Here is a 57671-nt window from a genome sequence, read left to right as displayed (position 1 = left end):
GAACCCTCCGCCTGTCGTCGAAGGATGATGACGACCCCCGCGAAGGCCGCGGACAACGCGAGCGTGGCCATGAAGACCCCGGCAACGGTCGTCTGCGAGGCCACCTCCTTGCTGATGGCCCAGCTGGCCAAGGACGGCGGCACGAGCCCCACCAGGAAGCCCATGACCGGCTCGACCCACTTGTCCAGTTGCGCCTGGCGCTTGTCGTCCGCCTTGACGACCTGTTTGGCCTTGTGGATCGCCCCCAGGATCGACGCTGGATCGGACGGGCGTGGGGAATTCTGGGCGTTCATCGGGGACCTCCTGGCCGTGTCGAGGCGAGCATCGGGCGGTCCGCCCCGACATTCCCCTCGCACCGCTACGCCGGGAGCGGACCGTGGCCACAGCGTTCCCGGTGAGGTCCTGACCGGTCTGTCAGCCCGCTGACACATCGCCGGATTCCGTGGCCGTGCTCGCGTCCGTCATCGGCACCTCTCGCGCAGTCCGGCCACGTCGAGGATCTCGACTCGCCCCCGGGCCAGCCGGACGACGCCGTCCGCCTCGAACCCCTTGAGGACCTGGTTGGTGGTGGGGCGCGTGGTCCCGGCGAGCTGCGCGACGTCGTCCTGGGTCAGCGGAACGACCACGGGGAGCACTCCCTGCGAGAAGTGCCGCCCGGTCTCGAGCAGCCGGCGGGCCACGCGCTTGTCCACCGGCAGGTAGTGGGCCTCGGCGACCAGCCGGCTCAACCGATCGGTTCGCCGGGCGAGCAGCACCAGCAGGAAGTCGTTGACCTCGACATGCGCCGCCCGCAGACGCTCGAAATCGTCGCGCTGCAGGATGTGGGCGACAGCAGAGCCGAAGGACTGCACGGTCGCCGTGCGCTCCTGCTGTTCGACGAGCAGACCCACCTCGCCGAAGACGTCACCGGCACCCATCACCGACAGCATCACCGAGTCGCCGACGGGCGTGGTCAACCGGACGGCGAGCGAGCCGGTCTCGACCAGATAGAGCGAACCGGCGGGGTCACCTTGGCGGACCAGGATCTCGGCCGGGCCGTATGCCCGGCGACGGGACGCTGCGAGCACCCGATCACGGCCTGGCTCGGGCAGTACCTCGAGAAACGACGGTGGTCGCAGCACCGTGGTCGGACGGGCTCCGGCGGGCATGGGCCAGTGGATCACACCTGCGAGGCGCTTCGACGGCGAATCCTCACGCGCCTCGCCGCAGCCCACCCGTGAGTGGGCGGTTCATGTGGATTGTCCGTGCCGACGAGTGTCGGGTGGACCCTCGAGGTGCAGTACGCCGAGGTGCACCCGGCGATGCGCCGGTCGAGTGACGACCGCCCCTGTCGTTGCAGATCAGCATTGGCCCATCCGAGGGATGTGTCGACGGTTGACGCACCCCGAGGGGGCTTGGTGTCCGAGCACGAGACGGTCGCAGCGGGCTCCGGCGCGCGCCGGCCGCCGCTCGTCCTGCGGCCGGTGGTGGGTATCGCCGGGCGGCTGCGTACCAGCCTGCGCCTCGTCGTGCTCGTGCTGGTGCTGCTGGTCCCCGGTGTCGGGGCCACCGCGGCCTACTCGAGCGCCATGGGCGGACAGGTCGCCTTCACGACCAAGGAGCGCGCGGGAGTCGACGTCCTGCGCCCGGCCCTGATCGCCATGGCCGACGCAGCCTCCGGCGAGGGCACCGTCGACCTCACCGCCCTGCAGACCGCGGTCGCGGCCCACCCCGAACTGGTCCCGGAGGCCAAGCTGGCCGACGTCCGGACGGCGGCGGCCGCGGCGAACACCCCCGCCGGTCGGCAAGGGCTGGTCACCGCCCTGGTCGCGCTGGTGACCGAGGTGGGCAACACCTCGAACCTGATCCTCGACCCCGACCTGGACTCCTTCTACGTGATGGACGCCCTGGTCGTGCAGACCCCCAAGGTGCTGCAAGCCCTGGCGGACGCCGCCGCGCCCGCCGAGGACACCGGCAGCGACGCCCGGATCGCCGCCCAAGCGGTGCGGGCCGGGACCCTGTCGGCCGGGGGCGGTTCCCTGATCAGTGATGTCGAGACGGCCCTGGCGCACACCGTCGACGCCGAATTACCCGCACGCGCGACGGCGACCACGCACCTCGGCACGGCGGCCACCGACGCGGCGTCGCAGATCACGGCCGATCTCTCGCGCGGGGTGATCGCCCCGGCGGCGGTGGCCCAGGCCGCTCGGGCGGCGATCGGCCCGGCCTGTGATGCCCTGGCCGCCCTGCTCGACACCCGTGCTGCCTCGTTGTCGGCCAAGCGCACGCTCACCCTGTCGCTCACCGTGGCCGGGCTGGTCGTGGCCGCCTGGTTCGCCGGCGGCGTGTGGTGGCGCACGACGTCCGATGTCGGTGCGGCGTTGCGGGCCGTGACCGCGATCGCGGACGACGACCGCACCGACCATCCGCTGCCGACCGGACGGGACGAACTCGGCGACCTGGGCCGGTCTGTGTCGATCACCCGCGTCCGGCTGGCCGACCAGGCCGCCGAGCTCGCGGCGTCCCAGCAGGCGCGTGAGGAAGAACTGCGGTTGCGGCTGGAATCGCAGGCCGCTGCCGAACGCGAGGTGCGCGACCGCGCCCAGACGATCATCGACCAGACCGCGGACGGCGTCGGGCAGGAACTGCAGTCGGTGATCGAGCAGGTGGACGCCGTCCGAGGTGCCGCCCAGACCATCGACAGCCGGGTCGGCGCCACCGACGCGGTGACCCGTCATGTGGTGGAGCGGGCGGCCGAGGCACGCCTGATCGTGGGCTCCCTCGGGGAGTCACTGGGCGAGGTCACCCGCATGGCGGAGGTGATCGCCGGGGTGGCCGAGCAGACCCGGCTGCTCGCCCTGAACGCCACCATCGAGGCAGCCCGGGCCGGCACCGCGGGCCGCGGCTTCACCGTCGTGGCCAACGAGGTGAAGAGTCTGGCGGACACCACCGGCCGGTCGACGGTCGAGATCACGGCCACGGTCAGCCGACTGCGGGAACAGGCCGAGCAGATGGCGCGTTCGATCGGCCAGATCGGCGACGGCATCGGCAGCGTGGACGAGGCAACAGCCGTGCTGTCCAGCGTCGCCGCCGAGCAGCACGCCGTCGTGGACCGGCTGGACGCCAGCCTCTCCGAGGCGATCACGCGGGTCGAGTCGATGATGAGCCTGACCGAGAAGCTCGAGCGCCGGCAGCGACGCCGGGTGCCGATCACGGGTCCGTTGACGTTGACCCGCGGCGATCGAACCCAGGACGCCCGCTTGATGAACATCGGCGAGGGCGGCGTGCGCTGCGTGGTGGACAGCGCCTTCGGATTACGGCAGGACGATCAGGTGATGGTGCACCTGACGCTCGGCAGCGAGGTCCTCGAGACCTCCGCCCGGGTGGCCAACCTGGCTGGCGCCGGATCGGGCACGGTCGAGATCGGCCTGGCCTTCGGTCCGGTCCCCCCGGCCGTGACCCGCCAGATCGAGCAGATCCTCAACCGCTACGAGGCGCCCCGAACCTGAACCGCCCCGATCCTCCGTGATCAGGCGACCGTGCCCACTCAGAACCCATACCGCGGGACGGGCACACACGACGAAGGGCGGCCTCCCGGTGTGGGGAGACCGCCCTTCGTGATGCTGCCGGCGCTCTGATCAGATGATCAGAAGTCCATGCCGCCCATGCCGCCGTCGCCACCGGGGGCAGCCGGCGGGTTCTTCTCCGGCTTGTCGGCCACGACGGCCTCGGTGGTCAGGAACAGGGCCGCGATGGACGCCGCGTTCTGCAGCGCCGAGCGGGTGACCTTGGCCGGGTCGATGATGCCGGCCTTGATCAGGTCGACGTACTCACCGGTGGCGGCGTTGAGGCCCCAACCGGGCTCCAGACCGCGCACCTTCTCGGCCACGACGCCGCCCTCGAGACCACCGTTGATGGCGATCTGCTTGAGCGGGGCCTCGAGCGCCACCTTGACGATGTTGGCGCCCGTGGCCTCGTCACCGACGAGGTCGAGCTTCTCGAACGCCTTGACGGAGGCCTGGATCAGGGCGACGCCACCACCGGCGACGATGCCCTCTTCGACGGCAGCCTTCGCGTTGCGGACGGCGTCCTCGATGCGGTGCTTGCGCTCCTTGAGCTCCACCTCGGTGGCAGCCCCGGCCTTGATGACCGCAACACCGCCGGCCAACTTGGCCAGGCGCTCCTGCAGCTTCTCGCGGTCGTAGTCGGAGTCGGACTTCTCGATCTCGGCGCGGATCTGGTTCACCCGGCCGGCGATCTGGTCGGCGTCACCGGAACCCTCGACCACGGTGGTCTCGTCCTTGGTGATCACGACCTTGCGGGCGCGACCCAGCAGGTCGAGCCCAGCGCTCTCGAGCTTGAGGCCCACCTCCTCGGAGATGACCTGACCGCCGGTGAGGATGGCGATGTCCTGCAGCATGGCCTTGCGGCGGTCGCCGAAGCCGGGCGCCTTGACGGAGGCCGACTTGAACGTGCCACGGATCTTGTTGACCACCAGGGTCGCCAGGGCCTCGCCCTCGACGTCCTCGGCGATGATCGCCAGCGGCTTGCCGGACTGCATGACCTTCTCGAGCAGCGGCAGCAGGTCCTTCACGGAGGAGATCTTGCTGTTGACGATGAGGACGTAGGGGTCCTCCAGCACGGCCTCCATCCGCTCGGCGTCGGTGACGAAGTACGGGCTGATGTAGCCCTTGTCGAACCGCATGCCCTCGGTGAGCTCGAGCTCGAGGCCGAAGGTGTTCGACTCCTCGACGGTGATGACGCCTTCCTTGCCGACCTTGTCCATGGCCTCGGCGATCATCTCGCCGATCTGGGGGTCAGCGGCCGAGATCGAGGCGGTGGCAGCGATCTGCTCCTTGGTCTCGACCTCCTTGGCCTGCTCGAGCAGCTGGGCGCTGACGGCCTCGACGGCCTTCTCGATGCCCCGCTTGAGGGCCATCGGGTTGGCGCCGGCGGCGACGTTGCGCAAGCCCTCCTTGACCAGGGCCTGGGCGAGGACGGTGGCGGTGGTGGTGCCGTCGCCAGCGACGTCGTCCGTCTTCTTGGCGACCTCCTTGACCAGCTCGGCGCCGATCTTCTCGTAGGGGTCCTCGAGCTCGATCTCCTTGGCGATGCTCACACCATCGTTGGTGATGGTGGGGGCGCCCCACTTCTTCTCGAGCACGACGTTGCGGCCCTTGGGGCCGAGGGTGACCTTCACAGCGTCGGCGAGGATGTTCATGCCCCGCTCGAGACCGCGGCGGGCCTCTTCGTCGAACGCGATGATCTTTGCCATCGGGTGGTTGATCCCTCTCCGCTACCGGGGTGGGTGGGCTGGCCGGACGGTGCCCGCGACGGACGGAGCGGAGTTCAGCGGTCCTGTCCCGCCGTCATCCGACCCTCACCGAACTCGACCTCGGGGCGATGATGCCCCTGCAGTTCTGTCACTCTCACGAGGAGAGTGCTAGTCACATGATTAGCACTCGACCCCCGAGAGTGCAAACCCTGAGCACCGACCCAGCGGGTTGTCGGTGGGGCGAGGCAGGATCAGGCCATGGCCGCCGCTCATCCACCCCGCGTGGTGGTCGAGCGTGTCGCCGATCAGGCGCCGCACCCCGCGCCGTGGCTGTTACACCCGGTGGACGACGCGGGCCGCCCCCTGGGGTCACCGGTCGAGGCCGCGGACGGCAAGGGGCTGGCGATCGCGGTCGACCGTCTCGAGCGCGCCTGGTCACCGCGGTGGGTCTGGCCCGTCACCGCCACGATCTATCCCCCGGTGCTGGCGGCCGGCGTCCGGGTGGGCCGGTGCCACGACCTGGCCCACACCGAACTGCTGCTGCTCGCGCACGAGGGCCGGTGGAGCGAACTGGACGCTGCGTGGCAGGCCCTGGCCACAGCCCACGGCGCCGCGCCCGAGTCGCAGCCCACTCTGCTGGACGGCCTCGAGGAGCCATCACCCTCCGACGCCCTCGACCCCGGCACGTCGGCGCTCGACCGGCACCGCGACCAGCTCACCCGCGTCGCCGCGGCCCGTCAGCGTCACGGTGGCTTCGCGCTGCTGACCGCTGCCGAATCGGCGGGCGCGCTGACCGCGGTCGAGATGGGAGCGGCCGGCCTGCCCTGGGACGGCGCAGCGCACGACGCCATCCTCACCGAGCTGCTCGGCCCGCGGCCGGCGGCGGGGCGGCCCGCGCAGCTGGCGGCGTTGGCCGCCGAGTTGGCGACCGTCCTGGACGACGACCGGCTCAACCCCGACTCCCCCGCCGACCTGTTGCGATCGCTGCGCCGAGCGGGCCTGGCGGTGAGTTCGACCAGCCGGCACGAGCTCGCCCGACACGACCACCCCGTCGTCCCCCTGGTGCGTCGGTACAAGGAGCTGGCCCGGCTCTGGACCGCCAACGGCTGGGCCTGGCACGACGCCTGGGTGCGCGACGGCCGGTTCCACCCCGAGTACGTCCCGGCAGGCGTCGTCTCGGGGCGCTGGGCGACCCGCGGTGGCGGCGCGCTGCAGATCCCGAAGGGGGTACGTGCGGCGGTGCGGGCGCCGTCCGGCCGAGCCCTGATCGTCGCGGACGCCGGGCAACTGGAGCCCCGGGTCTTGGCGGCGCTGTCGGGGGATGCGGGCATGATCGCAGCCACCCGCGCCGGTGACCTGTACGCCGAACTGGCTGCTCAGGCGCTGGGTCGACCCGAGGCCCGGGCCGAGGCGAAGATCGCGCTGCTCTCGGCCATGTACGGCGGTGGTACCGGCTCACCCGCCCTGGCCGCACTACGCCGCCGGTTCGGCCGAGCCCTGACGGTGCTCGAGGACGCCGCCCGCCGCGGTGAGGACGGCGCCAGCGTGACCTCGGTTCTCGGCCGGGTCTGTCCGCCCGCGGCGTCCGGCTGGCTGGACGGTCTGAGCGAGACCGCCGCCGGCGCCCGCACCCGGGCTCGGGGCCGGTTCACCCGCAACTTCGTGGTGCAGGCCTCCGCCGCCGACTGGGCCGCGGTACTGATCGCCGGGCTCCGCCGCCGACTGGCCGAGCTCGACCCCGGACACGACCCCGACACCGACGATGCCTGGCCGGCGCAACTGGTCTTCTTCCAGCACGACGAGGTCATCGTGGAGTGCGTCGCCGCACAGGCCGATGCGGTCATGGAGGCGGTCCGCGAGGCCGGCCAGGAGGCGACCCGCCTGGTGCTCGGCCAGACCGGCGTGACCATCCCCCTGGACGCCGCCGTGGTCGAGACGTACGCCGACAAGGGCTGACCGCCCCCATCGCAGATCAGTGGGCCGGGGCAGGTCAGTGCTCGTGGGAGTACTCGTGTCAGTGCTCGTGCGGGTGATCGTGGGAATGGCCGCGCACGTGCCCCTGCGGGATCGGGGCGATCCGATCGTCGAGCAGCGGCTGCGCCGGGTCCCACCGGGTGCCCTCGGCAGCGTCCCGGCGACGACGGGCGATGGCCGAGAGCGCCTCGAGCACCACGCGGTTGGCGAGCGCCGCGGTGATGTCGGCGTGGTCGAACGGCGGCGCGACCTCGACGACGTCCAGGCCGACCACCGGCAACTCGAGACAGATCCGCCGGACGGCGTCCAGCAGCGCCCGGGCGGTCAGCCCACCTGGTTCCGGGGTCCCGGTGCCGGGAGCATGCGCCGGGTCGCACACGTCGATGTCGACCGACAGGAACACCCCGTCGCACTCGTCGGTGGCGATGTCGAAGGCCTCGGTCAGACACGTCTCGAGCCCTCGGTGACCGATCTCGGTCATCTCGTAGGAGCGCATCCGCTGGGCGGCCATCCAGTCGAGCGTCTCGGGGCCGGGCCAGTACCCGCGCAGCCCCACCTGCAGGAACCGATCGCCGCGCACCGCCCCCGACTCGATCAGGCGGCGCATCGGCGTGCCGTGCCCCCACAGCGAGCCGAAATCGACGTCCCCGGTGTCGGCGTGGGCATCGAAGTGGATCAACGAGATCCGACCCGCCCCCAGCACATCGGCCAGGCCCGAGGTGTCGGCGTAGGTGATCGAGTGATCGCCACCCAGCACCACCGGGATGGCACCGGAGGCCGCCACCTGGGCCACCGCCGTCCGGATCTGCCCCAGCGAGCGTTCGATGTCGCCGGCGAAGACCTCGACATCGCCGGCGTCGACCACGCGCAGGTCACGCAATCCGTCGGTACGCAACGCCAGCGAGGGCCGCGAGCCGTCGTGGGGCAGGTAGTCGGTGCCGCGGATCGCCTGCGGGCCGAACCGCGCCCCCGAGCGGTAGCTGACGCCGCCGTCGAACGGCGCACCGACGATCACCACCTCGGCGTCGGCGTAGCTGCTCGGGTCGTCGAGGTCGGCCGCCGGCACCCCCAGAAACGTGAAGTCGGGGCCGAACAGGTTTCCGATGCGGGTCATGCTCGCCCTCTCCTGAGTGACGGTTGCTCGAGTGACGATCCGGACGGCGGCCGGTCACACGTCTCGCTCGGCGGCGGGCTGGGCCAGCCACTGCGGCCGCAGCCCGATGAGCGCACGGTAGACCACGGCAGCCACCACCGCCGAGGTGAGGAAACTGATGTCGATGCCGCCGGCGGCCTCGGCCAACGGACCCACGTAGGAGTCGGTGGCGTTGGAGAGCACCCCGACCAGGCTGCCGCCGGCCCACGCGATCAGCGCGGCGGCGTTCCAGCCGCCCCGGTACCAGTAGATGCCACCGATGCGGCGCTGGTTGAACACCTGCAACGAGTCCCGGTCGAACCGGCCCCGGGTGCCGCGATGGGCCAGCAGGGTGATCACGGCCCAGGGGGTGGCGAGCGAGGTCAGCACCACCACGAAGGTGGTCACGGCGGTCTCGGCCTGCCAGACGAAGGTGCCGAGATAGACCAGCACGGTCGAGGTCAGGGTGACCACCGCCGTCGCCTGCACCCGGCTCAGCCGGGGCAGGATCGCGTCGAGGTCCAAGCCCATGCTGTACAGGTTCATGCCGCCCTGTCCGAGGCTGCCGATCAGCGCCGCCACCAGCAGCGGCACGACCAGCCAGGCCGGGGCGCCGCCGAGGACGCCGGCCACGAAACTGTTCTCGTCGAACAGGATCGAGGACGTGAACGCGCCCCACAGGGTCGGGATCAGCAGGCCGACGAACAGCCCGACGAACAGCGAGGCGAGCACCTGACGCGGCTGGTGACGACGCGGGGAGATGTAGCGCGTCCAGTCCCCGATCTGCGTCACGTACGACAACGGCCCGGCCACCCCGGCGGTCAGCGCCGCCAGCAGCCAGGTGGGCCAGAACGTGCCCAGCGCGTACTGATCCGGAACCCCCGGGTAGGTGGCGTCGAACTGGCCCCAGAGCCCGACGACGCTGAGCACCATGGCCGCGCCGACCACCGCGACGATGATCCGGTTGATGCGCAGCAGCCAGCCGTAACCGTAGATCGCCACCAGGCCGACCGCCGCGGCGAGCACGGCGTACCCGATCACGTACTGCACCGTGCCACCCTGCGATCCGGTGAGCCGGTCCAGCCCGACGACCAGGGCCTCACCCCCGGTCCAGATGGTCAGCGCCACGTACCCCAGGCAGAGCAGCAGCCCGATCACCGAGGCGACCAGGCGCCCTTGGACGCCGAAGTACGCGCCCGAGGCGACCGAGTTGTTGGTGCCGGAGCGCAACCCCAGCAGGGCCATCGGGGTCACCGCCAGCGCCCCCACGGCGGTGCCGGCCACCATGGCACCGACCGAGGCCCACCAGCTCAACCCGTACAGGATGCACAGCCAGCCGAACACTCCGACCGACAGCGCCATGTTGCCGCCCCACAGAATGGCGATCAGATCGCGCGGGGACGACGTGCGTGCCGCGTCCGGGATGGTGTCGACTCCGAACTGTTCGACACCGCTCGTGGACGGAGCAGCCGAGGACTCGTGGACCACCATGGCGCGCAGCGTAGGACAGGTTAGAAATTCTTTCTAGACCTCTCACTCACCGGGATGCCGCCCCGCCCGGCCGCACGGCTCTCGCTCGACCTAGACTCCCCGGCGTGACCCGACGCCGCCCCGAGCTCCCCGATGCCCGCGACCGGGTGCTGCGGGCGGCGCTACGGGCGGCCGCCGAGTCCGCCCCCGGGCCGGTTCGGGTGGCCGACATCGCCGCCCGTGCCGGCATGAGTGCGGGGCACGTCATGTACTACTTCCAGCGCCGCGACCGCATCCTGGCCGAGACCCTGCTCTACGCCGAGGCCGACCTGACCGCCACCCGCGACCGGCTGGTGGCCGGCGCTGGGGCGGCGCCCCGAGTGGTGCGGGGGCTGGTGCGGCTCTACCTGCCCAGTAGCGGTTCGGACCCCCGATGGCGGTTGTGGGCTCAGACCCTGGCCAGCCCACCGGACGACGCCGAGACCCTGGCCGCCCTCGCCGAGGTGGTCGACTCGTGGCAGGCCGCCTTCGCCACGGTCATTCGACGTGGGCACGCCGACGGCAGCCTGCGCTGCGAGGACCCCGACCAGGAGGCCTATCGCAGTTGCCGACTGATGGACGGCTATGCCCTCGAGGTGATGCTGGGCGTGCGGGGGCGCACCCGTACCTGGGCGGTGCGATCGGTGATGGCCGCCCTCGAACACACCCTGGCGATGCCGCCGGCGTGAGCCGACCCCCGGACGACGGTGCTCGCAGGTCAGTGCCCGCCGAGTGGTCCGCTGAGTGAGGCCGAGGCCCCGGACGGAGCAGAATCCTTGCGCCGCAAGCGGTTCACGACCGATCGCGCCCGGCTGGCCCGCTCGGTGGCGGGCAGCACGTGGTGACGGCGGTGGTAGCGCAATGCCACGGCCAGGGAATCGTCGATCGGTTCCAACGGCCCCGTCACCGCCGACAGGATCAGATCGGCGAGGGCCGGGTTGAGCGCCAGCGCCGGACCGTGCAGATAGGTGCCGAACACGGCCCCCTGGACGGCGCCCTCGGTGCGCACCCCCGCCGCGTCGGGCACGCCGTTGCCGACGCCGACCTCCACCTCCGCCAACGGAGCCGCCGCCGGACCGAGAGTCGTTGCGCCGCCGTGGTTCTCGAAGCCGATCAGGTCGGGCAGCGGCGCCCCCACCGGCAGCGGCAGTGCCCGGGCCAGGACGTTGCCCACCGCCCGGCGCTCCAGCCGCCCGGTGGTCACGTCCAGCAGCCCCAAGCCCTCGGTGGGAACCCCGCCCACACCCAGGAACGCCGTCCCCAGCAGTTGGTAGCCGGCGCAGATGCCCAGCACCGCGGCACCTCGCTGCGCGGCGGCGACCAGCGCGCCGTCCGCGCGCAACATCTGCGCTGCCGCAGTCTGTTTGGCGTCCTCGCCACCACCCAGCAGATACACGTCGCCCTCGCGCGGCAGCGCCTCGCCGGGCTCGACCGGCACCAGTTCACACGGCAAGCCACGCAACTGCAGTCGCCCCCGCAGCACGATCGCGTTGCCCGCGTCACCGTAGGTGCCCAGCAAGTTCGGGTAGACGTGCACGATCCGGACGACGGAGTCCCCCACCGGCGATGTCATACGTTCAGTCCCCCGTCGACGTAGCGGCGCATCTCGCGGAAGGCGGTGTAATTGGCCGCCACCACCATCGGCCCCGGCGGCAACAGCTCGGCCAGCCGCAGCAGGTCGGGCTCGACGATCGGGGTGGCACCGGCGTAGTGCAATCGAACGGCCAGGTCGTCGCGGCGATCGCCGGTGGCGCCGACCACCCGACCCGCCAGCCGCTCGAACGGCACGTCCCACAACCACGAGGTATCGGTGCCGTCCGCGATCCGGGCATTGATGCCGATGGCCATCACCGCATCGTCCGGGATCATGCTCAGCGCGGCGGCCCACCCCGCGGGGTTCTTGGCCAGCAGCAACGGCGCCTGTCGACCACCCAGCTCCAGCGTGGCGTACCGACCGTCGACCACCTCGACCTCACCGACCCGGGCGGCCGCGTTCTCGGCGGGCACACCCAACGCCACGGCGGCCGCGATCGCGAAGATGGCGTTGCCGCGGTTGACATCGCCCGGCAGCCGCAGCGTGAACGGCAACGACCGACCGTCCGGCAGGCGCACGCCGTCCGGGGTGAGCACGTAGTCGGGGGTCGGCATCGCGAAGCCGCACCCACAGCTCCACCGGGTGAGCTCGACCGCCGACGGCTGCGACCAGTGCAGCACCGCCCCACAGCGTGGACAGACGCTGGCGTCCTCGGTCCAGCGCAGCCCGGGATCAACCCAGATCGGGCGACCGGCGAAGGCGGCATCGGCCACGTGCGGGTCGGCGGCGTTGGCCACCACGATCACGCCGGGTTCGTCGGTGAAGGCGCGCGACCACACCTGCGCCGTGCGGCTCACCTCGTGGGTGCGGTCGAGCTGGTCACGCGTCAGGTTGAGCGTGATCACCACCTCGGGGTGGGTCTGTCGCATCACCGAGGGCACGTGCAGCTCGTCGGCCTCGAGCACGGCCAGGGGGGCATCGGAGTCATCCAGCGCCGAGACGATGCCGGGTGCCATGTTGGCGCCGGTGGAGTTGGTCGCCACCACGCCCCCCAGGGCCGCAGCCATCAACCGGGTGGTGGTCGACTTGCCGTTGGTACCGGTGATCACCACGCTGCGTCGGCCGGTTGCCAGCACCTGCAGCGCATCGGGGTCCAGCGCGAGCACCACCCGGCCCCGCACCACCACCCCCGAGCCGCGGCCCAGACGACGGGACAGGCCTCCGGCCAACCGTCCGGCGTTCAGCGCCAGCCGGGTGCGCCAGGTGCGGGCCTCGGCCGAGGACGGCGTGTGGTCGGCGGTCCTCTCGGGCGCTGTGGTCACTCGGTCAGGGTAATCGCCCCGGACCGACGAACGAGGCCGCCTCCCCGGAGGGAGACGACCTCGAACGATCGAGTCATGACGGCCCAGCGCCTCAGACGGGGTGAACCGCCTCGGCCTGTGGACCCTTCTGACCCTGGCCTACCTCGAACTCCACGCGCTGACCTTCGTCCAGGGACTTGTACCCCTCGCCCTGGATCGCCGACCAGTGGACGAAGACATCAGCCCCGCCCCCGTCGACGGTGATGAAGCCGTAGCCCTTCTCGGCGTTGAACCACTTGACGGTGCCCTGAGCCATACCCGCTCCTGTTGCTCCAACCTGTGCGACCCGTGCACGGCACCCGGGCCGGGTCTCACACTCCACGGACCGGCCCGGTCCAGGGCCGCCCGAGGCGAGTCCGACGTGCGGGCCTCTCTGCCAACAGAGGACGAGCTCATCGAACTGTTCGACCGGCGCCAACTGTAGCGAAGGAGCGTCGGTGAGGCACCCCTGCAAGGTCATCCACGCCGCGCCGAACCTCGACATCGTTCGATGGCAGTGGACCACGCCCACGGGTTGTCACCGAATCGGGGCCGTCGCCGCTCACCGCGCGAGCAACGGTCAGAGACCGCCGCTGGTCGCGCCAAGTACCTCGATGAGCCGTCGCGGCACGGTGCGTAGGCTGGAGGCATGACGCCGCTGCTCCGGGTCCGGCAGGTGGTCAACCTGGTGAATCTGTCGACCCCACTGGGCCTGATCGTGGGGCTCGCCGGAGGTGGCCGGCTGCGTCGCGGCCCGCGCGGTCTGGTGCTCGCCGAGAACTACCGTTCGGCCTTCCCCGGTGGCACGGCACGAGCGGTCACCATCGGCAATGTGGTGTTGTTGCGCATGAGCCGAGCCGAGGCCGAGGCCCTGCCCGGCCTCATCGACCACGAGTCACGCCACGCGACGCAGTACGCCTGCTGGGTCGGCCCGTTCGGCTTCCTGCCGGCCTACTTCCTCGCCTGCGCCTGGTCGTGGTGGCACACCGGCAACGTCGCCCTGCGCAACATCTTCGAGGTACGCGCCGGTCTGGCCGACGGCGGGTACGTCCACGACCCGCAGCGGTCGGGACCTCAGGGCGTGTAGTCGTTGCTGACCACGACGGCCAGCCCCTGAGCCGCCTTGACGGTGTTCAGCTTCACCGTGCCGGCCCCCAGCGCCTTCACCACGGCGCGCGCGGTCTCGAGCTGCACGGCATCGCCGTAGTACACGGTGGTGCGGCTGACGGGTGCGCCGTCCCACGGCAGGACGGTGCCGACCCTCCACCCGGCAGCCTCGAGCTGCGCGGCGGCCTTGCGACTGTGGCCGGGGATGTTGGGGCTGGTGCCGTTGTAGAAGTTCAGCGTGACCTTCTTGTCGACGGTCGCGGCCGGTTGACTCGCCGACGAGGCGCTCGGGGCCGGCGAGGACTGCTCCACCTGCGGGCTCGGACTGGTGATCACGGGGACACTGGCCGAGGCCTTGGGCACGGCGCCGGCCTGCGGCGAGCCACTGGTGCCGTCACGGCCGAAGAGCATCACCGCCACCCCGACCACGGCGAACACCACGACGGCCAGCGCCACCAGGGGCAGCAGCCCGGTGACCGGGTTCGGTCGAGCGCGATGCGCCCCCCGGCGCGAGACATCGACGACGTCGAACCGCTCGTCGGGATCGTTTCGGGTCATCGTCATGACCTCACCTCTCGGATTGCCCGCCCCCGGACCAGCGCGAATCGGAGCCGTCGACGACGGATCGTCAGCCCATGCCCAACCGGCGCGCCGACCGCGCCCGCTGACGCGTTTGGCGCATCCGGCGCAGCCGCTTGACCAGCATGGGGTCGTGAGCCAGGGCAGCCGGGCGGTCGATCAGGGAGTTGAGCACCTGGTAGTACCGCGTCGAGGACATCTCGAACAGGTCGCGCACCGCCTGCTCCTTGGCACCGGCGTACTTCCACCACTGCCGTTCGAACGCGAGGATCTCGCGATCGCGCGCTGACAACGAGTCGACCTGAGGCTCCACGAGACGTGCGGCTTCCATTCATGTCCTCCAGTGGCACGGCGGCGTCACTGTACGGGGGAAACGACACCGGTGTCATTCCGTCGAACCGGCGCCCCCGCCAACCCACCCACCCGGGTCGTCCCGGACGGCGAGGCCGCCTGTACTGCTGCACCTGCACGGGTGGAGTCTAGATGCGCCCACCGACAAGCGCGGGCCACCGCGGGGATCTCGTGGTGCGCCGGTGCTCGAGCCCTCCCGGGTACAGTCGGTCGCCGTGACTCCACGTCCCTTGTCGGAGCTGGTCGAGGCAGGGTGGGCGCGAGCTCTCGAGCCCGTTCACGACACCGTGTCGGCGCTCGGTGACTTCCTGCGGGGCGAGGTGGCGGCCGGACGCGGTTACCTGCCGGCGGGCGAGAACATCCTGCGAGCCTTCACCCAGCCGATGGACGACGTCCGGGTCCTGATCGTCGGCCAGGACCCCTACCCCACGCCCGGGCACCCTGTCGGGTTGTCGTTCTCGGTCTCCCCCGAGGTTCGGCCGATCCCGCGCAGCCTGCAGAACATCTTCCGTGAGTTGTCCGAGGACGTCGGCGCACCCCGTCCGACCAACGGTGACCTGACCCCGTGGGCGCGACGCGGCGTCCTGCTGCTCAACCGGGTGCTGACCGTCGCCCCCGGTTCGCCCGGTTCGCATCGCGGTCAGGGTTGGGAGAAGGTCACGGACGCCGCGATCTCGGCGCTGGTGGCCCGCGACGCACCCCTGGTGGCCATCCTGTGGGGACGCGATGCCCAGACACTGCGGCCCCTGCTCGGCGCCACCCCACGCATCGAGAGTGCTCACCCGAGCCCGATGTCCGCTGACCGGGGGTTCTTCGGGTCACGGCCGTTCAGCCGGGCCAACGCCCTGCTGACCGAGCGGGGCGCCGCGCCGATCGACTGGCACCTGCCCTGATCGGGGTCGCCGGAATCAGCCCTGCCTCAGTAGCGGCGTTCGGTCTTGCGCAACTCGTTCCACCGCGTGTGCCGATACTCCAGACAGGCCGCCTCGTACGTCCGCGGGTCGAGTTCGAAGGGCACGGGCGTCGCCGGTATCTCGCTCAGCAGGCGATAGAGCGCCTCGATCCGGGTTCCGCGTTGGGCACGATGGGCGCCCGCGGCGGTCGAGACCACGGATCGTCCGGCCCGCGCCACGATCCGCCGGCCGGCGTCGGTGACGGCGATCCCGTACTCGTCGGCCACCATCAGGTCAGCCCCGACCAACATCGCCATGGCGTGCTCGAGATCCTCGCGCGAGACGATGAGCTGGTTCACGGCGTCACAGGCCGCCACGAGGTCGAACAGACCGGCACGGTTCTCCAGAGAGCCGCTGACCCGAGCCGCGGCGAGCACCCAGGCGTCGGAGAGGACCCACTCCATGTGCTCGTAAGATTGCTCAGGGTCACGGCGTTGAGGTGTGATCATCACGGAGCCGACCTGCATTCATCGCCATGTCCCCGTGTCACCGATCAACGTCCCCAGAACGACGGTGTATGAGTCCCCACGCTAGGGCACACCAGGACACCCTGCACCGTCAACCCGCGGGATCCCCCACCCGGCTCAACGAGCCCTCGAGCTCGACGAGTGCGATGAGCCCAGCGGTCGGTGGCATGACCCTTCTCACCGCCTCTCACCGGCCTCGGGCCACCCGGCGTGAGCAGCCGACCCCGCCCTCCTGGCAGGCTGGACGCCGTGAGAACGATCGAGGACGGCGAACTCGCCACCATCCTGAGCCAGGTCGCCCAGCGCCGCGCCCCCAACCCGCCCCGCCTGGTGGTCTCGGGCAACGTGGCCACACCCTGGTCCGTGCTGCGCCAGGTGGACCAGGTTCTCGAGCAGTACAGCGTGTATCTGCTCAACGGACAGCGCGGCCTGCCACAGCGCCCTGGCGTCACGCTCGAGACCTCGTTCGTCGGGCCGGGCATGCGCGGGGCGCCCAACCTGCGATACGTCCCGACCCGGCTCTCACTCGTCCCCCGGCTCTTCAGCAGCTCGCTGGTGCCGGACGTGGTCGTCGTCCACACCTCGCCACCGCACAACGGGCGGGTCTCACTCGGCATCGAGGTCAACATCCTGCCGTCGGCGATCGACGCCGCCCGACTCAGCGGTGGAGTCGTGATAGCCCAGGTCAACTCGCACATGCCCTACACCTTCGGCAACGCCGAGATCGACGTCGACGAGATCGACTACGCGATCGAGGCGGATGAACCGCTCCCCGAACTGACGATGGGCGACCTGGACGAGACCAGCCAGGCGATCGGCGAGCTGATCACGGCGCGCGTGAGATCGGGTTCGACGCTGCAGTTGGGGATCGGCGGGGTGCCGGATGCCGTGGTGAGCCGGCTGACCCAGCACCGGGACATGCGGGTGTGGACCGAGATGTTCAGTGACGGGGTCCTCGCGCTGGAACGAGCGGGGTGCATGGACCCCACCACCCCGTTGACGGCGTCCTTCCTGATCGGCACGGCCGACCTCTACACCTGGGTGCACCGCAACCCGCGGGTGCAGATGCTGCGCACCGAGGTCACCAACGAGCCGGCCAACATCGCCCGACACCCGAACATGGTCTCGGTCAACACGGCCCTGCAGGTCGACCTGTTCGCGCAGGCCAACGCCTCCCGCATCAAGGGCCGGATCTACTCGGGTTTCGGCGGCCAGACCGACTTCATCGTGGGGGCGCTGCACTCCGACGGCGGGCAGGCCTTCATCGCCCTGCGCTCGTGGCACCCCAAGGCCGACGTCTCGACGATCGTGCCGCTGATCGAGGAGCCACTGACCTCGTTCCAGCCGAGCGCCGTGGTGACCGAGCACGGCGTGGCCGAGATCCGTGGCCAGGACGACCGCACCCAGGCGCGCAACCTGATCGAGAACGCCGCTCACCCGCGCATCCGCGAGGAACTCTGGGAAGAGGCCTACGAGCTCGGCCTCACCTGAGTCGTCTCGCCAGGGCCACCACCCCTCGGTGCCCACGGTCCGCGATCGAGCCCGCGGTCGAGCCCGTGGTCGGAGTCGAACCGACGACCTACCGCTTACAAGGCGGTTGCTCTGGCCACTGAGCTACACGGGCGAAGGGCTCCGATCGTACCCGGGTGACACCCCCCAGGAACGCGCACGGGGGTGACCCCGGACGTCGCCACACGCCCCCTGCGTCCCATCCGTCACGCAGTGACTCCAGGCGGTTGGGACGAGGTCTCGCCCGAACGCCGGTCGGCTTTCAACCGTTCTGACGAGGACCACCTCACGACCGCAGATCGTAGTTCTTCCTAAACTGCGAGTAATCAACGGGAGGGGTTCACGTGAGTGCGCGCGGAGCAGTGCCAGCGCCTGCCAAGGGCGCTGCCCGTGAGCTCGACCCCCCGCCCACCGGCGACGACGCCACCATCGCCCTCGATTCCGGTGGCGGCGTCGAACCTCTCGGGACCGGCGACCCCGTCGACACCCTCGACATCATCACCCTCGATGCGGCCCAGGCCCTTGCCGAGGTCTTGGACGCCGTCACGGTCGGTGTCGTCGTCCACGGCCCCAGCGGCGAGGTGGTGCTGGCCAACACCGTGGCGCGCGGCATGCTCGCCGGTCTGCCCGGTTCGATGCTCGCGCATGCGGTGGCGCCCGTGGCCGGCCCGGACGGCGCCCCCCGCAGCTTCACCCTCAGCACTCCCCGCCCCGATGGCAGCGCTCGGCGCCTCGTCGTCACGGCGACGCCCGTGACCACTCTCGACGGCAGCTGCGTGACCGCGGCGATCACGGCGGCGATCGTTCGGGAGAACCTCCCACCGGGCTCCCCCGACCCCGACGTGATCGAGATGACCGAGTCGGCAGATGTGACGACCGGCCCACGCCGCCCCGTCGTGACCACCCTGCGCGACCTGGCGACCGAACGACAGCACGTGACCCAGCCGGCGAACGGCACCGGTGCCCCCCGGGCGGTCCAGGACGAGAGTGCCACCCTGCGGCGGTCGCTGGCGATGGCCGAGCGTCGATTGCGCGCCACCATGGACGCCTCGCCGATCGGCACCGCGCTGCTCACCCCTCACGGCCGGTTGCTGCAGGTCAATCGGGCACTCGCCCGCATGCTGGGTCGCAGTGCGCAGGACCTGGTCGGCAGTGGCCTGGCCGACCTGACCCACCCCGACGACCACCCCCGTGAAGCGCCGTTGGTGCACCAGTTGCTCGCTCGCAAGATCGCCTCGTACGAGCTGGAGAAGCGGCTGGTGCGCCCCACCGGCGAGGTGGTCTGGGTGCGCGCCACCATGGCACCGGTCTGCGAGGACGACGGCAGCGTGCTGCACCTGGTCTTGCAGGCCCAGGACGTCTCGGAGACCCGCCAGGCCGTCGAGATGCTCACCCATCAGTCGACGCGGGACTCGCTGACCGGCCTGGCGAATCGGACGCGCTGCGTCGGGCGCATTCAGGAGAGCCTCGACCGGTCGGCCCGGCGTCGTGACCCGCAGCGCCGGGTGGCCGTGTTGTGCTGCGACCTGGACGACTTCCGCGTGGTCAACGACAGCGTCGGCCCGCCGTACGGCGACGCCATCCTGGTGGAGGTGGCCGGTCGGATCCGTCGGGTGATCAACCAGGACGACATCGCCGCACGGCTCGCCGGCGACGAGTTCGTGATCGTGCGAGACGGCGTCCGGGACGATCAGGACGCCGGACACCTGGCCCGCACGGTGCTGGACGCCGTCCGTCAGCCGATGACCGTCGACGGCCGGGTGATCGTCCCCACGATGAGCATCGGCATCGCGTTGTCGGCGGCGACGTCCGGCCTCGACACCGCCCGCCAGGACGCTCTGGGTCTGCTGCGCGACGCCGGCACCGCGCTGCACGAGGCCAAGCGCACCGATCGGGGCGGCTGCCAGGTGATGGACGAGGCGTTGCGACGGCGCACCGTCGAACGGCTCGATCTGGAGAGTCAGCTGCGCACCGGGCTGGACCAGGGCGAGCTGCGGTTGCACGTGCAGCCGATCGTGGATCTCACCTCGGGGGTGATCGTCGGCCGCGAGGCCCTGGTGCGCTGGCAGCACCCCGAGCTCGGCCTGCTGCCGCCGAGCCGGTTCCTGACGGTCGCCGAGGAGACCGGCATGATCGCCGACCTCGGCCGCTGGGTGATCGACGAGGCGGCCCGGATCGCTGCCGCCACACCGCAACTGGGCTATGTGGCGATCAACGTCTCGCCCTCGCAGGTGCGCGGCACCAGCCTCGCCGACGACGTCGAGGCGGCGCTCACGGCCGCCGGGCTGCCGCCGTCCCGGCTGGTGGTCGAACTGACCGAGTCGGTGATGCTCGGGGCGGCACCCGAGGAACGTTCCCAGCTGGAGCGGCTCGACGATCTCGGCGTGCGGCTCGTGGTCGACGACTTCGGCACCGGGTTCTCGGCGCTGTCGCACCTGCGCGATCTGCCCGTCTCGGGAATCAAGATCGACCGCAGCTTCACCCAGGGCCTGGGCGAGGACACTCAGTGCGATCGCATCGTCGAAGCCCTGACCGGTCTGGCCCAGGGACTCGGGGTCGACCTGGTCGCCGAGGGCGTCGAGACCGAGCGCCAGGCACAACACCTCGCCGACATCGGGTGCGTGCACGCCCAGGGGTACCTGTTCGGCCGCCCCGAGCCCGCGTCGGCCTGATCACCAGTGGCTCACGTCGGGCACATCGGGTAGATCGGGCACGTCGGGCAGGTCGGGGACACCGGGCAACAGGCCCAGCGCCCAGGTCACGCCACGACTCACCTGGGTGGACACGCCCTGGGCCAGGCGATCGCCGGCCGAGTCGACCGGTTGCCAGTCCGGGGCGGCACCGTCGGCGATCCGCAGCACCGAGGCCACCAGCACCAGACCGAGCGCGATCATCACCGCCCGATACAGCCGTCGCCGTCCGGCCAAGGACCGAGCGACGAACCGGGTGCCCCGGCGCATCGTGGCACCGCCCGGCCCCCACCAAGCGGCGAACCACCCGGCGAGAGTTGCCGCGATCAGGGACGGCGCAGCCTCCGGCCGGGGCGCATCCGGTGCCATCACGGCGCCGACGACGAAGGCAGCGCAGACCGCGAGCGCCACGGGAAGGACGGCGCCGAAGGCCGCCCGGGGCAGGGCAGCGATCGTGCGCCAGGGCAGCGCGAGCACCGCTCGCGAGCGCTCGCCGGCCCGCTGGCCGGATTCGTGCCGCCGGACCAACGCCTGGGTCACGGTGCGGTCGGCCACCCGGGCCACCACGGCCCAGACCAGGGACAGCACCACCACGAGACCGGGTGCCACGGCGGCGAGCGCCGCCAGGGTCACCAGGGCAGCCACGGCCACCCTTCCGGGTGCGGCCACCGACGCCGTCCCGGACGAGGAGGCAGGCATCGGCCGGGTGACCGGTCGCGGCGTCGCGGGTGGCCGCGCAGCCGGCGAACCCGGCGCCGGTGGCGGCGGCACGGGTAACGGCGCGGGAGCCGGTGACCGGGCGGGCGCCGGAGCCGGCAGGGCGAAGGTCGCTGCCGTGGGCCGCCGTGCGGGAGCAGGGGCCGCCACAGGCTCCGAGACCGCCGGGATCGGCAGCGTCACCACCGGCGGGGGTGCCGGGTGCGCCCGGGCCGAGCTCGGGTGCTGCGAGGTCGCCAGGGGGGTGGTGCGCACCTGGTCGGGGCTGAGCGCGGGCGACAGCGGACGACGGGGCGGCCGCCAGCTGTCGATGCCGGCCAGTCCCGCCAGCAGCATCTCTGCCGTACCCCGCCAGAGTGGATTGACGTTCAAGGCCATCACGAGGACGCGGGCCAACCGCTCGTCGATGCCGGCGAGATCGGCCTGGCCACGGCGCACCCGGTCGAGCACCACCGAGGCCGGCCCGGTACCGAACGGCGGCCGGCCGGTGGCCGCGAACGCCAGGGTGGCGCCCCAGCCCCACCAGTCGGTGGCCGGGGTGATCGGTTGTCCGTCGATCACCTCCGGCGCCAGGTAGCCGGGGGTGCCCATGACCAGCCCGACAGAGGTGATCCGGGACTCGTCCACGACATGCGCGATGCCGAAGTCGATCAGGATCGGGGCGTCGTCCAGCAGCAGCACGTTGGCCGGCTTGACGTCACGGTGCACCACCCCGGCGGCGTGGATCGCCCGCAGCGCGCCGATCAGCTGTCGGCCCACCTGTGCCGTGTAGGCCACCGGCGGTGGCCCGTGGGTGCCCACTTGCTGCTCGAGCGTGCGAGCCGGAACGAACGCGGTGACCAGGTACGGCACCGGGCCGAAGAGGTCGCTGTCGAGCACTTCGGCCACGTGCGGGTGCCGCACGCGCTGCAAGGTGGCCACCTCGCGCCCCAGCCGGCGGCGGGCCACCGCGTCGGCCGCCACCTGCGGTCGAAGCACCTTGACCGCCACAGCCCGCCCGCCCGGGTCGAGAGCGAGGTGCACCACCCCCATGCCGCCCTCACCGAGGGTTCCGATCAGCCGGTACGGGCCGACCGTCAGCGCCCCGGGACCCCGCGCATCCACCACGTTCACGCCGGCACAACGAACCAGTGCCGCTGACGACTCCCGGAGGGTTCGCGCATGTGTCCTACCCGTCGGACCCCGGGCAGCCGTCAGCTCTGGATGTAGGCCGTCAGGTGATCGCGCTCGGACTGCAACTCACCCATGCGGTGCTTGACCACGTCCCCGATGCTGACGATGCCGGTCATCCGGCCATCGGTCACCACCGGAACGTGACGCACGCGACGTTCGGTCATGAGCACCATGAGGTCGCGGACATAGGTGTCCGGGGCACACGTGTGCACCTCGGAGGTCATGATCGATCGCACCGGCTGGGCGAGCAGGCTCGCGCCGCGGGCCTGCAGGTGGCGCACCACGTCGCGCTCGCTGACGATGCCCGCGACGGTGCTGCCGTCCTCGGAGACCACGAGGGCGCCCACTCGGTGTTCGGCGAGGGCGTCGAGCAGCGCCTGGACCGTCTGGTCGGGGCCGATGGTGGCGACGTCGCCACCCTTGCCCCGGAGAACGTCGGTGATCCGCATCCTTCACACCTCCACGAACGGCGCATGCGCCTGGTGATCGTTCCCGGCCTCGTCACTCGAGCCCGGGACGTCGACGGTATTCGACGGTATCGGCCCCTGAGAACCGACGAAACCCCCCACTCACCCGAGTTTGGCCTGCTGCGGCGGGGGACGCCAGTCCGATCGGGGCCACTCGTCGTACAGTCGAACTGCCCACCCAGCACCATTGCTGCCCTGCGAAGGCGAGGAGTCGACCCTGCCCGAGTACCTGCGCGACCGACCGATCGGGCTGGTCTTCGGTTTTCTGTTCGCGGTGTCCATGGCCCGAGGTCAGGCGACCTATGCCCTGGCGGCCTGGATGTCGGGGCAGGCGGGACGGCGTCCGGCCCTGGCGAAATGGGCCAGCGGCCCGGGGGTGGCCCGGGGTGTGGCCGCGACACGGCGCTGGGGAGTGGCCGCCATCCCGTTGGCGTATCTGACCATCGGTCTGCAGACCCTGATCTTCGCCGCCGCCGGCGTGGTGCGCCTGCGCTGGCGGGTGTTCACGCTGGCGCAGATCCCCGGCGCCCTGGCCTGGGCGGCGATCTACTCCACGATCGGCTGGGCGGCCTGGGAGGCCGCCCTCGCGGCACTCGCCGGTGAGGCCTGGGCGACCGTGCTGCTGCCCGCCGCCGGCGCGGCCTTGCTGGTGGTCGTGGTCACCCGCGCGGTGCGTCGCAGCCTCGCGGCGAAGGCCACACCCGATGTGCCACCCACTCCCGCAGGCTCCGCGTCCCCGCCCCCCACGGAACCGGCCGAGCCGTCGGCGTCCGCCTGAGCTCGTCACCGGGAGGCATCACCGTGGAGCACTGGCTGGACGAGCCTCATCACGATCCATCGCTCGGTGGTGCCGACGCATCGACGCCGAGGCTCGGCGACGCGGTGCCGGTGCGGGTCTGGGTGCCGCACGCGCACCGAGCCCGCCAGGTGGTGCTGCGGGTGCTGTGCGACGCCGAGCCGCTGGTGACCCCGGCCCGTATCGATCGCGAGGACGACACCGGTACCTGGTGGAGTGCCGAGGTGGCCGTGCGCAACCCCGTGGCCTCCTACCGGTTCCTGCTGGACGGCGCCGACGGGTCCTACGCCTGGCTCAACGGCTCCGGCAGGCACGGCCACGACGTCACCGACGCCGAGGACTTCCGGCTGGTGGCCGAGACCCCGGGTCCGTCGTGGGCCGCGGATTCCGTGGTGTACCAGGTGTTCCCGGACCGATTCGCCCGGTCGTCGGCATCCCTCGCCGACGGGCCGGACGCCGCGGCGCGCCGTCCGGGCCTGCCCGAGTGGGCGGTGCCGGTCGGCTGGGACGAACCGGTGGCCCACCACGGCCCGCTCACCGGCCGTCAGTTCTACGGGGGTGACCTGTGGGGACTGGCCGAGCACCTCGACCACATCAGCAGCCTCGGCGCGGACGTGCTCAGCCTGACCCCGTTCTTCCAGGCCGGCTCCACTCATCGCTACGACGCGACGACCTTCGACCGGGTCGATCCCCTGTTGGGCGGCGAGGCGGCCCTGAGAGCCCTGATCGCCGCCGCACACGCCCGCGGACTGCGGGTACTGGGCGATCTGACCACCAACCACACCGGCTCGGGCCACGAGTGGTTCACCGCGGCCCAGGCCGACGCCGGCTCGGTCGAGGCGGGGTTCTACCGGTTCACCGAGCACCCACACGGCTATGCCTCGTGGCTGACCGTGCCCAGCCTGCCCAAGCTCGACCACGCCTCGCCCGAACTGCGCCGTCGGTTGATCACGGATCCGGACTCGGTGGTGGCGCGCTGGTTGCGCCCGCCCGTCGACCTGGATGGCTGGCGGATCGACGTGGCCAACATGACCGGACGGCTCGGAGTCGACGACCGGGCTCACGAGGTGGCCCGGGCGGTCCGGGCGGCGATGGCCGCGGTGGACGCCGACGACGGCCGGCAGCGTTGGCTACTGGCCGAACACGGGCACGACGCGGGCGGCGACCTGGCCGCCCGCGGCTGGCACGGCACGATGAACTACTCCACCTTCACCCGCCCGCTGTGGTCGTGGCTGACCGTGCCGGGCCACGGCATCGGCTGGCTGGGCATGCCGTTGGAGGTGCCGTCGCTGTCGGGGCGGGCGATGGTGGCCACGATGCGTGCCTTCGTGTCGGGGATGCCGTGGGCGGCACTGACCCGTTCGGTGAACTCGCTCGACAGTCACGACACGGCGCGGTTCCGCACCGTGGTCGGCGGCGAGCGAACCGGGGCACCGACCGGCTCGGCCGCCGGTCGAGAGCGTCACCTGGTGGGCCTGGCGCTGCAGGCGACGCTGCCCGGCGTCCCGATGGTCTTTGCGGGCGATGAGTTCGGCCTGACGGGGCTGACCGGCGAACACAGCCGCACCCCCATGCCGTGGGACCGTCCCGATCGAACGGACGCCCCGACGCTGGACGCCTACCGATTCTGGCTGCGGCTGCGGCGCGAGAACGTGGCGCTGCGTCGTGGTGGGTTGCGCTGGGTCCGAGCCGACGACGACAGCGTCACCTTCCTGCGCGAGCACCCCGATCAGCGGGTGCTGGTGCATGTCGACCGTGGTCAGGGCAGCGCGAGCGGGCGCCGGAGCCCGCGCCCGGTGCACCTCCCCCGCGCCGGGCTGGGACTGGTCTCGGGTGATCGGCTGCAAACCCTTGCAGGAGCCGACGCGGCCTGTGAGGATGAGCACACGGTGACGCTGCCGAGCGCTTCTGGCGGCGGAGTCGCCGCGCACGTGTACCAGCTGTCACCGCAGTGATCCTCAGGGTTCCTCGTGAACCTCGCGAGGAACACTGCACCCACCCCTCTCACTCGGATCGTCCGGCACGTACCTGCCGGTGAAGGGATTCATCTGTCATGGCATCCGTCACGTTCGACAACGCCACCCGGGTCTACCCCGGCGCCACCAAGCCCTCGGTCGACGCGCTCGACCTCGAGATCGCCAACGAGGAGTTCCTCGTCGTCGTCGGCCCCTCCGGCTGTGGCAAGTCCACCGCTCTGCGCATGCTCGCCGGCCTGGAGGACGTCAACTCGGGCCGGATCCTGATCGGTGACCGTGATGTCACCCAGGTGCCGCCGAAGGACCGCGACATCGCGATGGTGTTCCAGAGCTACGCGCTCTACCCGCACATGACCGTCGCCGACAACATGGGCTTCGCCCTGAAGATCGCCGGCGTCCCGAAGGACCAGATCCGCACCCGGGTCGAAGAGGCCGCCCGCATCCTCGACCTGACCCCCTACCTCGAGCGCAAGCCGAAGGCCCTCTCCGGTGGCCAGCGGCAGCGCGTGGCGATGGGCCGGGCGATCGTCCGCAAGCCGCAGGTGTTCCTCATGGACGAGCCGTTGTCGAACCTCGACGCCAAGCTGCGCGTGCAGACCCGCACCCAGATCGCCTCGCTGCAGCGCCAGCTGGGCGTCACCACGGTCTACGTCACCCACGACCAGACCGAGGCCATGACCATGGGCGACCGCATCTGCGTGCTCAAGGACGGTCTCCTGCAGCAGGTCGGCACCCCCCGCGAGCTGTACGACCGCCCGGGCAACGTCTTCGTCGCCGGCTTCATCGGCTCGCCCGCGATGAACCTGCTCGAGCTGGGCACCACGGACGGCGGGGTCAAGCTGGGCGACACCGTCTTCCCGGTGGAGCGCGCGGTGCTGTCGAAGGCCACCGGCAACAAGGTCACCATGGGCATGCGCCCGGAGGACCTGACCATCGCCGAGCACGGCCTGGCGGTGCAGGTCGACGTCGTCGAGGAGCTCGGCGCCGACGCCTACATCTACGGTCACGCCATCGGCGCCGATGACCTGCAGGTCATCGCCCGCACCGACGGACGTCGTCCCCCCATGAAGGGTGAGACGGTGCACTTCGCCCCGACACCCGACCACGTGCACCTGTTCGACGTTCAGACCGGCGAGCGGTTGCGCGCCTGACCTGGTGCCGGTGTGCCGGACTGTTCGTGGCGAAGGCCCCGTGGGATCCGATCCCACGGGGCCTTTCCCGATCGTCGACCCGCGACCTCACTCGCCTGTGGCGACGCCCTGTGGTGGGGCATCCATCTCGATGACCCGGTCGCGTCCCTCGCTCTTGGCCCGGTACAGGCCGACATCGGCCCGGGCGTAGACCGCCTCGATGTCCTCGCCGTGCCGTAGCCGGGTCAAGCCCAGGGACACGGTGACGTGCACCTGATGCGGACCCACCCGTATCGGCTCCGAGCCGACGGCTCGCCGCATGCGCTCGGCCACCACCCGGCCGGTGTCGACCTCACCCACGATTGCCAGGAACTCCTCGCCGCCCACCCGGGCGAGGTGATCCTCGGCGCGGATGGCACGCTGCAACCGACCCGCCACGGCATGCAGCACGACGTCCCCCACGGGGTGGCCGTAGGTGTCGTTGATCTGCTTGAAGTGATCGATGTCGATCAGCAGGACGACGCCGGCAGCTTCCTCGGCGCCGTCCGGGGCCCGCCCGGAGTCGGCCCGGTCGGCGAGCCGACGCATGCCCTCGCGACGGTTGAACAAGCCGGTGAGGCCGTCCCGCGTAGCCAGGACGTGATTGCGTTCCGCGAGCGCCGCGGCGCGCAGTCGATCCTCCAGGCCGCCGACCAACTGCCGTGAGGCCTCGCCCAGGACGGCGACCAGGGCGATGGCCAGCAGCAGCAGGCCGAACGCCAGCTGCCGCCCCTCGGTACCGCCGTCGCGCATCAGGATCACCAGCGGCGGCAGCCACAGACTGACCGTGAACAACACCACGGCCGAGCGATAGTGCAGCCGGCCGATGACGCCGATCGAGAACGCAAAGGCCGTCACGATCGACACGTCGACGAAGACCTGCGGCGAGACGGTGATCCACCGGGCGCTGCTGCCCCACAACGTCCCGATCACCACCTGGAACAGCACCTGGCGTCGCAACCAGCTGTGCACACTGGGCAACGAACGGGGCGTGGCCAGGTAGGCCCAGGCGTGACCACCGGAGATCACCGCGGCCAGCGCGACGCAGATCAACCAGAGGGCCAGCTGGCGCGACGGCACCTCCGGCGACACCAGCCAGGCCAGGTACGCCGGCGTCAGCACGGCCGACAGCGCCCCGATGCGTTGACCCGTCATGAACAGCCGGGTTCGTTCGAGGGTCAGCTGCTCGTGCAGCAGTGACTCGTCGATGTCGGTGGCCGAGGTCGGCCCTGCCGCGACGTCCCTGGCCCTGGGGTACGACTGCGCCACACTTCGAGGGTCGACGCGCGAGGTCCGGGGCTTGAGACGCGGCGCCACCGACCACCCCGACCACCCCGGGCGTGCGGGGCAGCAGCGGCGGGTTCAGCGATCGATGGCCTCGAGGTGAACCTGCTCGTAGTGGGCGGTGAGCACCGCGCTCGCCTCCCCGGTCCGGTGGGCCATGGTTCGGCCGCACTCGGCACATCGCACGACAGGCAATTGTGTGACGGTCACCGGGAAGGAGCGACGGCGCGTGGAGGGACGCGAGGTCGACATGACACACAGTGTCCAGCGCCGCCGGAGCCGAGGCCAATCGACGGCCCAGCGTCACCCGTTCGGTCGGTTCTCCTGGCAGAACATCACCGCCGGTGACACCGGGTCGATCCCGGGGTCCGGGGTCAGGAGCGACGCCGTCGGGCCAGGGCCGTCCAGCTCACCGCGACACTGATCATGATCACATACTGGGTCAGCCGTAGGACGATCAGGCTGAGCGTCGGGTCCGGCACCACGCCGCCGATGACCAACATCACCACGACGGCCGCCATCAACCAGAACCGCAGCGCGGTCGCCCCACGGTGCACCACGCGCCAGATCACCCCACGCGCCCCGGCGCCGAGACGCTGCAGCGTGAGCCGGGTCCACCACACCCCCACCGCCAGGGACAGCACCAGAACGCCGAGCCGGGCCCACGGGTCCCACCCCCGCGGGGAGGACAACGTGACGATCAACATCACCAGCCACAATCCGACCAGTCCGTAGTGAGTGCGGCGCATCCACTGGTGCACCACCGCGGTGAGATTGCGCGTCAAGAGGTCGTGGTGCGGGTCGAGGGCTGCGCTGGCGAGCAGGTCCTCGGCCGCGTCGGCGAGCCGCCCCTGCCGGCTGCGCATCACGCCCAGGTTGTGGCGGGCGTTCGCGTCACCGGGATTCAGCCGCAACGCTTCGGCGAAGGCCCGCTCGGCCACCTGGTGATCACCCTGTTCCATGGCGATCGTGCCCATGCAGGTGTGGTTGTCGGCGTCCAACGGATCGAGGGCCACGGCGTGACGAGCCGCCGCCCAGGCCACGGCCTGCGACCCCGGCACCTCGCTCGCCGTCCAGGCCACCATCCGATGACAGACGTCCAGCTCGGGCGCCTGCTGAACGGCACGCTGTGCGGCGTGCAGGGCCGAGTGGTACTGCTTCAGCGCGAACAGGGCCTCCGAGGCCAGCAAGTGCCCGAAGAACCCGTCGGGGTGCACCGCGACCAGTGCATTGGCCACCTGCAGCATCGCCTCGTGGTCCTGGCGTTGGGCCTGGATCCGTCCGAGCAGGGTCAGCAGCTGCACGTCGTGAGGGGCCTGCGCGAGCCGCGGCCCCAGAACCCGCAGCGCCTCGTCCGGCCGGTGGGCGTCCAGCAACAGCTCGATCCGGTTCAGGCCGAGCGCATCACCACCACCGGCCGGCACCGAAGCCCCCGGCGAGCCTGCCCCCGAATCGGCGGTCACCGGTACGTGGTCCTCGTCGATGCCAGCACGTCGGTCAGGATACGACCCCGTGGTCAGCCCACCTCCTGCCGCTGTCGATTCCCCTCGATCGGGTCGCGGAGCGGGAATTCCGGGCGGGTCGGCCGGTATCCATCGGTGAGCAGCGGCGAGGTGATGATCATGTCGGCAGTCGCGGTGTTGCACGCGACCGGGATGTTCCAGACCGCAGCGATGCGCAACAGCGCCTTGACGTCCGGATCGTGAGGCTGCGGCTCCAGCGGGTCCCAGAAGAACACCAGGACGTCGATGCCACCTTCGGCGACTCCCGGCGTCCACCGTCGAAGTTTCGCCTGCTCAGGGGTAGGCGTTCACCAGCGCAGCACCGGCGGTTGCCGCAGGCACCGTAGAACGTCGGGTATGAACACCCCCAGGCCCGACGGCCGTGAGGCGACACCGACGATCGCCACCGAGATCGAGCTGAAGTTCGAGCTACCGGAGCTCTACACCCTCCCCGACCTCTCGGGGATCTCCCCGGCGGTCATGATGAGTGACCCTCGGGAACAGCAGCTCGACGCACTGTACTTCGACACCGATCACCTGGCCCTGGCTCGGCGCGGGATCACCCTGCGTCGGCGCAGCGGAGGCTCGGACGCCGGCTGGCACCTGAAACTCCCCCGCGCTGCGGGAGAACGGATCGAGGTCCGGCTGCCGGCCCTACCGGAGCCCGCCGACGGCAGCCGGCAGGTGCCAGCCGTCCTCGCCGAACGCCTCGGCGCCTATGTCACAGGCATCGAACTGCGGCCCGTGGCACGGCTGAGAACGCACCGGATCGTGTATCCCGTCCTGGACGCCGACCAGCAGACGCTGGCCGAGATCGCCGTGGACGAGGTGCGATCGACGATCCTCGTGCAGCCCCCGGTCCTGCCGGACTCGGTCTGGCGCGAACTCGAGGTCGAGCTGGTGGCCGGGGACCGCCGCCTGCTCCACCAGCTCCGTGACGTCGTGGTTGCCTCCGGCGCGATGGCGGCTCGGGCCACCTCCAAGCTCGAGCGTGCCCTCGGCGAGCTGCTGCGAGATACGGCCGAAACCTCCCCGGCGTCCGCACGAGGTCACGAGTTCGCGGTCGCGGCTCACCTCCACGGCGCAGCGGCGCACTGGCACAGGCGCCTGGACGCCGTGACGGCGATGAGGGACACCGTCACCTCCCGACGTCAGGTCTCGGATCAACACCCCCGAGCGTGGTAGCTCACAATCGCCTGGTCTTCTTCATGTAGGCCCGCAGATCGGCATAGCTGCCGTCGGCGTCGGCGAAGGTGACCACGTTGCGGGCCAGGTCGAACCACGGGCCGGTCGAGGGCCGGATCTGGTCGCCGGCCCGCTCCAGGTCACGCATCTGGATCATGCGAACCTGCCCTGACCGGATGGCGTCCATCATCGCGAACTCGGCCGCCGACTCCACCAGGTGCACCAGATCGGCGCCGGAGTAGCCCTCGCTGCGGGCCACGATCCGCTTCAGCTCGATCCCCTCGACCGGACGGCGCGCCAGCTCCGAACGCAAGATCGCCTCCCGCGCAAGGGAATCGGGCGGCAGCACCAGCAGCGTCCGGTCGAACCGCCCCGGACGACGCAGCGCCGGATCGACGTCCCACGGCTGGTTCGTGGCCGCCAGGACGAACACGCCCTCGTTGGCCGAGTCGACGCCGTCCAGCTCGCTGAGCAACTGGTTCACGGTGCCCCGCATCGCGGAGTTGCGGGTCTGACTCCGCTTCTGGCCCAACGCATCGATCTCGTCGAGGAACAGCACCACGGGCGCCTTGGACCGCGCCAGCTGGAACAGCTCGTGCACATTGCGCTCGCTGGTGCCGATCCACATGTCGAGGATGTCGGACAGGCCGACCGAGATGAAGGCCGCCCCCATCTCGCCCGCGAGCGCCCGGGCGATGAAGGTCTTGCCGCAACCGGGCGGGCCATAGAGCAACAAGCCGCCGCGCAGGCTCTTGGTGAACATCCGGCGGATCTCGGGGTTGCGCAGTGGGGCGAGGAACGACAGTTCCAGCCGTTCCTTGACGTCCTGCATGCCGCCGACATCGGCGAGAGTGACCGTGGAGCGTTCGACGTCCCAGGCGTTCTGGTCCGGCGGGGGCGCGCCCGTCTCGTCGACGAACATCGGCGGGGCCAGGTCTCCGACCTGCGATTCGGCCTGAGCCCAGTCGAAGCTCACCGGGCCGCCGGTCGGCTCGGAGCCGGGCGGCTCGGCCGGGGGCGCCGGGTCCGATGCCGATGAGGCCGCGGGCAGCGGTGGCGGCTGGGGCGCGGCGTCCGGACCGCCCCCGAGCGCTCGCGCCATGACCGATCGGGCGCCGGCATGGGTCGGGTCCGCGGCCAGCACGGCGGCGCAGTGCCCGACGGCGTCCTGCCCTCGACCGGCCAGCACCAGCTGCTCGGCCAGGTGCAGCCGCAGCACCAGGTCCTGGGGAGATGCCGCCACGGCCCGCTCCAGGGACGCGATCACTGCCTCGTTCACACGGGACAACCTAGACAGGTCGGATGCGCAGGTCCACCGACCCACGTGCCACGCTGTGAAATCGTTTGCAAAGCGGGCACAATGGAGCGTGATGACCACGCCTCCCGGTGCGGCGCCCGCGAGCCTGCACATCACGGCCGTGTCCGACCCGGCCCTGCTCGACCTGCCGTGGCACCTGGCCCTCGAGGACTGGCCCGACGACCTGCTCGCCGCGCTTCCCCGCGGCATCTCCCGCCACGTCGTCCGATTCGTGCGGTTGTCCGGTTCGGTGATCGCCATCAAGGAGATCAACACCCAGCTGGCCTCCCGGGAGTACAGCCTGCTGCGCATGCTGCGTCGGCTCGGGCTGCCGGCTGTCGAGCCGGTCGGGGTGGTGAGCGGGCGGCGTGATGCCTCGGGTGAACCGCTGGAGTCGGCGCTGATCACTCGGCACCTGCAGTTCTCGCTGCCCTACCGCGCCCTGTTCTCCCAGGCGTTGCGCGAGGACACGGCGACCCGGTTGGTGGATGCGCTCGCGGTCCTGCTGGTTCGACTGCACCTGGCCGGCTTCTACTGGGGCGACGTGTCGTTGTCGAACACCCTGTTCCGGCGTGACGCCGGTGCCTTCGCGGCATATCTGGTGGACGCCGAGACCGGCGATCTGCACGACGAGCTGTCCCGCGGCCAACGCGAGTACGACGTCGAACTGGCAGGCATGAACATCGCCGGTGAGTTGATGGATCTGCAGGCCGGCAGACTGCTCGACGAGGCCTTCGACGCGGTCGGCATCATCGAGGTGATCACCTCGCGGTACACCTCGCTGTGGGCCGAGCTGACCCGACCGGAGTCGTTCGAGGCCGGCGAGCGGTGGCGGGTCGACGCCCGGATCCGGCGGTTGAACGAGTTGGGCTTCGACGTCGGCGAGCTCACCCTGAGCACCGACATCACGGGCACCTCGGTGCTGATCGAGCCGAAGGTGGTGGACGCCGGTCACCACTCCCGTCGGCTGCTCCGCCTGACCGGCCTGGACGTCGGCGAGAACCAGGCCCGTCGCCTGCTGAACGACATGGACACCTACATCGCCTCGACAGGCCAGCAGGGCGGCGATGAGGAGATCCTGGCCCATGAGTGGCTGACCCGATGCTTCGAATTGGTGGTGCGGGCGGTGCCCCGGACGCTGGCCAGCAAGCTCGAGCCCGCCGAGCTCTACCACGAGGTACTCGAACACCGGTGGTATCTGTCCGAACGCCGTGGCCATGACGTCGGTCTGCAGGAGGCCGTGAACAGCTACATCGGGGGCGTCCTGCCACTCAAACCCGACGAGAGCGCCGTGGTCGGGGTGGACACCGGCGAGATGCCGGTGGTGGCCGACGACTGATCCGACGACTGATCCGAGGACGCCCACGCGTCGCCCCGGATCGAGGCTCAGTGGTGCAGAGTGCCCTTCCAGTGGAAGGGGTCGGCGTCATCCTCGTCCTCGACGACGATGTCGTCGACCTCGATGCGGTCGGTGGCCGGCGACAGACGCCAGCCCCACCGAACGCCTCGCGCCGTCGGCGCGCCGCTGGTGCCGGTTGACGTCACGGGCTTCATGTCCTGGAGGGTGATGGTCATGTCGGCACCCGCTCTCCTCGAGTCTGACATCAGCCGTGCAGGGTCCGCCGCCACTGCTCGCCCGGCGTCCCGGGCGGCTCGACGTCCGTCTCGATGACCATGTCGTCCACCTCGGTCACCGGCACCGTGGGCCGCAGTCGCCAGCCTCGGCGGGCCAGTTCGGATGCCACCCGAACCACGGCCTCATCGGTCACCGGACCAGCGGTGCGCTCGAAGACCAGGGCGCGGACGTCGTACTCGGTGACCACATCGAGTCCGGCGGCCTCGGCTCGCTGCACGGCTTGTCGCGCGACCGAGCGCACCTCGCGATCAGTCGGCGTGGGATCGAGCAGGTGCAGGATGACCAGGCGTTCTCGCGGTCGCGGGCCGTCGTATCCCCAGCGCAGCCAGCGCATGAAGCGATGGCGACGGGGTGTTGGGGTGCTCATGGATGGGCCTCCTGATCTGGATGGACGGATTCACCTTCGAGTGTTGTGAGTCATCAGCGACGGCGCCATGGCAGCGGTCACGTTCGGTCCCTTGTTCGCCCAAGATTCAGTCGCCGCATGAGCGGCGCTGAGGATCCGTTGCCACGACACCCGCGGGTGGTCGCGTGCATCACCGCAGAATCCTGGGCGCGCTGGCCACCGGCTCGTCACCCGCGAGCGCAGCGCCGTCCGGTGTCGCCACCAGCCGCACCGGGCCGTCCCGTTCGGCGAGCCCCTACATCGTCGGAACGGCAGCGGGAGTCCGGACCACAAGGGCAACGACGTCGAGAGCGACGCCACCACGGACGGCGGTCGGGGACTACGGTTCCACCTGGTCGAGATCCCGGGGGCAGATGCCATGACCGGGGCGCAGCTCGAGGCCGCGAGCACCGCACTGGGCGCCAGCCGGTTGGCCCGCCCGGGGGGGGCCCCCCCCCCCCCCCCCGCCCGGGGTGGTTCACTCGCCACCACGGCGAGCTTCACCGGTATCAGTCGGCTCTGGGCGAGCACGCCGTGCTGGCGCAGGAGGACCCAGGCGGCCAGGCCCATCTGGCCGGCATCTATCGGTACGACCGGTCACGCCACACCATGACGCGTATCGCGCAGCACGACCCAGCACGATTCGTCGCCGGTGCGGCGCAGTTCCTCACCATCGACGAAGAGAGCTCCGGCATCATCCCGGCGCCCCCCCCGGGGGGGGCCCCCCCCCCCCCCCCCCCCCCCCCCCGCCCCCCGACCACCGACGCCGGACGTCGGAGGTGGCCAACTGCTGCTGACCTGCCCTAGCTCGGACACCGGCCTCAGCGGGCCACGGTGCCGGGCGAGCCGACCCGGGTGAGCACCGGCGGACGGGCGCTGCCCCGCCGGAAGAACAGGTAGGCCATCACGGCGGCGTAGCCGAGTGCGAGCACCGGGATCAGCCACTCGACCTCGGGGATGACCCCGGCTTCGGCGAGCTCCTCCACGCCGTAGGCGAGCACCCACGCCGCCACGGCGATCAGCGCGACCCCGGTCCAGGTGAAGAAGGTGGCCAGGTTGATCCGCAGCGCCCCCCGGTAGATGAGGAATCCGAGCCCTACCGCCAGGCCCAGACCGAGGACGGCGCCCAGCGCGCCGGGGACGGTGTTCCCGCCGGCTCGCATCGAGGACCACAGGAAGAGCGCGGTCTCGACACCCTCTCGGGCAACGGCGAGGAAGGCGGTCGCCACCACCGCCGCAGGTCCGGCGATCAGTGCCGCGTCGAGCTTTCCACCCAGGTCCGCCCGCAGGGTGCGCGCTGCCGTGCGCATCCAGAGGATCATCCAGGTGACCAGCGCGACGGCACCGAGCGAGAGCAGGCCGGCGAAGATCTCCTGGCCCTCGTCGTCCATCCCGTTGGCGGTGAAGGTGATCAGAGCCCAGACGCCCACGCTGACCGCGATCGCCCCGGCCACGCCCGACCAGACCCAGCGCAGCATGTCGCGCCGGTCGGACTTCACCAGATACGCCACCAGGATCCCGATCACCAGGGCGGCCTCGAGGCCCTCGCGCAGGCCGATCAGCAGGTTGGCGAGCATCGCAACTCCCGTGGGTCCAGTGAGTCCGGCAAGTTAGGCATGCCTAACTTAGGTGCACCTAACTATCGCGCCAAATCGTCACGTGTCCAGGAAACGTTCCGCCATCGCGAACCCCGTGCGGCGGCGCCCCCGCCACCAGGGCCATCACGGCCTCAGCCGGTGGCGCGGCGCAGGGCCGACTGCAGCGTCTGCACCGCCACCGCCGAGCCGGTCGCCCGGACCTCGGCAGACCGCCCCCAGACCCAGCGATACAGCTCGGACGGCGCGGCGCTCAGCTCGGCCTCGGCGGCCACGGGCAGGTCGTGCACCTCGGCGAACCGCTGGTGCAGCACCACACTCCAGGTCCGTGAGGCCCGGGGCGCGGCGACGACCCCGGCGTCCCCGGCGACCCCGGTGAACCGGACCGCGTCCCCACCACCGCGCACGTCGGAACCCAACCGGGTACCCAGCCAGAGCCGAAGTGCCTCGTCGATGCCGTCCAGCGCCACGTCGTCCGGCACCGACCAGGGTGTGCCGAGCGCCTCGGCCAGATCGGCCGCGTGGATGGCGTGCTCGTGCACCATCCGCCGGCGCCAGAAGCGGGCCGTGTCATCCCAGGGACTCCAGGTCGCGGTCGGGGCGTCGGCGGGAACCGCGCTCAAGCCCGCATGCAGCGCCCGCCAGCCCAGGGCGAAGCGCGCGGCGGGGGTGGCTCCCGGCACGGGTGGCAGGACGCGCGGCCGACGACCGGCATCCAACCAACCGAGCACGAGACGGTGGATCGCCGCCAGGTGGTCCAGCACGTCGGCGACCGTCCAGCCCGGGCAGGCGGGCACAGGCGTCGCCGGGCCGAAGCCGCCTGCGGCGGTCAGGGCCGTGTCGATGGCCCGGCACTGACGCTCGAGTTCATCGAGCCAGGTGATGCCCTCGAACGGCAGGCCGGGGGTGACCACGGTCCAGAACACCTCGTCGTAGCGGACGCGCCCGGACGGCGACGCACCGGCCAGCGGCACGGCCTGGAAGGCTGCCGCCGGAATACGCTCGGACGGCGCGCGCAGACCACGACTCGATGCCGCCACGAAGCCGAACCGCGCGTAGAGCGCCGGCTCGCCTTCCAGCACGAGCAGGGGCTCGGGTCGACCGGCCCGCGCGACGGCAAGCACCGCCTCGACCAACGCTCGGGCCACGCCACGGCCCTGCGCGTCGGGGTGAACCGCGAGCGGGGACAGGCACAGCAGGGGGACCTGCGGCGTCAACCCGTTCTCGCTCAACGGGTTCGTCTCATCCAGGTCTGGTTCGAGGAATGCCGTGGTGGTGGCCATGACAAAGCCCGCCACACCCTCGGGCAGGGCATCGTCCTGCGCCACGAGGGCGAGCTCGGGCAGATACCCCGACCCGGCCCGCAACGCCTCGACCAGCCGGTCGACAGGCTCCCCCGGGAAGCACCGCTGCAGCAGCGCGCCGACCGCCGCGGCGTCGTCCACCCGCTCTGGTCGGATCACGGGACGCACCTGACTCACGGTCACCGATCTCCCGTCACGGTCGCCGTCATGGTCACCGTCACGCTCGTCCCGCACGAGCACGATGACGCATCACGCTCGCCAGACGAGCGCGATGTCACGTTGCGCTCATCGAGGTGGTGGGTTGCGGCGGCGAGCCACCTCGTAGAGGGCCACACCGGCGGCGACACCGGCATTGAGGGACTCGGTGCCGGCGGCCATGGGGATCGAGACCACCACGTCGCAGGCGGCGCGGACCAGGCGCCCCAGACCCTTGCCCTCCGACCCCACGACGAGCACGAGGGGTTCGGTGGCGGCCTCGAGCGCGGGCAGGTCGAGCTGGCCGTCGGCGCCCAGTCCGGCGACGAAACAGCCGGCCTGCTTCAGATCCTCCAGCGCCCGGACGAGGTTGGTGACCCGTGCCACCGGGATCCGCGCCGCCGCACCCGCCGAGGTCTTCCAGGCCGAGGCGGTCATGCCCGCCGACCGCCGCTCGGGAACGATCACACCGTGACCACCGAAGGCGGCCACCGACCGGACGACGGCCCCCAGGTTGCGCGGGTCGGTCACCCCGTCCAGGGCCACGATCAGCGGCGTCTGCCCGGCGTCGGCCGCGCGGTCGAGCAGGTCACCGAAGTGGGCGTAGGAATAGGCCGGCACCTGGGCCGCGATGCCCTGGTGGATGGCGCCGTCGGTCATCCGGTCGAGGTCGGTCTTGGTCACCTCGAGCAGCGGCAGGCGCCGATCGGCGGCGGCCTTGAGCGCCTCCTTGATGCGAGCATCCTGCTCGATCCGGGTGGCCACATAGACCGCCTTGACCGGCACGCCGGCTCGCAGCGCCTCGACCACCGGATTACGGCCGGCGATGTACTCCGGTCGGTCGCCGGACGAGCGAGGACGCCCGAACCCCTTGGCCGACGCGGACTTTCGCGGCGCGGCTGCGCTGCCCGACCCTGCTTTGGCGGCACGCGTCTCGGACGACGACCCACGGCGCGACGCCGGGTGACCGGTGCGCTCGGTGGCCTTCGGTGTCGGACCCTTGCCGGTCAGCCCTCGACGGCGTTGGCCACCGGAGCCGACGGTGGCACCCTTCTTGGACCCCTCGCGGCGCACGGCCCCGCGGCGTCCGGTGTTGCCTGCCATCAGTTCTCCTTCGAGGCCAGCGACCAACGGGCGCCGTCCGGGGTGTCCTCGACCGCGATGCCCGCGGCCGTCAGGCGATCACGGATCGCGTCCGCGGCGGCGAAGTCACGAGCGGCGCGGGCTGCGGCGCGCGCTGCCAGTTCCGCACCGACCAAGGCGTTCAGCGCCGAACGAGCCGAGTCGCCCGCCGATCCGGCGAGGCCGCGAGAGCCGTTGCGCCAGTGCGGGTCCAGCGGGTCGATCCCGATCACGTCGGCCATGGCCCGCACCGCCACGGCGAGGGCCGCAGCGGCGTCCTTGTCTCCGCTCGCCAGGGCGGTGTTGCCCGCCCGAACGCTGTCGTGCAGCACGGCCATCGCTGCCGGCGTGCCCAGGTCGTCGTCCATGGCAGCGACGAAGGCCTCGGGCAGCTCGACCGCCGACAACGCGGCGGCATCCGCCGAGGCCACCACGTCGCCGCAGGTCTCGGCGGCACGCACCACGAAGTTCTCGATCCGCTCGTAGGCGGTGCGCGCCTCCTCCAGCGAGTCCGGTACGACCACCTCGATGTTCGACCGGTAGTGCGGCACCGCCAGGATGTACCGGATCACGGCGGGCGAGACCTGATGCAGCAGAGCGTCGATGGCCATGACATTGCCCAGCGACTTGCTCATCTTCTCGCCACCCTGCACCACCCAGCCGTTGTGCAGCCAGTAGCGCGCGAAGGCGTCCCCGGCGGCCCGCGACTGCGCCATCTCGTTCTCGTGGTGAGGGAAGCGCAGATCCAGACCGCCACCGTGGATGTCGAACTCGGCACCGAGGTATCGAGTGGCCATCGCCGAGCACTCCAGGTGCCATCCCGGGCGACCCCGCCCCCAGGGCGTCGGCCAGGACGCCGTGGGCGGCTCGCCGTCCTTGGCGCCCTTCCACAACGCAAAATCGCGAGGATCACGCTTGCGCGCCACGGTCTCGGCGACGTCGGTGTCGGCGGCCGGGGCCAGGTCGGCGATGCTCTGGTGGGTCAGCTCGCCATAGGCCGGCCACGAGGCGACGTCGAAGTACACGTCCCCCGAGCCGTCCGGAGCCGGGTAGGCGTGACCCGCCTCGATCAGCCGCGCGATGAGCTCCACCATCTCGGTCGCATGAGCTGTGGCATGGGGCTCGTAGGTCGGGCGCAACGTGTTCACCGCGTCGTAGGCGGCGGCGAACTCCAGCTCGTAGATGAACGCATGCGCCCACCACGGGCGATTCGACTCGGCCGACTTGCTGAGGATCTTGTCGTCGATGTCGGTGACGTTGCGCAGGTAGGTGACCTCGTACCCGCTGCGCATCAACCATCGGCGCAACACGTCGAAGCTCACCGCGGCGCGCAGGTGGCCGATGTGCGGCCCCGATTGCGGCGTGGCCCCACACACGTAGATACCGGCCTTCCCGGGCACGAGCGGGACGAAGTCCCGGACGGCATGGACGGCGGTGTCATAGAGGCGAAGACTCACCCGTCCAGGCTACCGGCCCGCCCAACCCACCCACCCAACCCGCCCAGGCACCCCAACCAACCTGCTCATGCTCCGCAGGTGTGCAGCGATGAGCCGAAGACAACGCTGTCAATGCCTACCCGCGGAGCATCAGCCGTCCGCTGCGGAGCATGAGCGGGTTTGGGGGGTTGGGCTGGTGGGGGTTGGGGTCAGTGCTGGACGACGCGGTGGGGGGTGAGGCGGACGACGACGCGGCCGTCCCTGGGGCCGTCGAACCTCGCGTTGCCGGTGTACTTCAGGGACATCTCGTCGATGTAGGCGGCCGTGGGGTCGTCCTCGAGGGTGACGGTGCCGCGGATCTCCACGTACTGGTACGGGTTGTCCTTGGGGAAGACGAGCAGCGTGGCCCGAGCGTCACGCTGCAGGTTGGTGGTCTTGCGCCGACCCCACAGCGTCGAGAACAGGACGTCGTTGCCGTCCCGGCCGATCCACACCACCGACAACTGGGGCTGCCCATCGGGGTCGATGGTGGCGACGGTGGCGTACTCGGGGGCATCCAGCAGCGCCTTCGCGGCGTCGGTCAGGTCGGTCACGGCGTGCACTGTATCCGTCCCTCGTCCGGACACCACAGATCCCGTTCACGTCAGCCCGCCGGCGTCAGGACCACCAACGCGGTGGCGATCGCCGCCACCCCCTCGCCGCGTCCGGTCAGACCCAGCCCGTCGGTGGTGGTCGCGGACACCGACACCGGGGCGCCGCACGCCGCCTCGAGCGCCCGCTGCGCCTCATCCCGCCGCGGCCCGATCTTCGGCCGGTTGCCGATCACCTGCACCGCCACGTTGCCGATCTGGAAACCCGCGGCGCGCACCAGCCGGGCGGTCTCCGTGAGCAGGGTCGAGCCGGAGGCCCCCGCCCACTGGGGCTGCGACGTCCCGAAGGTCGAGCCGAGGTCACCGAGCCCGGCGGCCGACAGCAAGGCATCGCAGCAGGCATGCGCGGCGACATCGGCGTCGGAATGCCCCTCCAACCCCACCTCCCCCGGCCAGTCCAGACCGGCCATCCGCATCGGCCGGGGCGATCGGCCGTCGACCGGGGTTTCGGCGAACCGGTGCACGTCCACACCGATGCCCGTCCTGATCGACACCGGGCGAGCGGGGTGAGAATCGGCTCGAGAATCGGCTGTGGTCACCGGCACACCGTACGACTCGCCCAGCCGTCCGCAGGTGATCGACGGGACGTACCTCGCACTGCCTACAGTTGGGCCCATGACGCGCGCGGCGATCGTCGTCCTGGCCGGCGGCAGTGGGAGCCGCGTGGGCGCCACGGATGCCCGCGGCGCCACGCTCAACAAGGTCTATCTGCCCGTGGCCGGCCGGCCGCTGCTCGCCTGGTCGCTGGACGCCGCGGCCCGCACCCCGGGCGTGGCCCGGTTGATCCTGGTCGTGCGAGCGGACGACGCGCCGACGGCCCATCGGATGCTCGCCGAGTACCCGTGTGCACTGCCGGTGGAGGTGGTCACCGGCGGCGACTCCCGGCACCGCTCCGAGGAGGCTGCCGTGCGCCATCTGGCCCTGGCCATCAGGGCGGGTGAGCTCGACGTGGTGGCCATCCACGACGGCGCCCGGCCGCTGGCCGACCCCGCCCTGTTCGCCGAGGTGATCACGACGGCCGCCGAGTCCGGCGGCGCCGTTCCGGCCGTGGCCGCCGGACCCCTGGTGGAGGCCACCGGCCCCGGCGGGACGAGCAGCGGCGCCCACCGGCAACCGGTGCGGCTGGTCCGGGTTCAGACGCCGCAGGCGTTCCGCGCCGCCGGCCTGTTGGACGCCTTTGCGGCAGCAGCACGCGACGGGGCCGAGGGCACCGACACCGCCTCGACAGTGGAACAGTTCAGCGATCTGGTGATCCAGGCCGTGGCCGGATCGGCCACCAACCTGAAGGTCACCTACCCCGCGGACGCCACCGTGGCCGAGGCCTTGCTGGCGAGGAGGGCCTCGGCGTAACGCAGGTCGTCCGCGCTGCTCACCCGGCACCCCGCCGCGCCGGGTTCGTCCAGGATCACCCGGCTCACCCCGACCAACCGGCCGAGCGCCTCGACCAGGGCCGCCAGCCGGCCCTCGGGTGACGGGTCGACACGCACGGCGGCCAGGGTCGCCGAGAGCACCGGCGGCGTCACCACCAACGGCCCGATCAGGGCCTGGAAGCTCGCGCGGTCCACCGTGGCCAGCACCCGGTCGTCCGGGGCCACCTGCTTGAGGGTGTCGGTGACCGCGGTCACCAGGACGGCGGCCGTGTCCGAGGCGTCGGCGGCGGCCTGCACGGACCGCACCTGCTCGACGCTGACGAAGGGGAACGTGGGGTCGTGCACCAGTACCAACTCGGCGCCGGCGGAATCGACGAGGTAGGCCAGATCCGGCCCCAACGGTGCGGTGATCACGGTGCACCCGGGCACGGCGGCGCGCAGCAGCCCGACCGCCCGTTCCAGCAGCGACCCCTCCCCCAGGCTGAGCTCGCCGGCCGGCTCGTCGAGCGGCAACAGCACACACAGCACACTGCCCGGCACGACGTGCGGCATGGTCAGCGATGCTCCTGTTCGGCGCGGGCGGCCGCGGCGGCGATCCGGGCGGTGATCTCCGCCGTCCGCTGCCGGGGGACCGGCTCGGTGTCCGCCGGTCGGGCGAACACCATACGTCCGTTGGCGGTCACCAGGACGCTGCTGACCTGCACCTCCCGCTCGTGTCCGATCTGCTCACGCGCCCGCTCCACGACCACCATGGTGCCGTCGTCCAGATACCCGACGGCTTGGCCCGGCTCCTTGCCGGGGCGGGTCAGCAACACGGTGATCCGTTCACCGGCCATCACGGGCGGGCGCAGGGCCAGGGCCAGGGCGTGCAGATTGAGCACGCGGCAGCCTGCCACGGCGGCCACGCGGGCGAGATTGGTGTCGAGGGTGAGCAACGACGCGGTGCGGGTGAGGCAGATGTGCACGAGTTTGGCGTCGACCTCCGCGACCTCGGGCGCCTCGTCGCCGATCACCTCGAGGTCGATACCGCGTTCCTGACGCAACTCCTCCAGCGCATCGAGGCCCCGTCGGCCCTTCGCCCGGCGCTGGTCGTCGGCCGAATCGGCGAAGTGCTGCAACTCGCCCAGCACGGGCTCGGGCACCAGGACCGCACCGTGCAAGAACCCCGCGCGGACGACGTCCAGCAACCGGCCGTCGATGGCCACCGAGGTATCCAGGACCATGGGCAGGGACGACGCCGCCGGCTGCGGTACGCCGAGGCGGCCGCTGCCACCGAGCAACTGGAGCACGCCCTGACGTTGGCTCAACCCGAGCCGATAGCCGAGGCTGCCCAGGGTGATCACGACGAACAGGAAGAGCGGCGCCGTGAGTTGCGCCGAACCGACCAGCAACATGGGCCAGGTGAGGGCCGCCGCGAGCAGAACCCCGCCGACGGCGCCGGTCAGCCCCGCGAGCAGTTGCTCGGGCGATCGCCCGGAGAGTGCCTTCTCGGTTCGGGTGACGGTCCGGAAGGTGAGTCGCGCGACGACCCCGCCGAGCACGTACCCCGCGGCGGCACCCAGCACGATCCCGAGGGCCGGGGCATCGAAGACCCCGATGACGCGGCGGCCGCTCCCGAATCCTCGGGCGACCTGATACCCGACACCGGCGAGGAAGGCCACGACGCAGAATCGCAGGACCTCGACGATGTTCTGAGGCACGGACGTTTCCCGCTGCCGCACGCTGCCGCCCCTCTCGATGTCAGAGCGGCGACAGCCGTACGAGCCAGGCGAACCTCAGGAAGCGAGCACCTCGTCGAGGATGGCCGCCGCCTTGTCCTCATTGGTACGTTCGGCAAGTGCGAGCTCGGACACAAGGATCGTGCGCGCCCGACCGAGCATCTGCTTCTCACCCGTCGACAGGCCACGGCCCTGGTCGCGGCGGGTCAGGTCACGAACGACCTCGGCGACCTTGATCACATCGCCGGAGTGGAGCTTCTCCAGATTGGCCTTGTACCGCCGGGACCAGTTGGTGGGCTCCTCGGCATAGGAGGCGCGGAGCACCTCGAACATGCGATCGAGACCTTCCTGCCCCACAACGTCACGCAAGCCCACGAGCTCGACATTCTGGGCCGGGACCTTGATCGTCAGGTCGCTCTGGGTGACCTTCTCGGTGGGTCGAAGGACGAGATACTGTCGTTCCACCCCCTGGACGACCCGAACCTCAGTCTCTACGATTTGCGCCGCTCCGTGCTGCGGGTGAACGACCGTTTCGCCGACCTTGAAACCCATGTGGTGTTATCCCCTTTCCCAGACCTCCAGCCTAGCACGCGAACGGAGCAGCGGCAGCGCGTTCGCCGAGCGTTTGCGCAGGTCAGAGGCGGGTGCCGGCTCGGGGAGGCGCTTGACAAAGGCCCGGCGCCCGTGCCTGCCGGGGTACCGCGACCACCGTCCGGGGATCATCCGAGGATCACCGAGACCACGCCGCTCGGCGACACCGGCCAACCTGATACCGACTCGTCCGCCGAGCAGCAACGGCCCGGGGGTGCGAGCGAGTAGGCTGCGCGCGGCGGGAAACCGAGCCGTGAACCCCGTCTTCAGCAAGGTCATCGAGGGCTTGTCCGCAGGCCGTGGCCGAGCCGATCCGGACGCGGATCGGATGGAAAGGAACCGGACGTGAAGCGCAACAGTGGTCAGGGACGATCGTCCCGACTGGGTGTCCTGCTCTCGGCGGCGGCACTGCTCGTCGTCCCGGGGGTGGCGGGTTGCTCGTATGTGAGCCCCAACACCACCGCGACCACCTATGCCGCCGCTGACGGCACCAACGGTTCGATCACCGACCCCAACTCGGGCGCCGCCGTCCAGCTGCGCAACTTCCTCGTGGTCGGCACCGAGAAGGGCGCCGCTGGCACCCTGATCGGCGCCGTGGTCAACCAGGGCACCTCCGCCGTGACCGTCGACCTGACGGTCCTGGACGGCGCCGGGCAGACCTCGGTGGGCACCGGTTCGGTCACCGTCGAGCCCGGCAAGCTCGCCGCTGTGGGCGGTACCGACGGCGCCAAGGTCTCGCTGGGCTCGCTGCCCACCGCCCCCGGCAGCGTCCTGAAGCTGCAGGCCCGCACCGGCGCCGGTACGGCCACCATCTCCCTGCCGGTGCTCGCCGCCGAGGGCCACTACGCCTCCCTGAAGCCCTGACCCGAGAACGTCACCGGGTTCACCGCGTTCACCTGATCCACCGGGGTCCCCCCACCACGCCAGAGGGCCGCTGCAGTGACGCAGCGGCCCTCTCGTGCGTTCAGGGGCGGTTCCGTTCACGCGGTCCTGATGGTTCAGGCCTCGTACTTGTAACCCAGGCCTCGCACTGTGACCAGGAAGCGCGGGTTGGCCGGGTCCGGCTCGATCTTGCTGCGCAGCCGCTTCACGTGGACGTCCAGGGTCTTGGTGTCCCCGACGTAGTCGGCTCCCCAGACCCGATCGATCAACTGCATGCGGGTCAGCACCCGGCCCGCGTTGCGCAGCAGCAGTTCGAGCAGCTCGAACTCCTTCAACGGCAAGGCGATCGGTTGCCCGTCGACGGTCACCACGTGGCGGTCGACGTCCATGCGCACCGGCCCGGCCTGCACCGTCACGGCGGGCGGTGCCTCGGCCTCGGCCCCCCGCCGCAGCACCGCGCGGATGCGGGCCACCAGCTCGCGCGAGGAGTACGGCTTGGTGACGTAGTCGTCGGCACCCAGCTCCAGGCCCACGACCTTGTCGATCTCGCTGTCCTTGGCCGTCAACATGATCACCGGGACGTTGCTGCGCGAGCGCAGCTGACGACAGACCTCGGTTCCGGGCAGCCCGGGCAACATCAGGTCGAGCAGGACCAGGTCGGCACCGGTGCGGTCGAATTCATCCAGGGCTGACGGACCGTCCCCGGCGATGGTGACCTCGAATCCTTCCTTGCGCAGGAGATACGACAGCGGGTCGCTGAAGGACTCCTCGTCCTCGACCACGAGGATGCGGGTCACGATGTGGCTCCTCTCGATGGCATGCCGTTCCAATCGGCATGAAGGGGCAGCCCCAGTACGGGGCTGACCGGTGGATCGGTGAGTACCGCCGGCGAGGACGGCGCGCCGTCTGCCGTCGCCGCGGCGTGAGAGCTGTCCGGCAGCCGCAGGGTGAAGGTCGAGCCGACTCCCTCTTCGCTCCACACGGTCACCTCGCCACCGTGGTTGGCGGTGACGTGCTTGACGATGCTGAGACCCAGGCCAGTGCCACCGGTGGCCCGGGATCGAGCCGGGTCGACCCGGTAGAAGCGCTCGAAGATGCGCTCCAGGTCGGCCTTGGGGATACCGAACCCCTGATCCTTGACGGCGATCTCGACCAGCCCGTCGACCCGGCGCACGAAGACGGCGACACGGCGCCCCTCGGGTGAGTAGGCAATGGCGTTGTCGACCAGGTTGCGCACTGCGGTGACCAGCAGATCGCGGTCGCCGTAGACGATGGCGCCCAGATCGCCGCCCGTGGTCACGGTGATCTGGCGACGCTGCGCCGCCAGCCTGACTCGATCGACGGCGTCGGAGATGACCACGTCCACCCCGACCGGCTCCGGTGGGTGCAGCGCGTCGGCCACCTGCAGCCGTGACAGATCGATGATCTCCTGCACGAGGGTCGCCAGCCGCTGGGCCTCACGTTCCATGCGGGCCGCGAAGTGCTGCACCGCCTCGGGATCGTCGGAGGCGTCCGACACCGCCTCGGCGAGCAACTTGAGCGCACCGATCGGGGTCTTCAACTCATGGCTGACATTGGCCACGAAATCGCGGCGCACCTCCTCGACCCGGCGAGCCTCGGTGCGGTCGTCGACCAGGACCAACACGTACTCCGACCCGAGCGGGGCCACCCGGGCGTTCACCACGAGGCGGCCCAACCCCAGCGGGCCGCGGGGCAGCTCGAGTTCCCGCTCGCGCACCACACCGAACCGGCGGGCCTCGGTGGCCATGTCGTGCAGCTCGGAGTGCACCAGGTCATGCCCACGGACCAGGCCGAAGGCATAGGCGGCGGGACTGGCGGTGCTGACCTCCTGGCCGGCGTCCAGCAAGATCGCCGCAGAGCGCAGCACGGCCAGCACATCGGTCAGACCGGGCGGCAGTTCGGGCTGGGGCACCGCTGCGAGCCGGGTCCGTTCCTGTTCGCTGCGTCGGAAGGCGAACATGCCGAGCACGCCGGTGAACAGGCCGGCCAACCCGGCCATGCCGACGATCCACGACGTACTCACAGCCCAAGGGTAGGGCTCCGGATCTCGGGCGCGATGTTCTGCGCCCCGGCCGGTGACAGCGTTTGGAGGGAGTTCACGATCCGGTGCCTCGCGGTACACGAGATGCTCCGGCCCGAGGAGGGGCGTCATTCACTTAGCATGAGGAGATCGTTCACACCCTTCTGACACCGTGTGAGCTTCTGACACCGTCGAGGCCTACGGTGTCTCACCGCGGCGAGGACAACGGAGCAACGTCATGCGCGAGCACTTTCACGATGACCTCGACGCCTTGTCGGGTCTCCTGGTGGAAATGACCCGATTGGTCGGTTCGGCGATCGCGCGAGCCACCGTCGCCCTCTTGGACTCCGACTTGTCGATGGCCGAGTCCGTGATCTCCTCCGACGAGCAGGTCGACGCACTACAACACGAGTTCGAGGAGCGCTCCCTCGCCCTGTTGGCCCTGCAACAGCCCGTGGCAACCGACCTGCGAGTGATCGTGGCCGGCCTGCGCATGAGCTCCGACCTGGAGCGCATGGGCGACCTGGCCCGCCACGTGGCCAAGCTGGCCCGCATGCGCCACCCTCGCTCCGCGATTCCGCCCGAGCTCCGCTCCACCATGATCGAGATGGGGCAGGTCGCCGAACGGATCGTCGCCAAGACCGGAAGCGTGATCGCCGGGCGCGACCTGGCGGCCGCGATCGAACTCGAGACCGACGATGACGCCATGGACGCCCTGCACCGAAAGGTCTTCACCCTGCTGCTGGACGACGCGTGGCCCCACGGCGTCGAAGCGGCCATCGACATCGCCCTGTGCGGCCGCTACTACGAACGATTCGCCGATCACGCCGTCTCGGTGGCCCGGCGGGTGGTCTTCCTGGTCACCGGCGAGCGAGTCCTCAACTGAGCCAGAACCACCTCGGCGATCAGCGCCAGAAACCCTCGGTGATCATGTAATCCGTGCACACCCGATATATCGAGTGTGCACGGATTACATGATCACGGATGAGGCTAGCGGCCCTGGCTGGCGACGGCCGCGGCAGCCTTGGCGGCGGCCTCGGGGTCGAGGTAGCGCCCACCCCTGGTGATCGGGGCGAAGTTCTCGTCCAGCTCGTAGAGCAGCGGGATACCGGTCGGAATGTTCAGCGCGGCGATGTCGGCGTCACTGATGCCGTCCAGGTGCTTGACCAGAGCGCGCAGCGAGTTGCCGTGAGCGGCCAGCATGACCACCTTGCCTGCCTTCAGGTCGGGGATCACCGCCGACTCCCAGTAGGGCAGCATCCGGGCCACGACGTCCTTCAGGCACTCGGTGGCGGGCAGCTCGGCGCCGAGGTCGGCGTAGCGCGGGTCACCGGTCTGGGCGAACTCGTCGTCCGCGGCGATCGGTGGCGGCGGGGTGTCGTAGCTGCGGCGCCAGAGCATGAACTGCTCCTCGCCGAACTCCTCCATCGTCTGCTTCTTGTTCTTGCCCTGCAGCGCGCCGTAGTGCCGCTCGTTGAGTCGCCAGGACCGGGTCACCGGGATCCAGTGCCGGTCGGCCACGTCCAGGGCGAGCTGGGCGGTCACGATCGCCCGGCGCAACAGCGAGGTGTGCAGCACGTCCGGCAACACCCCCGCCTCGACCAGCATGCGTCCACCGGCCTCGGCCTCGGCCCGACCCTTGTCGGACAGGGGCACATCGACCCAACCGGTGAACAGGTTCTTGGCGTTCCAGTCGCTCTCGCCATGGCGCAACAGCACGAGGGTGTAGGTCATGGGCCGAAGGCTAGTCGTCTCACCCGTTCGGGGGCGTATCGCTGATCGTGGTGTGGGTCTCTCTCTCACCTGGTGACGCGCTCTGACCCGACGGCTCGGGGGCGGCATCCTGCAGGAGGTGTTTGAAGGCGTCCAGGTTGCGGGTGGACTCGCCGCGATCGATGCGCCAGCGCCATTCGCGCCGCATCGACTCCAGGAAGCCCAACACCAACAGGTCGTTGAACGAGGAGTCGGCCACCGTCAGCACCGCACCCAACAGGTGATCGATCGCCTCGTCGGTGACCGCGTCCAGCGGCAGCTTGCCGACCAGGAACACGTCCCCCAGGGCATCGAGCGCAAAGGCGACACCCGGCAGGCGCAGGTTGCGCGCCAGCAGCCAACGGTAGAACGCCTCGTGGTTCTCGTCCGGACGCCGCACCACGAACGCCGAGACCGACAACGACTGATCGCCCACCAGCACGGAGGCGGTGGTGGCCAACTTGGTCTCGCCCGGCAGCTTGACGACGTACTCCCCCGTCCGTGCGCCGAGCTCGTGCTCCAACCCGGAGCCGGCCAGCCATGCCTCGACCACGGCCCGCGCAGCGGCCGTCCGTTCGGCTCGGGCCGCCGCGGTCATCGCACCCCCACCATCGGATCGGCACCGGCCAGGGCACCGTCGCTCAGCGCCCCGTGGCTCAGTGCCCCGTCGCTCAGGGCATCGTCGGTCAGAGCTACCAGCTCGAGCAGCTCGGCGAGCTGCCGCCGGTGGTCACGCACGGCCGCGCAGTACACGTCGAGCAGGGCCTCGACCGTGGCGTCCCAACTGAAGGACGCCGCGTGGTGGACGGCGCTGCAGGCCATCGCGCGACGTCGCGCCGGATCGTCCAACAGGCCACGCAGGGTCGCGGCCCACACTCGGGGGTCGTGCCCGTCGACCAGCAGTCCCGAGCGGGTGTGGTCGACGGCGGTGCGCAGGCCACCCACCGCCGCCGCGACCACCGGGGTGCCGCAGGCCTGCGCCTCGACCGCCACCAGCCCGAACGACTCGTTGTACGAGGGCACCGCGACCAGGTCGGCGGCCCGGTACCACTGCGCCAGGACGGCGCGCCCCGCCGGCGGGTGGAAGCGCACCACGTCGTCCAGGCCGAGGGCGGCGGTGAGCTCGGCCAACTCCTCGGGGTGCTCCAGCCCGGTGCCGCTCGGCCCGCCCACGATGGCGAGCACCAGCCGACGCGGCTCACGCCGTCCGGTGGCCTGGGCAGCCGCCGCGTCGGCGGCGCGCAGCTCGGCGGCAGCGCGCACCAGGACATCCGGCGCCTTGAGCGGCTGGATGCGCCCCACGAAGAGGATCACCTGCGCGTCGGGGTCCAGCCCGAGCCCGCGTCGGGCCACGATCCGGCCGTCCGGCCCCCCCGGGGTGAACACCTGCAGGTCGACCCCCGGCGGCACCACCGCCACCCGGGCCGGGTCGGCGCCGTACAGCTCGATCAGCTCGCCGGCCTCGGAGCGGGTGTTGGCGATCAGCCGGTCGGCGGCGTCCACGACCTGTTGCTCCCCGATGATCCGCACCGGCGGCTCGGGGGTGTCGCCCTCGGCCAGGGCGGCGTTCTTCACCTTGGCCATGGTGTGCATGCTGTGCACCAAGGGCGTCTGCCAGCGGTCGGCCGCCAGCCAGCCGACCTGCCCCGAGAGCCAGTAGTGCGAGTGGATCAGGCCGTACCAGCCCGGCTCCTGGCGGGCCTCGACCCGCATCACCCCCGCCGCGAAGGCACACAGCTGCCCGGGCAGATCGTTCTTGGACAACCCCTCGAAGGGGCCGGCCACGATGTGCCGCACCTGGACGCCGTCCGTCAGGGTCGTCAACGAGGGGGCATCACTGCTGGTGGCGCGGGTGAAGATCTCGACCTCGGTGCCCCGGGCGGCGAGCCGCTTGGCGGTCTCGACCACGTACACGTTCAGGCCCCCGGCGTCACCGGTACCCGGCTGCTCCAACGGCGAGGTGTGCACCGACAGCATGGCCACGCGGTGCGGCTGATCGACCCGTCTCACGAACACACTCCTCGCGTCCCGTGGGCTGCCCACAGGCCCTCAACGCCCGAGGCCCCCGAAGCCTTCCCGGTGACCGACCGACCATCGTCGCAGATGTGCGTCGCCGACCCGCCGTCGGGGACCGCCACCCGGCCACCCGGCCACCCCGCCACCCCGCCACCCCGCCACCATGATCACCGTTAGATCGCAGTTTCCCCCGCTTCGACCGGAGCGAACTGCGATCTAACGGTGATCATGGGCGCGGAGGCGGAGGCGGGGGCGTCGGCGGATGTGGGGCGGAGGCGGAGGCGGGACGGAGGTGTGGGCGGGGCGAGCAGACCACCAACGCGCCGTGTGGTCGCCGGGGCGCAGCCGGGCGAGCACGACCGCCGCCAGCAACGCGCCGAGCGCCAGGTCGAACCGACCTCGGGACGCCACGATCAGGTCGACGAGCAGGAGCACCGCGAGCATGCCGCTGACCACCGACCAGGCCACCTCGGGGGCGGGCCGCTCGGCGGCCATCCGACGGCCGAGCGCCACCGCCCCGACCAGCAGACCGATCACCAGCACCAGGGCCAGCGGCCAGGGCCATCCGATGGCCGGCGAGGCCCAGGCCAGCACGAAGTGCCCCAGGGTGGCCGTGAAGGCGAGCAGTCCCAACCGGGGTCGATGTCGCCGAGTCGAGGTGGACGGGGCCGGGCGAGGCCAGCGGACGGCGGCCGTCAGTCGGGCGGCCACCACCAGGGCGAGACACAGCACCGCCGCCATCGACACCTGTGCCACCGGGGCGCGGTAGAAGCCACCCGGCGACCACGAGAGGGCCGCCAGTGCGGGCATGGCGAGCGCGATCCAGCCCAGGGTGCGGCGTCCGCACCAGGGCTTGCGTTGCCACCCCGGGAACATCAACTCCACGATGACCAGCGACGCGATCATGCTGACCGCGATGTGGAACACCGTGATGTGCACCGCCACCAGCACGTTGGTCTGCCAGATCCGGCTGTAGGCGTTGGTGCGCGCGGTGTCCGAGAAGGTGGGGTCGAACCACGACCTGACGATCAGCGCCTCCTCGAAGACCCCGTAGGCCGCGGCGAGCAGCACCAGCGTCGTCCAGCCGCCGCGCCAGCGCGCGGTGACCTCGCGGCAGAGCAGGGCGCCCCCGCCGTAGAGCAGACCCAGCAGGATGAGGTTCTGGGGCAGCAGCAGGGTGAAGGGCGGCGTCGAGGTCGACAACGCCTCCCCGACGAACGGTGCCACGATCATGATCGCCGCACCCGGGGTGCGCAGCCGTGCGAGAGCGCGTCGACGACGCGAGAGCGGCTCGGGGGTCGACGGCGCGACCAGGCTCACCCCACCCCCCGACGGTGCGCGGTTCACGACCCGAGTGTGATGTCGGGTTCGGGTGATTGTCTGCCGAACGGCCGGCGTCCGCTCATGATCACCGTGAGATCGCGGTTTGCTCCCGTCGACGCGGAGCGGACGGCGATCCAACAGTGATCATGGAGGCGTTAATCGATTGCCCGCAGCGGCCGATCATGGCGTCATGGAGGGCCGGTCGGCGCCCGCCGACCAGCCCGCGAACCGAGAAGGTGTTCCGATGTCGTTCGTCGAGGTGCCCGGAGTTCGGGTACCGATCCGCATGTGGGCCGACCCGAACCAGGTCGAGGACGCCGCGATGCGCCAGCTGCGCAACGTCACCTCGCTGCCCTGGGTTCACGGTCTGGCCGTGATGCCCGACGTGCACTACGGCAAGGGCGCCACCGTCGGGTCGGTGATCGCGATGCGTGAGGCCATCAGTCCCGCCGCGGTCGGGGTGGACATCGGGTGCGGCATGGCGGCGGTGCGCACCTCGCTGACCGCCGCCGACCTGCCCGGTGACCTGTCGCGGTTGCGGACGGCGATCGAAGCGGCGATCCCGGTCGGGTTCGCCGGCCATGCCGAGCCGGTGGACGTCGCGCGGTTGCGTCCGCTGGGCGGCGACCCGGCGACCACCGCCGACTGGGACCGGTTCTGGGCCGGCTTCGACGACCTGGACGCCTCGGTCACCCACCAGCGGGCCAAGGCGCGCGCGCAGCTGGGCAGCCTCGGCGGGGGCAACCACTTCATCGAGGTCTGCCTCGAGGTGGGTGCCCGCGACGAGGCCGGCGTGCCGATCGACGAGGGCGCAGCCCCGGTCTGGCTGATGCTGCACTCGGGCTCGCGCGGCATCGGCAACCTGCTGGCCCAGGCTCACATCGAGCGGGCGATGACGTTGCCACACAACGCCGATCTGCCCGATCGGGACCTGTCGGTGTTCGTCGCCGACACCCCACAGATGGCCGCCTACCGGCGTGACCTGTTCTGGGCGCAGGACTATGCCCGGCGCAACCGTGCGGTGATGCTCGCGCTGTTGACGGGCGTTGTCCGGGACTTCTTCGCGGCCTCGAAGCAGAAGCGAGCGGGCGGCCGGCGCGGTCTGGCGGTCGGCTTCGGCGAGCCGATCTCGTGCCATCACAACTACGTGTCCGAGGAGGTGCACGACGGCGTCGAGGTGCTGGTGACCCGCAAGGGCGCGATCCGGGCCGGGTCCGGCGAGCTGGGGATCATCCCCGGATCGATGGGCACCGGGTCGTACATCGTCCGCGGGCTGGGCAACCCGGCCTCGTTCTGCTCGGCCTCGCACGGCGCGGGGCGGCGGATGAGCCGCAACAAGGCCCGCAAGACCTTCACCGAGGCCGACCTGGCGACGCAGACCGCGGGCGTGGAGTGCCGCAAGGACCGGGGCGTGGTCGACGAGATCCCCGGTGCGTACAAGGACGTGCGCGCGGTGATCGCCGCCCAGTCCGACCTGGTCGAGGTGGTGCACCAGCTGCGTCAGGTGGTCTGCGTCAAGGGCTGAGATCTCATGATCACCGTTTGGGCGCGGGATTCCGGGGTTTTCGTCCCGGATCCGCATCCCAAACGGTGATCATGGACGGGGGTGGGTCGGCGAGGGGCCTACCGTGGACTCGTGAGCGGTCGCGGACGCGCACCGGGGCGGGCAGCCACCCGCCCGCAGGGCACGATCACCCGGGGTACCACCAACCCCAATCGGCTGCGCCGCATCGACCGATGGCTGGCCGGCCCCGGCGCCGGGCGCCGACTGCGGACGGCGGCCGACCCGGTGGTGGTCGACCTCGGCTACGGCGCCACCCCGATCACCGCGGTCGAGCTGCTGGCCCGGCTGCGCGCCGTCCGGACCGAGGTCGAGGTGGTGGGCATCGAGATCGATCCCTCCCGCGTCGAGGCCGCGCAGCCGCTGGCGGGCAACGGCTTGAGCTTCACCCGAGGTGGGTTCGAGGTGCCGCTGCCGGCAGGTCGGCGCCCGGTGGTGATCCGCGCCCTGAACGTGTTGCGCCAGTACGACGAGCACCAGGTGGACGCCGCGTGGGCGTCGCTGTGCTCACGGCTGGCGCCCGGCGGGCTGGTCGTCGAGGGCACCTGCGACGAGGTCGGACGTCGCGCGACCTGGGTGGCCCTCGAGGCCGACGGACCGAGATCGCTCACCCTGTCGACCCGGCTGGCCGGTCTCGACCGCCCCGGTGAATTGGCCGAACGGCTGCCCAAGGCGCTGATCCATCGCAACGTGCCGGGCGAGCCGATCCACGCTTTCTTGCAGGCCCTGGACGACGCCTGGACCCGTCACGCGCACCTGGCCGGTTTCGGTGCGCGCCAGCGCTGGGCGGCCATGGCGGCCGCCGCGCGCCGCGCCGGATGGCCGCTGCTGGACGGCCCGACACGCTGGCGCCTGGGAGAACTGACGGTTGCCTGGCCGGCGGTCGCTCCGTCACGGTCGGCTCACGGTGGCGGTGTCTGACAGCGAACACCACCCGTCAAGCGGTAGAACAGAGCACCATGACCTCGCTCACCGCCGACACCCCGGGGCTGTACGTCGTCCTGTCGGGTGATCGCAGCGGCCATACCGTCGACCCGACCCGCGACCTGGCTCGCGAGTTGGCCCACACGCTCGGGCTGCCGCTCCTGGCCCGTCAGACCCTGCTGGGTGCCCTGACCAGTGCGATGGACGCCGGTGACGAGCAGCAGGCCGAGCGACTCACCGCTGCCTGCACCACCGCGTTGGTCGCGATGGCCGCCGACTGTGGTGGCGGCGTCCTCGACGGGGTACACACCGACGAGGCGGCGCTGACCAGGCTCGACGGACAGGTCGTCGAGGTGCGCTGTTCGAGCGAGGGGCCGGCGGCCGGGTCGCCGACCTCGTCGTCCGGACAGCACGGTTGGCCGGTGGTGGACGTCGATGCGTCGTCCCCGGTCGACGTCGACCCGCTCGCCGACGCAGTGGTGGCCGCGGCGTCGAACCCCGAGGGCGAGGTCAGCGCGGTGCAGTGGGTGGTCTGGCGCCAGGACCCCGCCGGTGGCCGCGTGGAGGTCACCCGTCGCGACAGTGAGGCCGTGGCCCGCAGTGTGGCCGCCGCGATGGGGGCGACCGCCGCCGGCCACACCTACGTGGTGACCCGGGCGGGCTGATTCACACCCCCGGGGTGGGGGGACGAGACGCCGACCTCAGTCGCTGAGCTGATCGGGGCTCAGGTGGGTGGTGCGGTTGATCCACGAGGCCAGGGTGACCCCGTCGAGGAACCGGAATCGCGAGACCCCGGTGTTGTCGATGGCCAGCCAGCCGGTCATCGACTCGACCCCGAGTGCGGCCTGGATCAGGTACTGGCTGAAGGTGCCGTGGGTGACCAGCACCACCACGTCGTCCGCGTCATGATCGGCGGTCAACTGCCGGACGACGTCGCGCGCCCGCTCGGCGCAGGTCTCGCGATCCTCCACCGGCCCACCCCACCACCCGGCCTCGGTGGCGCTGTCGGGCAGCACCAGTCGATCGCACCATGCGGCGAGCGCATCCCGCGCAGCGCCGGGGTGCGGGGTGAGGCGCTGTGGGTCGTCGGGGTCTATCACCACGGGGCCGTAGTACTCGAAGATGTGCTCATGACCGACGGCCGACAGGTCGAGCGCCGCCGCGATCGGGGCCGTGGTCTGCACCGCCCGGGTCATCAGGCTGGTGTAGAGGTGGGTGGGTGTGACGGCGAACTCGTTGTCGGCCAACGCTCGAGCCACGGCACGGGCCTGTTCGTGCCCCAGTTCGGTCAGCTCCGGGTCGGGTGAACGACCCCGACTCGACCCGGTCTGCTGCCACAGCAGGTTGTTGCCGGACTGGCCGTGCCGGACGAGGACGAGCTCCACGGGCCGACTCCCCTACGTGTGGTCGAGTGCTGTCAGTGCCGCGCTGAAGGCGGCGGTGGCCTTCTCCCCGAACGGGACGAGCCGTACGAGCTCGACCGAGGACGCCTCCTGGGCGACGTCCACCGCTCGGATGGTGCGCACCGCGATCGAGGCCACCTGATCGACGTCCCAGCCGTACACGCCGGCGCTGATCGCCGGGAAGGCCACCGAGACCGCGCCGAGCTCCGCAGCCCGGATCAGGCTGACCCGAAAGCAGGAGGTGAGCAGCGCCGGGTCCCGCTGGCCGCGATGCCGGTTCGGCCCGACCGTGTGCACCACCCATCGGGCCGGCAGGTCACCCGAACCCGTGGCGACCGCCTCGCCGACCGGCAGCCCCTGGGGGAAGCGGGTTCGGCGCACCTCCCGGCACTCCTCGAGCAGACCGGGGCCGGCGGCGGCGTGGATCGCGCCGTCCACCCCGCCCCCGCCCAACAGGGAGGAGTTGGCCGCGTTGACGATCACGTCGACCTGCTGGGTCGTGATGTCCCCGGGGACGACCTCGATCCGCACCCTCACACCTCCACCATCAGGGTCACCGGGCCGTCGTTGACCAGCTCGACGGCCATGTCGGCACCGAATCGTCCCGTCGCCACCTCGACTCCCTGCTCGCGCAGGGCGGCAGCGAACGCCTCGACCAGGGGTTCGGCCACCGGGCCGGGCGCGGCGGCCGACCAGGAGGGGCGGCGTCCCTTGGCGACATCGGCGTAGAGCGTGAACTGGCTCACCACGAGCACGGGCGCAGCGTCGTCCAGCACGCTGCGCTCATCGCGCAGGATGCGGAGCCCGGCGATCTTGCGGGCCAGGGTCTGCGCCTGCGCAGCGCCGTCGGTGTGGGTCACGCCGACCAGCACCGCCAGCCCCGGTCGCTCGATGGCCCCGATCACCTCACCGGCCACGCTGACCCGGGCCCGGCTGACCCGCTGCACCACCGCTCGCATGACCGCGAGCCTAGTCGTGGTGTGTCCGGTGGTGCCCGCCTCAGAGGTCGACGACCTCGAGCTGTCCCACCCGCCGGCCCCCACCGATCACCGGCGCCTCACGGAGCCAATCCAGGGCGCCGTCGTCGACGCCGAGGCGACGCAGCAACGCGGCCAGCACCGGCCCGCTCGCCCGCTCGGCGCCGTCCGCGATCTTCACGACGGCGGCCCGGCCGTCGGGTAGTCCGGCGGCGAACACGGCCTCGGCGCCGTCCTTGGCGATCAGACCGGGGACGGCGCGCATCATCCGGGTGGCGTCCCGGCCGGTGCCGGCGAGCCACTCCGGGTGGGTACGGATCGCCCGCACGACGCGCTGCTCGGGACTGCCGTCGGCGGCGGTGCACAGGCGTGCATACCCCCGGGCCAGGCCCAGGGCCGAGACCGCCAGCACCGGGGCGCCGCAGCCGTCGACACCGACGGCTGTCACCGGCTCGCCGGTCAGCTCGGCCACCGTGTCGCTGATCAGGCGCTGCAGCGGGTGGTCCGGCTCACGGTAGGTGTCCGTCGGCCAGCCGTTGATCACGCAGGTCGACAGCATCGCGGCGTGCTTGCCGGAGCAGTTGTGCGCGATGGCTGTGGGCGCGCGGCCAGCGCGACGCCACAGGAGCGCTTCGACGTCCCCCGCCGGCAGGTCGGGCGGGGTCTGCAGCGCCTCGGCTGGAAGGGCGGCGCTGGCCAGGATCCGGCGCACTCCGTCGCGGTGGAAGTGCTCGCCGTTGTGACTGGCCGAGGCGAGGGCGAGCAGGTGGCCGTCCAGGTCGAGCCCACCGCGAAGCATCGCGACCGCCTGCAACGGCTTGTTCG

55 protein-coding genes, 1 tRNA gene and 1 pseudogene (2 of these 57 cut by a window edge) are annotated in these 57671 nt (G+C 71.2%); 18 read left to right on the top strand and 39 right to left on the bottom strand.

Features of this window, described 5'->3' with window-relative positions:
- A protein-coding gene (locus IPK24_04935; GenBank protein ID MBK8074916.1) for a hypothetical protein crosses the window boundary here: on the bottom strand, positions 1–293 show its 5' portion. It extends 265 nt beyond the left edge of the window; 293 of the gene's 558 nt are visible here — the first part of the coding sequence; it begins with the start codon at positions 291–293; the stop codon falls past the left edge of the window.
- A 168-nt stretch (positions 294–461) separates the two neighbouring features.
- On the bottom strand, positions 462–1148 hold the full coding sequence (locus IPK24_04930) for a Crp/Fnr family transcriptional regulator (protein MBK8074915.1): 687 nt from the start codon (positions 1146–1148) through the stop codon (positions 462–464).
- Between the two features lie 249 nt (positions 1149–1397).
- On the opposite strand from IPK24_04930, the gene IPK24_04925 reads away from it, so the two are divergent.
- Positions 1398–3488, top strand: a complete 2091-nt coding sequence (locus IPK24_04925) for a PilZ domain-containing protein (GenBank protein ID MBK8074914.1) — start codon at positions 1398–1400, stop codon at positions 3486–3488.
- Positions 3489–3625: 137 nt separating this feature from the next.
- On the opposite strand, the gene groL is transcribed toward IPK24_04925, so the two are convergent.
- Complete coding sequence (groL, locus tag IPK24_04920; protein MBK8074913.1) at positions 3626–5254, bottom strand: chaperonin GroEL; 1629 nt, start codon at positions 5252–5254, stop codon at positions 3626–3628.
- A 258-nt stretch (positions 5255–5512) separates the two neighbouring features.
- Between groL and IPK24_04915 the strand changes: the two genes are divergently transcribed.
- Positions 5513–7210, top strand: coding sequence for a bifunctional 3'-5' exonuclease/DNA polymerase (locus IPK24_04915; GenBank protein MBK8074912.1), 1698 nt, complete (start codon positions 5513–5515; stop codon positions 7208–7210).
- Positions 7211–7268: 58 nt separating this feature from the next.
- Here the strand turns inward: IPK24_04915 and speB are convergent, their stop codons facing one another.
- Both speB and IPK24_04905 read right to left on the bottom strand, forming a co-directional pair.
- On the bottom strand, positions 7269–8342 hold the full coding sequence (speB, locus tag IPK24_04910) for an agmatinase (protein MBK8074911.1): 1074 nt from the start codon (positions 8340–8342) through the stop codon (positions 7269–7271).
- Positions 8343–8396: 54 nt separating this feature from the next.
- Entirely contained in the window at positions 8397–9851 is a 1455-nt protein-coding gene (locus IPK24_04905; GenBank protein MBK8074910.1) for a cytosine permease, read from the bottom strand.
- 104 nt (positions 9852–9955) lie between these two features.
- Here IPK24_04905 and IPK24_04900 point away from each other — a divergent pair, with 104 nt between their 5' ends.
- Positions 9956–10558: a TetR/AcrR family transcriptional regulator gene (locus IPK24_04900; protein MBK8074909.1), complete on the top strand. Its 603-nt coding sequence runs from the start codon at positions 9956–9958 to the stop codon at positions 10556–10558.
- 29 nt (positions 10559–10587) lie between these two features.
- On the opposite strand, the gene IPK24_04895 is transcribed toward IPK24_04900, so the two are convergent.
- The 3 genes from IPK24_04895 to IPK24_04885 form a co-directional block, all read right to left on the bottom strand.
- On the bottom strand, positions 10588–11442 hold the full coding sequence (locus IPK24_04895; protein MBK8074908.1) for a glutamine amidotransferase: 855 nt from the start codon (positions 11440–11442) through the stop codon (positions 10588–10590).
- On the bottom strand, positions 11439–12725 hold the full coding sequence (locus IPK24_04890) for a DUF1727 domain-containing protein (GenBank protein ID MBK8074907.1): 1287 nt from the start codon (positions 12723–12725) through the stop codon (positions 11439–11441). Before IPK24_04890 ends, IPK24_04895 begins: the two co-directional genes overlap by 4 nt.
- A gap of 91 nt (positions 12726–12816) precedes the next feature.
- Positions 12817–13020 (bottom strand): cold-shock protein, encoded by a 204-nt coding sequence (locus tag IPK24_04885; GenBank protein ID MBK8074906.1) that lies wholly within the window; start codon positions 13018–13020, stop codon positions 12817–12819.
- 372 nt (positions 13021–13392) lie between these two features.
- Between IPK24_04885 and IPK24_04880 the strand changes: the two genes are divergently transcribed.
- On the top strand, positions 13393–13830 hold the full coding sequence (locus IPK24_04880; GenBank protein ID MBK8074905.1) for a hypothetical protein: 438 nt from the start codon (positions 13393–13395) through the stop codon (positions 13828–13830).
- Here IPK24_04880 and IPK24_04875 read toward each other — a convergent pair.
- Positions 13818–14414: a LytR C-terminal domain-containing protein gene (locus IPK24_04875; protein ID MBK8074904.1), complete on the bottom strand. Its 597-nt coding sequence runs from the start codon at positions 14412–14414 to the stop codon at positions 13818–13820. The genes IPK24_04880 and IPK24_04875 overlap by 13 nt on opposite strands.
- Before the next feature lie 64 nt (positions 14415–14478).
- The gene (locus IPK24_04870) at positions 14479–14760 is read right to left on the bottom strand and encodes a DUF3263 domain-containing protein (protein ID MBK8074903.1); all 282 of its coding nucleotides are present in this window, start codon (positions 14758–14760) and stop codon (positions 14479–14481) included.
- A 235-nt stretch (positions 14761–14995) separates the two neighbouring features.
- On the opposite strand from IPK24_04870, the gene IPK24_04865 reads away from it, so the two are divergent.
- On the top strand, positions 14996–15673 hold the full coding sequence (locus tag IPK24_04865; GenBank protein MBK8074902.1) for a uracil-DNA glycosylase: 678 nt from the start codon (positions 14996–14998) through the stop codon (positions 15671–15673).
- Positions 15674–15699: 26 nt separating this feature from the next.
- Here IPK24_04865 and IPK24_04860 read toward each other — a convergent pair whose 3' ends face one another.
- Positions 15700–16137: a hypothetical protein gene (locus IPK24_04860; protein MBK8074901.1), complete on the bottom strand. Its 438-nt coding sequence runs from the start codon at positions 16135–16137 to the stop codon at positions 15700–15702.
- Positions 16138–16449: 312 nt separating this feature from the next.
- Here IPK24_04860 and IPK24_04855 point away from each other — a divergent pair, with 312 nt between their 5' ends.
- Positions 16450–17691 carry an acetyl-CoA hydrolase gene (locus tag IPK24_04855; GenBank protein MBK8074900.1) on the top strand — a complete coding sequence of 414 codons (1242 nt, stop codon included), beginning with the start codon at positions 16450–16452 and terminating at the stop codon, positions 17689–17691.
- Positions 17692–17751: 60 nt separating this feature from the next.
- On the opposite strand, the gene IPK24_04850 is transcribed toward IPK24_04855, so the two are convergent.
- A tRNA-Thr gene (locus IPK24_04850) sits at positions 17752–17824 on the bottom strand.
- 229 nt (positions 17825–18053) lie between these two features.
- Between IPK24_04850 and IPK24_04845 the strand changes: the two genes are divergently transcribed.
- On the top strand, positions 18054–20381 hold the full coding sequence (locus tag IPK24_04845; GenBank protein ID MBK8074899.1) for an EAL domain-containing protein: 2328 nt from the start codon (positions 18054–18056) through the stop codon (positions 20379–20381).
- Here IPK24_04845 and IPK24_04840 read toward each other — a convergent pair whose 3' ends face one another.
- The gene (locus IPK24_04840; protein MBK8074898.1) at positions 20382–22229 is read right to left on the bottom strand and encodes a serine/threonine protein kinase; all 1848 of its coding nucleotides are present in this window, start codon (positions 22227–22229) and stop codon (positions 20382–20384) included.
- Between the two features lie 80 nt (positions 22230–22309).
- Entirely contained in the window at positions 22310–22738 is a 429-nt protein-coding gene (locus IPK24_04835) for a CBS domain-containing protein (GenBank protein MBK8074897.1), read from the bottom strand.
- Positions 22739–22943: 205 nt separating this feature from the next.
- Here IPK24_04835 and IPK24_04830 point away from each other — a divergent pair, with 205 nt between their 5' ends.
- From IPK24_04830 to ugpC, 3 genes are all read left to right on the top strand, one after another.
- Positions 22944–23534, top strand: a complete 591-nt coding sequence (locus tag IPK24_04830) for a hypothetical protein (GenBank protein ID MBK8074896.1) — start codon at positions 22944–22946, stop codon at positions 23532–23534.
- Between the two features lie 23 nt (positions 23535–23557).
- Positions 23558–25507 (top strand): glycoside hydrolase family 13 protein, encoded by a 1950-nt coding sequence (locus IPK24_04825; GenBank protein MBK8074895.1) that lies wholly within the window; start codon positions 23558–23560, stop codon positions 25505–25507.
- A 98-nt stretch (positions 25508–25605) separates the two neighbouring features.
- On the top strand, positions 25606–26679 hold the full coding sequence (ugpC, locus tag IPK24_04820; protein MBK8074894.1) for a sn-glycerol-3-phosphate ABC transporter ATP-binding protein UgpC: 1074 nt from the start codon (positions 25606–25608) through the stop codon (positions 26677–26679).
- 87 nt (positions 26680–26766) lie between these two features.
- On the opposite strand, the gene IPK24_04815 is transcribed toward ugpC, so the two are convergent.
- From IPK24_04815 to IPK24_04805, 3 genes and pseudogenes are all read right to left on the bottom strand, one after another.
- Entirely contained in the window at positions 26767–27966 is a 1200-nt protein-coding gene (locus IPK24_04815) for a GGDEF domain-containing protein (protein MBK8074893.1), read from the bottom strand.
- A 389-nt stretch (positions 27967–28355) separates the two neighbouring features.
- On the bottom strand, positions 28356–29444 hold the full coding sequence (locus IPK24_04810; GenBank protein ID MBK8074892.1) for a tetratricopeptide repeat protein: 1089 nt from the start codon (positions 29442–29444) through the stop codon (positions 28356–28358).
- Between the two features lie 53 nt (positions 29445–29497).
- Positions 29498–29746: pseudogene (locus IPK24_04805) on the bottom strand (methylglyoxal synthase).
- A gap of 94 nt (positions 29747–29840) precedes the next feature.
- Between IPK24_04805 and IPK24_04800 the strand changes: the two are divergent.
- On the top strand, positions 29841–30668 hold the full coding sequence (locus tag IPK24_04800; protein MBK8074891.1) for a CYTH domain-containing protein: 828 nt from the start codon (positions 29841–29843) through the stop codon (positions 30666–30668).
- Between the two features lies 1 nt (position 30669).
- Here the strand turns inward: IPK24_04800 and IPK24_04795 are convergent, their stop codons facing one another.
- Complete coding sequence (locus IPK24_04795) at positions 30670–32079, bottom strand: AAA family ATPase (protein ID MBK8074890.1); 1410 nt, start codon at positions 32077–32079, stop codon at positions 30670–30672.
- Between IPK24_04795 and IPK24_04790 the strand changes: the two genes are divergently transcribed.
- Entirely contained in the window at positions 32039–33304 is a 1266-nt protein-coding gene (locus IPK24_04790) for a DUF4032 domain-containing protein (protein ID MBK8074889.1), read from the top strand. The two genes, IPK24_04795 and IPK24_04790, sit on opposite strands and share 41 nt — an antisense overlap.
- Positions 33305–33351: 47 nt before the next feature.
- Here the strand turns inward: IPK24_04790 and IPK24_04785 are convergent, their stop codons facing one another.
- From IPK24_04785 to IPK24_04750, 8 genes are all read right to left on the bottom strand, one after another.
- A complete protein-coding gene (locus IPK24_04785; GenBank protein MBK8074888.1) occupies positions 33352–33540 on the bottom strand; it encodes a hypothetical protein in 189 nt (62 codons plus the stop codon).
- A gap of 29 nt (positions 33541–33569) precedes the next feature.
- A complete protein-coding gene (locus tag IPK24_04780) occupies positions 33570–33968 on the bottom strand; it encodes a DUF3349 domain-containing protein (GenBank protein ID MBK8074887.1) in 399 nt (132 codons plus the stop codon).
- 839 nt (positions 33969–34807) lie between these two features.
- Positions 34808–35563, bottom strand: a complete 756-nt coding sequence (locus IPK24_04775; protein ID MBK8074886.1) for an FTR1 family protein — start codon at positions 35561–35563, stop codon at positions 34808–34810.
- Positions 35564–35715: 152 nt separating this feature from the next.
- The gene (locus IPK24_04770; GenBank protein MBK8074885.1) at positions 35716–37044 is read right to left on the bottom strand and encodes a GNAT family N-acetyltransferase; all 1329 of its coding nucleotides are present in this window, start codon (positions 37042–37044) and stop codon (positions 35716–35718) included.
- A gap of 126 nt (positions 37045–37170) precedes the next feature.
- A complete protein-coding gene (rlmB, locus tag IPK24_04765) occupies positions 37171–38184 on the bottom strand; it encodes a 23S rRNA (guanosine(2251)-2'-O)-methyltransferase RlmB (GenBank protein ID MBK8074884.1) in 1014 nt (337 codons plus the stop codon).
- Positions 38184–39659 carry a cysteine--tRNA ligase gene (locus tag IPK24_04760; GenBank protein ID MBK8074883.1) on the bottom strand — a complete coding sequence of 492 codons (1476 nt, stop codon included), beginning with the start codon at positions 39657–39659 and terminating at the stop codon, positions 38184–38186. Before IPK24_04760 ends, rlmB begins: the two co-directional genes overlap by 1 nt.
- 188 nt (positions 39660–39847) lie before the next feature.
- Entirely contained in the window at positions 39848–40231 is a 384-nt protein-coding gene (locus IPK24_04755) for a PPOX class F420-dependent oxidoreductase (GenBank protein ID MBK8074882.1), read from the bottom strand.
- A 50-nt stretch (positions 40232–40281) separates the two neighbouring features.
- The gene (locus tag IPK24_04750) at positions 40282–40905 is read right to left on the bottom strand and encodes a 2-C-methyl-D-erythritol 2,4-cyclodiphosphate synthase (protein MBK8074881.1); all 624 of its coding nucleotides are present in this window, start codon (positions 40903–40905) and stop codon (positions 40282–40284) included.
- On the opposite strand from IPK24_04750, the gene IPK24_04745 reads away from it, so the two are divergent.
- Positions 40904–41638, top strand: a complete 735-nt coding sequence (locus IPK24_04745) for a 2-C-methyl-D-erythritol 4-phosphate cytidylyltransferase (protein ID MBK8074880.1) — start codon at positions 40904–40906, stop codon at positions 41636–41638. The genes IPK24_04750 and IPK24_04745 overlap by 2 nt on opposite strands.
- Here IPK24_04745 and IPK24_04740 read toward each other — a convergent pair.
- The 3 genes from IPK24_04740 to IPK24_04730 all read right to left on the bottom strand — a co-directional run bounded on the left by IPK24_04740 (position 41581) and on the right by IPK24_04730 (position 43928).
- Complete coding sequence (locus tag IPK24_04740; protein MBK8074879.1) at positions 41581–42210, bottom strand: 2-C-methyl-D-erythritol 4-phosphate cytidylyltransferase; 630 nt, start codon at positions 42208–42210, stop codon at positions 41581–41583. The two genes, IPK24_04745 and IPK24_04740, sit on opposite strands and share 58 nt — an antisense overlap.
- A 2-nt stretch (positions 42211–42212) precedes the next feature.
- The gene (locus IPK24_04735) at positions 42213–43358 is read right to left on the bottom strand and encodes a TRAM domain-containing protein (GenBank protein MBK8074878.1); all 1146 of its coding nucleotides are present in this window, start codon (positions 43356–43358) and stop codon (positions 42213–42215) included.
- A 75-nt stretch (positions 43359–43433) separates the two neighbouring features.
- Positions 43434–43928 (bottom strand): CarD family transcriptional regulator, encoded by a 495-nt coding sequence (locus tag IPK24_04730; GenBank protein MBK8074877.1) that lies wholly within the window; start codon positions 43926–43928, stop codon positions 43434–43436.
- Positions 43929–44312: 384 nt separating this feature from the next.
- On the opposite strand from IPK24_04730, the gene IPK24_04725 reads away from it, so the two are divergent.
- Positions 44313–44831: a hypothetical protein gene (locus tag IPK24_04725; protein ID MBK8074876.1), complete on the top strand. Its 519-nt coding sequence runs from the start codon at positions 44313–44315 to the stop codon at positions 44829–44831.
- A 134-nt stretch (positions 44832–44965) separates the two neighbouring features.
- On the opposite strand, the gene IPK24_04720 is transcribed toward IPK24_04725, so the two are convergent.
- Both IPK24_04720 and IPK24_04715 read right to left on the bottom strand, forming a co-directional pair.
- Positions 44966–45646 carry a response regulator transcription factor gene (locus IPK24_04720; GenBank protein ID MBK8074875.1) on the bottom strand — a complete coding sequence of 227 codons (681 nt, stop codon included), beginning with the start codon at positions 45644–45646 and terminating at the stop codon, positions 44966–44968.
- Entirely contained in the window at positions 45643–46869 is a 1227-nt protein-coding gene (locus IPK24_04715; protein MBK8074874.1) for a two-component sensor histidine kinase, read from the bottom strand. The genes IPK24_04720 and IPK24_04715 overlap by 4 nt, the downstream gene beginning before the upstream one ends.
- 259 nt (positions 46870–47128) lie before the next feature.
- On the opposite strand from IPK24_04715, the gene phoU reads away from it, so the two are divergent.
- A complete protein-coding gene (gene phoU, locus IPK24_04710) occupies positions 47129–47776 on the top strand; it encodes a phosphate signaling complex protein PhoU (GenBank protein MBK8074873.1) in 648 nt (215 codons plus the stop codon).
- A gap of 104 nt (positions 47777–47880) precedes the next feature.
- Here the strand turns inward: phoU and IPK24_04705 are convergent, their stop codons facing one another.
- The 4 genes from IPK24_04705 to IPK24_04690 all read right to left on the bottom strand — a co-directional run bounded on the left by IPK24_04705 (position 47881) and on the right by IPK24_04690 (position 52005).
- Entirely contained in the window at positions 47881–48624 is a 744-nt protein-coding gene (locus IPK24_04705; GenBank protein ID MBK8074872.1) for a phosphoglyceromutase, read from the bottom strand.
- Between the two features lie 19 nt (positions 48625–48643).
- Positions 48644–49240, bottom strand: coding sequence for a YbjN domain-containing protein (locus tag IPK24_04700; GenBank protein ID MBK8074871.1), 597 nt, complete (start codon positions 49238–49240; stop codon positions 48644–48646).
- Entirely contained in the window at positions 49237–50619 is a 1383-nt protein-coding gene (gene mshA / locus IPK24_04695; GenBank protein MBK8074870.1) for a D-inositol-3-phosphate glycosyltransferase, read from the bottom strand. The genes IPK24_04700 and mshA overlap by 4 nt, the downstream gene beginning before the upstream one ends.
- 255 nt (positions 50620–50874) lie before the next feature.
- Complete coding sequence (locus IPK24_04690; protein ID MBK8074869.1) at positions 50875–52005, bottom strand: hypothetical protein; 1131 nt, start codon at positions 52003–52005, stop codon at positions 50875–50877.
- Positions 52006–52225: 220 nt separating this feature from the next.
- Here IPK24_04690 and IPK24_04685 point away from each other — a divergent pair, with 220 nt between their 5' ends.
- The 3 genes from IPK24_04685 (at position 52226) to IPK24_04675 (ending at position 55131) form a co-directional block, all read left to right on the top strand.
- A complete protein-coding gene (locus IPK24_04685) occupies positions 52226–53506 on the top strand; it encodes an RtcB family protein (protein ID MBK8074868.1) in 1281 nt (426 codons plus the stop codon).
- A 111-nt stretch (positions 53507–53617) separates the two neighbouring features.
- Positions 53618–54463, top strand: coding sequence for a class I SAM-dependent methyltransferase (locus IPK24_04680; GenBank protein MBK8074867.1), 846 nt, complete (start codon positions 53618–53620; stop codon positions 54461–54463).
- Positions 54464–54501: 38 nt separating this feature from the next.
- Complete coding sequence (locus tag IPK24_04675) at positions 54502–55131, top strand: hypothetical protein (protein MBK8074866.1); 630 nt, start codon at positions 54502–54504, stop codon at positions 55129–55131.
- A gap of 36 nt (positions 55132–55167) precedes the next feature.
- Here the strand turns inward: IPK24_04675 and IPK24_04670 are convergent, their stop codons facing one another.
- The 4 genes in view from IPK24_04670 to IPK24_04655 are tightly spaced (at most 40 nt apart) and all read right to left on the bottom strand, a layout consistent with a single transcriptional unit that may run on beyond the window.
- Positions 55168–55851 (bottom strand): histidine phosphatase family protein, encoded by a 684-nt coding sequence (locus IPK24_04670; GenBank protein ID MBK8074865.1) that lies wholly within the window; start codon positions 55849–55851, stop codon positions 55168–55170.
- Between the two features lie 12 nt (positions 55852–55863).
- A complete protein-coding gene (locus IPK24_04665; protein ID MBK8074864.1) occupies positions 55864–56400 on the bottom strand; it encodes an O-acetyl-ADP-ribose deacetylase in 537 nt (178 codons plus the stop codon).
- A 2-nt stretch (positions 56401–56402) separates the two neighbouring features.
- Positions 56403–56828 carry a D-tyrosyl-tRNA(Tyr) deacylase gene (locus IPK24_04660; protein MBK8074863.1) on the bottom strand — a complete coding sequence of 142 codons (426 nt, stop codon included), beginning with the start codon at positions 56826–56828 and terminating at the stop codon, positions 56403–56405.
- A 40-nt stretch (positions 56829–56868) separates the two neighbouring features.
- Positions 56869–57671, bottom strand: partial view of an asparaginase gene (locus IPK24_04655; protein ID MBK8074862.1) — the 3' portion only. It continues 142 nt past the right edge of the window; only the last 803 of its 945 coding nucleotides appear in the window; its start codon lies off the right edge, out of view — the gene reads right to left on this strand; the stop codon is at positions 56869–56871.

It is taken from the genome of Kineosporiaceae bacterium, from assembly GCA_016713225.1.
Taxonomy (GTDB): domain Bacteria; phylum Actinomycetota; class Actinomycetes; order Actinomycetales; family Kineosporiaceae; genus JADJPO01.
The sequence above is the reverse complement of the archived record's forward strand: the minus strand, read 5'-3'. Positions and strand labels throughout refer to the sequence as shown.

Bases quoted from the DNA above. Each gene is read 5' to 3' on its own strand.
- IPK24_04750 (MBK8074881.1), bottom strand. From the start codon at position 40,905: ATGGGCCCAACTGTAGGCAGTGCGAGGTACGTCCCGTCGATCACCTGC.
- IPK24_04700 (MBK8074871.1), bottom strand. From the start codon at position 49,240: ATGACCGCGGCGGCCCGAGCCGAACGGACGGCCGCTGCGCGGGCCGTG.
- phoU (MBK8074873.1), top strand. From the start codon at position 47,129: ATGCGCGAGCACTTTCACGATGACCTCGACGCCTTGTCGGGTCTCCTG.
- IPK24_04775 (MBK8074886.1), bottom strand. From the start codon at position 35,563: ATGCTCGCCAACCTGCTGATCGGCCTGCGCGAGGGCCTCGAGGCCGCC.
- IPK24_04800 (MBK8074891.1), top strand. From the start codon at position 29,841: ATGAACACCCCCAGGCCCGACGGCCGTGAGGCGACACCGACGATCGCC.
- IPK24_04660 (MBK8074863.1), bottom strand. From the start codon at position 56,828: ATGCGAGCGGTGGTGCAGCGGGTCAGCCGGGCCCGGGTCAGCGTGGCC.
- IPK24_04880 (MBK8074905.1), top strand. From the start codon at position 13,393: ATGACGCCGCTGCTCCGGGTCCGGCAGGTGGTCAACCTGGTGAATCTG.
- rlmB (MBK8074884.1), bottom strand. From the start codon at position 38,184: ATGGCAGGCAACACCGGACGCCGCGGGGCCGTGCGCCGCGAGGGGTCC.
- IPK24_04915 (MBK8074912.1), top strand. From the start codon at position 5,513: ATGGCCGCCGCTCATCCACCCCGCGTGGTGGTCGAGCGTGTCGCCGAT.
- IPK24_04730 (MBK8074877.1), bottom strand. From the start codon at position 43,928: ATGGGTTTCAAGGTCGGCGAAACGGTCGTTCACCCGCAGCACGGAGCG.
- IPK24_04895 (MBK8074908.1), bottom strand. From the start codon at position 11,442: ATGACATCGCCGGTGGGGGACTCCGTCGTCCGGATCGTGCACGTCTAC.
- IPK24_04875 (MBK8074904.1), bottom strand. From the start codon at position 14,414: ATGACGATGACCCGAAACGATCCCGACGAGCGGTTCGACGTCGTCGAT.
- IPK24_04930 (MBK8074915.1), bottom strand. From the start codon at position 1,148: ATGCCCGCCGGAGCCCGTCCGACCACGGTGCTGCGACCACCGTCGTTT.
- IPK24_04790 (MBK8074889.1), top strand. From the start codon at position 32,039: ATGACCACGCCTCCCGGTGCGGCGCCCGCGAGCCTGCACATCACGGCC.
- groL (MBK8074913.1), bottom strand. From the start codon at position 5,254: ATGGCAAAGATCATCGCGTTCGACGAAGAGGCCCGCCGCGGTCTCGAG.
- IPK24_04795 (MBK8074890.1), bottom strand. From the start codon at position 32,079: ATGTGCAGGCTCGCGGGCGCCGCACCGGGAGGCGTGGTCATCACGCTC.
- mshA (MBK8074870.1), bottom strand. From the start codon at position 50,619: ATGCTGTCGGTGCACACCTCGCCGTTGGAGCAGCCGGGTACCGGTGAC.
- IPK24_04685 (MBK8074868.1), top strand. From the start codon at position 52,226: ATGTCGTTCGTCGAGGTGCCCGGAGTTCGGGTACCGATCCGCATGTGG.
- speB (MBK8074911.1), bottom strand. From the start codon at position 8,342: ATGACCCGCATCGGAAACCTGTTCGGCCCCGACTTCACGTTTCTGGGG.
- IPK24_04885 (MBK8074906.1), bottom strand. From the start codon at position 13,020: ATGGCTCAGGGCACCGTCAAGTGGTTCAACGCCGAGAAGGGCTACGGC.
- IPK24_04705 (MBK8074872.1), bottom strand. From the start codon at position 48,624: ATGACCTACACCCTCGTGCTGTTGCGCCATGGCGAGAGCGACTGGAAC.
- IPK24_04860 (MBK8074901.1), bottom strand. From the start codon at position 16,137: ATGGAGTGGGTCCTCTCCGACGCCTGGGTGCTCGCCGCGGCTCGGGTC.
- IPK24_04715 (MBK8074874.1), bottom strand. From the start codon at position 46,869: ATGGCCGGGTTGGCCGGCCTGTTCACCGGCGTGCTCGGCATGTTCGCC.
- IPK24_04780 (MBK8074887.1), bottom strand. From the start codon at position 33,968: ATGAGCACCCCAACACCCCGTCGCCATCGCTTCATGCGCTGGCTGCGC.
- IPK24_04905 (MBK8074910.1), bottom strand. From the start codon at position 9,851: ATGGTGGTCCACGAGTCCTCGGCTGCTCCGTCCACGAGCGGTGTCGAA.
- IPK24_04675 (MBK8074866.1), top strand. From the start codon at position 54,502: ATGACCTCGCTCACCGCCGACACCCCGGGGCTGTACGTCGTCCTGTCG.
- IPK24_04785 (MBK8074888.1), bottom strand. From the start codon at position 33,540: ATGACCATCACCCTCCAGGACATGAAGCCCGTGACGTCAACCGGCACC.
- IPK24_04745 (MBK8074880.1), top strand. From the start codon at position 40,904: ATGACGCGCGCGGCGATCGTCGTCCTGGCCGGCGGCAGTGGGAGCCGC.
- ugpC (MBK8074894.1), top strand. From the start codon at position 25,606: ATGGCATCCGTCACGTTCGACAACGCCACCCGGGTCTACCCCGGCGCC.
- IPK24_04870 (MBK8074903.1), bottom strand. From the start codon at position 14,760: ATGGAAGCCGCACGTCTCGTGGAGCCTCAGGTCGACTCGTTGTCAGCG.
- IPK24_04740 (MBK8074879.1), bottom strand. From the start codon at position 42,210: ATGCCGCACGTCGTGCCGGGCAGTGTGCTGTGTGTGCTGTTGCCGCTC.
- IPK24_04835 (MBK8074897.1), bottom strand. From the start codon at position 22,738: ATGCGGATCACCGACGTTCTCCGGGGCAAGGGTGGCGACGTCGCCACC.